The following is a 47,192-nucleotide window of genomic DNA, read 5'->3' as shown; positions in this document are numbered from 1 at the left end:
TGGAACGGCTGTTTCTTGAAAACAACAGCATATCGGATGTGACGCCACTATCTAACTTGACCAGCTTGGAATGGCTGTTTCTTAACAACAACAGCATATCGAATCTGACCGGGCTTGAGTTTGCAACTAATCTGACAGTGTTGGATCTCGGTGGAACGTATGTGGGAGGGGAGTGGGTAAACAGTAACGAGATATCCAACCTTTCGCCCCTATCTAACTTGACCAGTCTGGAACGGCTGTTTCTTGAAAACAACAGCATATCGGATGTGACGCCACTATCTAATTTGACCAGTCTGGAAACGCTGTTTCTTAGCAGCAACAACATATCGGATGTGACGCCACTATCTAATTTGACCAGTCTGGAAACGCTGTTTCTTAGCAGCAACAACATATCGGATGTGACGCCACTATCTAACTTGACCAGCTTGAAATGGCTGGGTCTTGGCAACAACAGCATCTCAGACCTCGCGCCGCTGGTGGCAAACACGGGATTGGGTAGTGGAGATGAGGTTGATGTGAGCAACAACCCCTTGAGTGCCACATCAATCAACACACACATCCCAGCCCTTCAGAGCAGAGGGGTCGAGGTAGATTTTAGCGCATCGAAGCCCGCGGTGAAAAACAAAGAACTGAGGATGCCCCTCCGGATGATAGAACCGTTAGGGCTGAAAAAATGGAAGGTGGGCGATAAAGGTCGCTTGAATAACTTTTGACACTTCGTTTTTCACACCACCGAGAAATCACTTTGTGGTCAAAAATAAAAAACGGCAGTGGGTTGTAATACTCACCGCCGTTTCTTTTAATGTATCGGACATCTTTTTTAAAAGCGACTCTTGCTCTGATCTCCAAAATCCTGTATCTATAGCGTACAACTGAACCTCATTGTACACCGCTCCGACAGATTTATCCCAATCCAGAGAATTGATACCATGTCAGATACGACAACACAGTTGCATCCCGATCCCAAAGCCTGCGCTGTCGCTCGTGCGGTCTGTGACGTAGTCCATCCCAACACCGTCATTCTGTTCGGATCCCGCGCTCGGGGCGACTTTACGCCCGATTCCGATATTGACCTGCTCATCATCACGGACTCCCAGCAGATAGACCGGCAGGAATACATGCGCACGAGTGAGGCGGCTCGCCGCAAAGTCCAGGAAGTTTACGGCCACTCCATGGGTGTCGATCTGGTCCACCTGAGCGAGGACGTTTTCCACGACGGTCGCCGTGCCCGAAATCATGTCGCAGGGCAGGCTGTCCGCGATGGCGTCGATATACATGGCGCAAAAATAATCTATGACAACCCGGAACCAACCAACTGGCCCGACATACGACAGCGAATCATCAATGCCGAACGGGAACTCCGCGTTCTGGAAGACCTGGTAGAGGCAAATTCGGCACCGGAGGCCATCGGTTTCCACGCCCAACAGGCCCTTGAAAACGCGCTAAAAGGCTGGATTTCAGCACTCGATACCGACTACAAAAACACCCACGACCTATCCGACCTGTCCGCCATCATCCGAACCCATCCCGAAGAGAACAATATCCCCGCCGGTGAAAAATTGACCTGGCTGACTAAGTATGCCGTAAGATACCGGTACCACGGCACAGAGGTCAGCGTGGAAGATCGCTTCGAGTTGCTCGCTGCAGTAACCGAGACCGTAGAGACCACCATCGCCCGCATTCGGACGCTGAGCAAAATGGCTGATTAAAAAGAAAAACTCTTCATGATTGAATCATTTGGAGACAATCCTGCTGCTTAACCCATTTTAAGGACTTGTATCGCTTTCTCGCCAAACATAATGGGAATAGAAAACCACACAAAAGCCCAACGGCCTCCTCTAAACCGTTGGGCTTTTCCTATTAGAGCCTCAATGACACAGGCCTAAAGATTTCATTTTAAACATTGCCTATCAGTGTGGATTTACGTCTTTATCGACTTTTAGCAAGATGTGCAGCGTAAAAATAAAACCACATATCAAAAAAATGGAATCTGGGACAAATTCTGAACGTTAGGACAAAGGTTTGGCATTGACTTTGCGAACGTTTGTGTAAATTTTTCCATAACTATCTGAAAAAAGTATCATTCAAGCAAATTAAAGTATCTCAGATTGATGCCAACATGCGCTATTTATTAAAAAAGGCCCGAGCAACCCGTTAGGCAAATCTGTTCACACTATTGTGTGATTGCAGTCTTAAATGAAAAGAGAAACCAATGCGTAACCTGATTTTGTTCACACTATCCACACTCGCGTTTTTGATACATCCGCTATTTCTTCCAGCGCAGAATAGTTTTTCTTTTTCCATAGATGCGAACAGTGCGGCGGGTGATCAAGCGGTCACATCTGTTAATGTATCCCCTGATTTTGATGGCGATGGTATAGTTGGCTTCTCTGACTTTTTGGCGTTGTCAGGTCTGTTTGGGGCACGTCAGGGCGATGGAAGATATGAGGCAAAGTATGATCTGGACAGCGATGGCGCAATTGGATTTTCCGATTTTCTGATCTTCAGTGCCAGCTTTGGCAAAGAGGTATCTCCCCCTGATAGTGCAACGCAGGTTGCCATTCCGGATGCGAATCTGCGTGCGGTCATTGCGGACAGTCTCGGCAAGGCGAGCGATGCGCCAATCACTCAGGCAGAGATGGCGACCTTAACTCGCCTTGATGCATCGAACGAGAATATTCGCGATCTGACCGGGCTTGAGTTTGCTATTAACCTGACAGAGTTGAACCTTGGTGCAGGGGATATAGTGAACAGCAACGAAATATCCAACCTTTCGCCGCTATCTAATTTGACCAGTCTGGAACGGCTGTATCTTGGCAGCAGCAGCATATCGGATGCGACGCCACTATCTAACTTAACCAGCTTAAAATTGTTGTATCTTTCCTACAACAGCATATCTGATGTGGCACCCCTATCTAATTTGACCAGTCTGGAACGGCTGTATCTCTCCGGCAATAGCATATCGGACGTGACGCCACTATCTAACTTAACCAACCTAAGATCACTAAGTCTTTCCAGCAACAGCATATCAGATGTGACACCCCTATCCAACTTGACCAGTCTGGAAGTGCTGAGTCTTTCTAACAACAGCATATCGGATGTGACGCCACTATCTAACTCAACCAGTCTGGAAGCACTGTTTCTTGACAACAACAGCATATCGAATGTGGCACCGCTATCTAATTTAACCCGGCTGGAAGAGCTGTGGCTTAACCACAACAGCATCTCAGACCTCGCGCCGCTGGTGGCAAACACGGGATTGGGTGAGGGAGATGAGTTTGATGTAAGTAACAACCCCTTGAGTGCCACATCAATCAACACACACATCCCAGCCCTTCAAAGCAGAGGGATTAGTGTACTCTATACCCGTGGCAGTGGCGGTGGGGGTGGCGGCAGCACAACGAACGTTGCCATTCCAGATGCGAGCCTGCGTGCGGTCATTGCGGACAGTCTCGGCAAGTCAAGCGATGCGCCAATCACGCAGGCAGAGTTGGCGAGCTTAACTCACCTTGCTGCTCGGAACAAGAATATTCGCGATCTGACCGGGCTTGAGTTTGCTATTAACCTGACAGCGTTGGATCTCGAAGGAGAGGGAGTGGGTGTGGGTGGAGAGTGGGTGAACAGCAACGAGATATCCAACCTTTCGCCGCTATCTAATTTAACCCGTCTGGAACGACTGTATCTTTCCGGCAACAGCATATCGGATGTAGCACCGCTATCGAACTTGACCAATCTGGAAGCGCTGTGGCTTGACGTCAACAGCATATCGAATGTGGCACCACTATCGAACTTGACCAGGCTAAAAGGACTGGAGCTTTCCTTCAACAGCATATCGAGTGTGGCACCGCTATCGAACTTGACCAGCCTAAGATCACTGACTCTTGCTGGCAACAGCATATCGAATGTGTCTGCACTGTCAGGATTAACCAGTCTGGAATGGCTGGATCTTTCCTATAACAGCATAGCGAATGTGACGCCGCTATCTAACTTGACCAGCCTGATAGAACTGGATCTTTCCGACAACAGCATATCGAGTGTGGCACCGCTATCTAATTTAACCCGGCTGGAATGGCTGGGGCTTGACAACAACAGCATCTCGGACCTCGCGCCGCTGGTGGCAAATGCAGGATTGGGTGAAGGAGATTGGATTGAAGTAAGTAACAACCCCTTGAGTGCCACATCAATCAACACACACATCCCAGCCCTTCAGAGCAGAGGGATTAGTGTACTCTACACCCCTGGTGGTGGCAGTGGTGGCGTACCACCGCCCACTCCGCCCCCTGGTGGTGGCAGTGCAACGGACGTTGTCATTCCGGATGCAAACCTGCATGCGATCATTGCGACAAGTCTCGGCAAATCAATCCATGCGCCAATCACGCAGGCAGAGATGGCGACCTTAACTCGCCTTAATGCATCGAACGAGAATATTCGCGACCTGACCGGGCTTGAGTTTGCAATTAACCTGACAGAGTTGGTCCTCGGTGGAAACGAAGGGAGATTGGGGGAGGTAAACATCAATGAGCTATTCAACAACCTTTCGCTATACTTGACCAATCTAATAGAACTATGGATTAACTTTTCCTTCAACTTTTCCGTCAACAGCATATCGGATGTGACGCCACTATCTAACTTGACTAGGTTAAGAGTCCTGGATCTTTCCTATAACAGCATATCGGATTTGGCACCGCTATCTAACTTGACCAATCTGGAAGTGCTGGATCTTTCCGGCACAAGCATATCAAATGTGACACCCCTATCTAACTTGACCAGACTAAGAGTCCTGGGTCTTTCCGACAACAGCATAGCGAATATGTCTGCACTGTCAGGATTAACCAGTCTGGAATTGCTGGATCTTTCTTACAACAGCCTATCGGATGTGATGCCAATAGCTAATTTGACCAATCTGAAATCGCTGGATCTTTCCGGCAACGGCATAGCGAATATGTCTGCACTGTCAGGATTAACCAGTCTGGAAGCACTGTTTCTTTCCGGCACAAGCATATCGAATCTGACGCCGCTATCTAACTTGACCAGGCTAAGAGTCCTGTCTCTTTCCGACAACAGCATAGCGAATGTGACGCCGCTTGTGACGCTTCTATCTAACTTGAATAACCTGATAATGCTGGATCTTTCCGACAACAGCATATCGGATGTGGCACCACTATCTAACTTGACCAATCTAAGAGCTCTGACTCTTTACGAAAACAACATATCAGATGTGACACCACTATCTAACTTGACCCGACTGGAATGGCTGGACCTTGAAGACAACAGCATATCGAATGTGATGCCGATATCTAATTTGACCAGCCTGGAATGGCTGGAACTTGACAACAACGGCATATCTGATGTGGCACCGCTATCCAACTTGACCAATCTAAGATGGCTGGATCTTTACGACAACAGCATATCGGATATGACACCGATATCTAACTCAACCCGTCTGGAATTGCTGAATCTTTCCGACAACAACATAGCGAATGTGACACCGCTATCTAATTTAATCAACCTGAAATTGCTGGGTCTTGACGACAACAGCATAGCGAATGTGGCATCGATATCTAACTTAATCAACCTGAAAGGGTTGGAACTTAACGACAACAGCATCTCAGACCTCGCGCCGCTGGTGGCAAACACGGGATTGGGTGAAGGAGACTGGATTGAAGTAAGGAACAACCCCTTGAGTGCCACATCAATCAACATACACATTCCAGCCCTTGAGAACAGAGGGGTTAATGTGGATTTTGGCACATCGAAGCCCACGGTGAATAACAAAGAACGGGGGATACCCCTCCAGATGATGGAACCATTGGGGATGGGAAAATGGAAGGCTGGCGATTATATCTATAAACCGTTGGGTTTCTTCTATAATTTGAGAAATGGTCGCTTGCATAATTTTTGACACCTCGGTTTTTGCGCCATCGAGAAGACACCTTTGTGGTCAGAAATAAAAACGGCAGTGGGCAATAACACCCACCGCCGTTTCTTTTTTTACGTTTCCACTGACACGTCAAGCGCGTTCTGTGAATGGATATTGCGCGTGGGTTAAATTTATCGGATATTGTTTGAGTTCATTACACTCTACAACTTTTTTTAGTATCTTCCCATGCACATCTACATCCTCAAAAGACTACTGGCACTGATCCCCACATTATTGGGCATTACAGTGCTGGTTTTTTTTATGGTACACCTCGTACCTGGAGACCCGGCGCAGATCATGCTGGGCGAACGAGCAAGTGCCGAAAGTCTGGCTGCTCTGAGGCGCGACCTGGGCTTGGACCAGCCATTACATGTGCAATTTGGACGCTATCTATCCGACCTGCTACAAGGCGACCTGGGGCGGTCAATTAAATCGCACGAACGCGTATCCGTCGAACTAATGGCGCGTTTTCCCGCCACCATGGAACTCACCTTCGCGAGCATGGTATTCGCCTGCATACTCGGCATTGGAGCAGGTATAGCATCCGCAGTCCGACGCGGCACCTGGTGGGATTATATCGGCATGACCGCATCGCTGGCAGGAGTCTCAGTACCTATATTCTGGCTGGGATTACTGCTCATCCTCGCCCTTGCGGTCTCCCTACCGTTATTCCCCGTCTCCGGACGGCTCAGCTCCCATGTATTTATACCCACACTAACGGGATTTTACCTCATAGACAGCCTGCTCACAGGTGATCTTCCGAGTTTTGGGGATGCCCTCTGGCATTTAATCTTGCCGGGCATAACCCTGGGCACCGTGCCCGCCGCTGTTATCGCGCGCATGACCCGGTCGAGCTTGCTGGAAGTCTTGCGCGAAGATTATGTGCGCACTGCCTGGGCAAAAGGCTTATCTGAACGGGTCGTCATCTTGCGCCACGCACTAAAAAACGCGTTTATCCCCGTCTTAACCGTAATCAGCTTGCAATTCGGCTATCTATTGGGCGGCGCCGTCTTGACCGAAAGTATCTTTGCCTGGCCCGGGGTCGGGCGCTGGTTGCTCCTCTCGGTTTACGCACGCGACTTTCGAGCAATTCAAGGAGGCGTACTAATCGTCGCTACGACCTTTGTCCTGATCAACCTGATCGCAGATCTGTTATACGCCTGGCTGGATCCACGGATCAAATACGGTAAGGAATAGAAGCGCAATGGCACACATTCAAGACACCTTACAAACGCCACCGCAAACCACCGCGCTATTGATCTGGCAGCGATTGCGAAAAAACCGTCTCTCCATTGTGGGAAGCGTATTGATCGGCGGCTTTCTACTCCTGGCATTCGCAGCACCTTTGATAGCCCCTGCCGATCCAATGGCGCAGGCACTCTACAATCGCCTGTCACCCCCAACGCTCGAACACCCGTTTGGCACAGATGACTTTGGCCGAGACATATTGAGCCGCGTCATCTATGGCGCACGGATATCCCTGCGCGTCGGAGTATTCGCCGTATTGATCGCCCTTATACTGGGCACCTGTATTGGGGTCGTCGCGGGCTACTGGGGGGGGTGGATAGATCAAATATTGATGCGACTGATGGATCTACTACTCGCCTTTCCGAGCATATTGCTCGCAATCGGCATCGTAGCTATTTTGGGACCCGGCCTGGAAAATGCGATGTTGGCCGTCGGCATTGTAGCTATGCCGCAATATGCGCGCCTGGTTCGCGCGTCCGTCTTAACCGTACGAGAAACCGATTATGTCATGGCCGCACGCGCCCTGGGGGCATCGGATTGGCGCATACTATGCGTCGCCGTCTTGCCCAATTGCCTCGCCCCATTAATCGTCCAGGCAACATTGGGATTGGCAACCGCGATCCTCGACGCTGCTGGACTGAGCTTTCTCGGCCTGGGCGCGCAACCCCCAACACCCGAATGGGGAGCGATGTTGAGTCAGGGACGCGAACTGATTGTGCGCGCACCCTGGGTACTCACCTTCCCTGGTGGAGCGATCTTTTTCACAGTACTGGCATTTAATCTGGTCGGCGATGGTCTGCGAGACGCACTGGATCCAAAGGCTTAATCCAATTCAGCCATCGGGCCGAGTGCGACAAGCGCGGGATCCGCATCGAGAGGATATTGTTCGAGATAATCGGCAATGCGCTCTGGCGTAACAGCATCGATCTCCGCACGTTCTTCCTCGAGCGTTTTGAGCGGCGTGCTGGTACTCAGACTACCCACAATTTGGGAAAAGCGAGAAAGGCCGTTTTCCCCACTGCAAATAATACCCGTAGCCTGCTTGGTCTTGGCGCGTTGGAGCGCATCACTATCAATCCCATTTTTTAAATCCGCCATCTCGCGCCGCACAATATCGAGAACCTGAGACGCATTTTGCGGATCCACGGACAAATAAACATAAAAAAGCCCCGCATCGCTAAAATTGATATACTCTGCCGAGGCTTCATCAGCCAGACCCTGTTGAATAACAGACCAGTAGAGCCGGCTATTGGTCGATGCCCCCAAATAAGTAGAAAGCAGATCCGCAGTAGCGGCATGGTCATCGGAAGACGGTGGCGCGGGAAGCGCAAGCGCGATATGTTCGCGCGCCACACCATCGCGTTGCACAACGCGATTTGAAGCGTGAAAAGTCGGAATAGATTGCTCGCGACCATGATCAGACACCTGCCAGCCTCCGCAATGTGCCTCAACCGCGCGAATAATCTCATCGCGATCAAACGCACCTGTAATGACAAACGTGAGATTATTGGGACCATAGCGCCGCTGGTGATACTCAGCCATCAAATCGCGGGTAATAGACTTCACCGTATCCTCTGTGCCCAGCACACTCTGCCCTAAGGGATGAGTGCCAAAAGCCTCTTGAATGAGATCGTCAATAATGAGCGCATCGGGCTGGTCGTGATACATCGCAATCTCTTCGAGAATAACCTTCTTTTCCATATCAAACTCATCAGATGGCAAATTGGCGCGCATCATATCGCTGAGAATCTCGATAGAATCCGTCGCGCGATCGCTTTGCACCCAATGGAAATAGGCCGTACCTTCCCACCAGGTGTAGGCATTCCACATAGCGCCCAGATCATCGACATCAAGCGAAAGTTGCCGCCAGTCGCGCCTGGGCGTCCCCTTGAAACACATGTGTTCGAGAAAATGTGAAATCCCCAACAGATCGGGAGCTTCGTCGCGCGATCCCGTCTGGGCAAAAAAACCCAGCGCAGCCGAACGAATGCGCGGAATCGTTTCAAAAACAAGCGTGAGACCATTGTCGAGGGTATGCGTGGAAAACGGTGAAGACATGAGTTGCTCCTGAAGAAAGCGGTGAGACGTAAAAGCTGATAGCTTATAAACTCTTCGCCATTGCAATAGCTTCGTGTTCGGGCAGATAGGGCACATCAGAGCGATCCCAACTGCGTCTGCCGGCGACACAGTGAATACCCATCAGTTGTCGTTTTTGGGGCGTATCGGCCCAATTGACAATGCTTTGCGGCGGTGGACTCGCGATCCACTTTTTCACAAAAAAGGGCATATAGCCATAAATAACGATGCGCCGATCCATCGCACTGGTATTGGCACATCCCGTATGCCAGCAGACCACGTTCCACAGCACGGCATCGCCGGCATTGAGAGTCATCTTCCTCATATTGGGCATGGTTTCCAGGGCATCTCCCGAATATTCTTCTTTGGGAGGATAATCCGAATTCGTATGCGTACCAGGCACCAGTGAAAAGCATCCCATGTCTTCGGTCTGATCGTCGACAAAATAAAAAACTTTAATCTTGAGCGTATATTGCGGGTGCGTCCAGGGCGGCCAGTCTCGGTGCCAGTTCGTGTGTGCAGCAGTACCCGCATGGTGATTGTGATAGAGCATCTCCATCACCTGATAATCCGGGCCGACGATATTTTCGACATAGGGAATAACACTGGGATTATTGGCCAGATCGAGAATGGTCTCATCTGTATCAAAATCCGGGCGAATAGTATGCGCGTGAGGCCCATTGCCATAGCCATTTCGGAACTTGCCGAGCCGGAGTTCTTCTTCCCGCTCTGCGAGCGTCTCTGACTCGCGGCGGTCAAACGCCCGTCGCACCCGATCCAAACCGATGGGCTCAATGGCATTTTTAATCACGATATACCCATTTTCATCGTAAAAAGCGCGCTCTTCATCGGTTGGTGTCGAATATTGTATTGCATCGATTGTTGCCATAAATTGCTCCTGTGAGAATTGAATGATCCTCTTAGCCCTCCAACGATCGAGGTCCTAAAACCAGCAATGTACCAGGTCTTGGGGGAAAAGTCTCAATATATTGCGGAATCTGATCGAGGGTAACGGCATCAATGCCAGCGGCGATTTCGTCAATTGTTCGCACGCGGCCCTCGAGAAATAAATCTTCAATAATACCTCCAGCGCGGCCCTCGGGCAAATCGCCAATGGTAAAAAGGCGGCCCTTGAGTACTGTCTTGGCTCGGACGAGTTCTTCGGCAGTGACATCGCGGCGCAATCGCGCAAGCTCTGATTGGCAGACATCCAGAGTCTCCTGGGCGCGATCAGCAGTTGTGCCTGCATAAACCGCCATCAGACCGCCACCGCGGTATGCCTGATAAAAAGCCGACACACTATAAGCCAGGCCGCGTTTTTCGCGGACCTCTGTAAATAATCGGCTCGATCCGCCGCCGGAAAGAATGGCAATGACGAGTTGACCCGCGTAATAGAGACCGTGGCCTCGTGGAACACCGCAAGAGAGCAGACAAATATGGGCTTGCTCTGATGGCTTTTCGCGATGTACACTGCGATCGGCAACAGAAATGGGATGAGACTCTCCGCTATCTGGTGCTTTACCTGCCCATCCGCCAAAAACATCACCAACAGTCTCGATTACAGTTTCCGCATCCAGGCCGCCTGCAACCCCAATGAGCAAATGGCCTGGCCTGCAATGTGCATCCCAATGGCGGCGAACGCCCGCAGGTACAATAGCCGACACTGTATCGGGTTCTCCAAGAGGAATCCTGCCCATAGGTGAACCAAGCCCTGCCTTATAGGTCATATACATGGCCTGTTGTATGGGGTTGTCCTCCATGCGTTTGAGTTCCTCAAGCGTGATGGTCTTGGCGATCTCGACCTGATCACTGGGAAAAGATGCACTGCGAAAAAGTTCGGCATAAAGTTCAAGTGCGGGTTTGAATTTGTCGGGCAGGACTTGCGCGAGAAAAGAGGTGTATTCGACGGAAGTCGAAGAACTGCGCCTTATCCCAAGACCGTCAAAAGCGTCAAATATGGCGCGTGCGTCGTTCCTGGGCGTACCCTTAAAGAGAACATCTTCTGCAATGCGCGTAATGCCCAATCTGTCGTTGGGATCGTCTTTTGCGCCAAACGTAAAACGGAACGCAACAACAGCCGATTGCGCACCTGGCATGGGTTCGACAACCACGCGAATGCCGTTTTCGAGAGTATAAATTTGTGGCTCGGACATTGGGGTCCTCACATAAAATTTTAGGGGCAGTGCCTCTGTGACTGCCCAATTGGTTTTTCTCATGTAATAACATGAATATATATTGTCAATAGATATTGTGACACTTATTCCTTTCAGGAGGTCATCATCTTCATGAACGTCAAAGTCGAAAATTTGCGTGCGTTGTGCCAATCTATCCTGACCGATCGCGGACTCGACGCACCTGACGCGCATATTGTGACAGATATTTTGATCGAAGCCGAATTGCGCGGACGCCCAACACATGGGATGATTCGCCTATCCGGCATTGCCGAACGCGTATCTCAAGGTACCCAATTGCCCATGGTCGTAGAAAAAGATGCGCCAGCTTATACCCTCATCAATGGACGAGATAATCTGGGCTATCTGGTAGCACATCGGTGTGCCTGCGCCGCGATTGACAAAGCCAAACAGAGTGGGGTGGGCGTTGTGGGTGCGCGCGATACGAGCCACAGTGGGATGCTGGGCTATTACGCCTCTATGATAGCCGATGCGGGCCTGATAGGACTGGTTATGTGCAACACAGGCCCGCGCATTGTCCCCTGGGGCGGGCAGCAGCCCATACTTGGTACAAATCCTATCGCAGCGGGATTTCCCTCAGCAGAAGGTCAAGTACTGGTCGATTTTTCGTGCGCGGCAATCACCAATGGCGAAATATTGGTGGCACTCAAAGACGGCAAAGAAATTCCCCCAGGACGCGCACTGGGACCAGATGGCAAGCCGACCACCGACCCCGAGCAAGCGCGCGCGGGTGGGGCATTGCCCTTTGGCGAACACAAAGGATACGCTTTGAGTGTAATGATTCAAATCTTTTCCGGCATCTTGCTCAATGCTGCACCCGTACCTGAAATGGGAAAAAATTACGGGATTTTCATGCTGGCCATTGATCCCTCAATTTTTTTGGGGATGGACATCTTTCAATCGGGAATTAGCGAAGTCATCTACACCATTAAAAACTCAATGCCCGCAGATGGCGTAACCGAAATTTTGATCCCGGGTGAGCGCGCCTTCAGAGAACGCGCGATGCGGATACAGTCGGGTGTGGATATCGACGATGAATTAATGGAAGAACTCCAGCAATTGGCATAGAGATCACCTCTTTACCCTTGACAGCCCGAATGTGGTTGGCTACCTTTCCGTTCCGCAAGGGTAGAGGCGCGAGCGATCATCAGTATGCGGCGCAGGAGGCGAAACGGAGTACTGCTCCACTGTGCCGACAAAAAGGGACCGTTCGCCGAAGTCCTGGCCTGTTTCGCCACAGGGCAGGGCTGGTTCAGTGGATAATATCTGCTGAACTGTCACGGGAAAAGTTTCCGTGGAGAGCTCTCTTGTTCGCGAGATTTTCTGCTGCGTTTAGCGTCTGGCGATACCCTTGAGAAGCCAGCGCTTTTTTTATCGCAAAGTGCAGAAACTGGAGGTTTTTATGTTGCAAGGATGTCATACGGCCTTAATCACACCTCTGACTGCCAACCATGCCCTGGACCAGGATGGTCTGGAAAAACTGGTGGCATTTCAGATTTCTGAAGGGATTGATGGCCTTTTGGCCTGCGGCACGACGGCTGAGAGTCCAACCCTGAGCAGTGATGAACAAAGCTTGATCACGCGCGTAGTGTGCAGCCAGGCCCGAGAGCAATGCCGTGCCATTGGGGGAGCGGGCAGCAACTCCACGGCAAAAACCTTAAAAGCAGCTGAATACGCCGCGCAAGTAGGCGCAGACTCCATCCTGCTCGTCGATCCCTATTACAACGGACCGAGTTCTCTGGAAATTCGCAAAGAATACGTCGAACCCGTGGCCCGTGCATTTCCCGAATTGGACATGATCCCCTATGTCATACCCGGTCGATCCGGCACGAAATTGCTCCCAGAAGACCTCGGCATCTTGTATTCCGAATACAAAAATGTGAACACCGTGAAAGAGGCCACAGGCGATCTGGACAACATGGCGCGCACCCGCGAATGTTGTGGCAATGCGTTTTCGATCATGTCGGGTGACGACGACAAAACATTTGACATGATGACCAGTGACCAGATTGACGCCGCAGGTGTAATCAGTGTAATATCCAATGTGGCACCCGGTCCTGTGACAAAAATGGTACACGCCCTCCAAAGCGGAGACATGGACGAAGCAGATCGCCTGCACGCCGCACTAAAACCCTTATTTGGGATGGTCGGCGTTGTATCCGAAGAACAAACACCTTACGGTGTGACAGAAGTCAAGGCGCGCAATCCATTGCCAGTTAAAACATTGATGAATATTTTGGGCATGCCAGCGGGACCTTGTCGCCAGCCATTGGGAAAAATGAACCGCGCCGGACTGGACATCGTACTGGGCATTGCCCGCGAAGTACAGGCCAATAACCCAGAGGTATTCGCACCCGTAGCGTCATTTTTTGGCACAGACATAGCGCAACGCCTGAACGATGATTCGGTACTGGATGGACTGGCGTATTGATAGCTTTTTTCTGGAGCAATTATGATTAAGGTGGGTATTTGTGGTATTGCCGGGCGGATGGGACAGCGAATAGCTCATCTGACCCTCGAAGCCGAAGGACTGGATTTGGGCGGTGGAGTCGAGTTTACGGGTCATCCCGTAATTGGAAAAGACATTGGCGAAGTCATAGGCGTTCCTCCCAAAGGTATATCAGTAGTAGATACGGTCGAGGCTATGACGGACAATGTCGATGTAATCACGGCATTCACCGCGCCCCCCGACCCGACAGTTGTCGCAGCAGAAATAGCTGGACGCGCTGGCGTGCCGATGGTCATTGGCACAACGGGATTGTCGTCCGATCAGGTAGAGACCATGACACATGCCCTTAAAGACGTGGCCTGTGTATTCGCGCCCAATTTCAGCGTAGGTGTAACAGTATTAGTCCAACTCGTCGAAGAAGCCGCGCGTATTCTGGGTGGCGATTACGATACAGAAATCGTCGAAGCGCACCATCGATTTAAAACCGATGCGCCATCGGGAACGGCTTACGCACTGGCCGAAGCCGCAGCAAGGGGATTGGATCGCAACTTGCAAGAAGTAGGCGTATATGGTCGCTATGGCGATACGGGCGCGCGGACACGCGAAGAAATCGGCGTACACGCCATTCGTGCCGGCGATATCGTCGGCGAACACACGGTCATGTTCGGAGGCATTGGAGAAACCATCGAACTCGCCCATCGCGCACAAAGTCGCGACACATTCGCCTCTGGCGTGATTCGGGCCATCCCCTTTGCCGTTGGAGCCGCCCCGGGTTTGTATGACATGCGCGATGTACTGGGGTTGAGGTAAAAAAGTAAGACGTAAAACGTAAAAGAGGAGGAAATTCATGAGTGTTGATGTGCATGCGGCATTTGATGCCGGACAAACCCTTGCTGTGGCAGATCGGATTTTGATCTCACCGCAGGCGGGTTCTTTGCAGAGCCGCGTAGATGAACTCTTAGACGCAATAAAAAATAGCGGAGCCTCTGGCGATTTAATTTGCAAGACATTGATTCAGTTGGGCATGAACTTTGTCGGACGCGATGCCGAGATCGTAGGATATGGTGCTGAGGAAATAGACGCAGCACTCGACAGTGTGTTAGACGCGCTCGATAATCTGGAAGGCGATCACGCGACTGGTGTTGTAGATGATTTTTTGGCCGACATGAAATCTGTGAACCTGGCCGATAGCCTCTCTGGATTATTAGCCGAGCGGATTGAGTCAAATCTGGACGCTGGCAATCCCGCACGGTCATTTTTGGAATTGCTCAAGACCAATATGCGCGGCGGTGTGTATTGGCAAATGATCGGTGAAAATGTCTGTAAATTTGGCAATGACTTTGCGCGCGGTCTGGAATACTTGCGGCACTACGGCTTTTGCCAGGTCTCCACAAATCCAGTATTGGCTGCCAAAGCATTTGACGAAGACCCCTCGCTGGACGATGAACTCAAAGCCGAGATCGCCAGGCACGACGAGTGGAAAGTCGATCCCGAAAAATATGCCGATGACATTGTAATGGCTGCCACACTGATCGCGCTGTGGCCCAATCTTTCAATCTTTCGGCCTCTGGCGATGTACACGGGACTGAAAGACTACATGGTGAGCTTTCAACTCAATCCCAATATCGCAGATCAGGCCGATGCCAGCATTGAAGATGCGCGCAACGCATATCGCATTGCCGATGATTATTTGAAAGGATATGACAAATTGTTGGGCGTCAGCGATATAACCCTGGATCCCAATATCGTATTCAAGGTCGGCGGCGGACACGAAGCAGCGCGAAAAATCACGACCGTGCTCAACAGCGCAGGCATTGGTACAAATAACACGGTCGTTTACACCGTTGCCCAGGAAGTACAACTCGTCATCGATGCCTTTGAAGGCAAAGCCAGAGCGGCACAGGCGGGTAAGCAAGTCGTGAGAACTTATGAAACAAATATGGGTGGACGGTTTGTAAGCCATTTGCGCGAAGTAGAAGCCGAAAAGCTATTCGGAGCATTATCAGAAGATCGCGCCAGTGAATTGCTCGTCGAACTCGCTTCTGATCTGGATGTTGATATACCCGAAGGGACATTGGCAGAACAAACGGCCGCAACATGTTCTTTTGCCCACCTGAAGTCACTGGAGCATCCCGTAATCTTAAAAGTTGCCGAAGCGGCCGGTCAATCTTCAGAAGCAATTGTGCAACTCGAAGCCGATTTAAAAAAAGCGGGGACAGTCGTTGCGCGACGCGTACATTGGATTTTCTACGCGCCTGAAAATCGGCCCAAATGGATTACCTACTTGTCAGACACCTACGGTTTGTCAGAAGATCAGGCACAGTGGATTTTGGCGTCAATGGATGTGCTGCCCGCGTCCAAGCGCGTCCCCGATGACACGCTTCACGCACTGGGCGAAAACATGTGCCATACAGAATTTCCCAACCATCAACGCGCCGTTCAACTCGTATCAGAAGAACCCGACTTTGACCTGGACGAACTCAGGGGATCAATCAGCCATGAATACGAACCCGGCGTAGCACAGCGACTTTACGAATTGCCCGATTTTCAGAAGGGCTATGATCTGACGCCTGCGCTAAAGGATTTTCTCGAGAATGACGTCCAAATTGATCTGAGTGGCTGGCAAACGCGGGGCATGGAACCCAGCGACTGGCCCGAATTTGGATCGGTTCAAAAAACCACCACCGAGTTTAAGGCCGCGTATGACGCATTTTTGGTGCGATGCGTTGAACTGGCCAAAGAAGTTGCTGGATAAGCGGTTCACAATGCAGATATCAGCGGGGATGAGGCTGTTACATCACTCATCCCCGCTTTTCATCTGCGCGTTTAAAATAGCACTTATTCCCTCCCGATTCTCGATGCGTACAAAAAACGATTCTTCGTGTCCCTCTGCCGAAAGCACCATCACATCCCGCATATTTTCACCGCTCTCATCCCTCTGTTGCTCCAATCGCCACATCATCACATATTCTGTCCCCGGGGCGCGTTGCCAGGGTACCAGAGGATCGACATCAACCAGTTTTCGAGGTTCTGCCCCACTAAAGTCCGCACCTGTAGCAGTATGCACGGTAAACTTGATCTGTCCATTGCGCATATCGTAAGCCACCTGCCCTTTTTCCGAAAAATTCCGTTGGTTGTGAGGCTCTATCACCGCCAGTGAATACGTACTGTCGCTAAGCACGAGAATTGTAATTTCTCGTTCCAGATCATCTTCTCCACGCACCCCGGTCTCGCTCCCGGCATACATAAACCAGGCGCCCATTGGCGTGTCCAATTTTTGTCGCGTCACAGTCTGATCTTTCTCTTTTTCTTCTCCAGCACATCCCGCGATCAGACAAAATAATACCACACCCAATACCTGTTTCATGAATCCTCCATATATAAAAGCGGCCCAAACAAAAATTTGGACCGCTCGCCTGTTTTTCGTGTGATGTACACTATCCTCCAAATGCTTCTTTAAAGCGCTCAAAAAAACCTTTCCCACCTTCTGGGGGCTGTATGTTTTCCAATTTTGCCAACTTGGCAAACAACTCCTCTTCTTCCCTGCTCAATTTGGCGGGCGTCCAGACTGCCACGCGCACGAGTTGATCGCCCGTACGATATCCATCCAATTCGGGAATACCCTTGCCGCGCAATCTAAAAATCCGCCCCGACTGTGTTCCCGCAGGAATTTTCATACTCACGCGACCAGTCAGCGTTGGCACTTCTATATCTGCTCCCAGAGCTGCCTGACTAAAACTAATGGGCAAGTCATACACAATATCGTTGCCGTGTCTTTCAAAATGGTCGTGTTCTTCTTCTTCAACAAAAACCATACAATCGCCCGCTGGTCCGCCATTTGGCCCGGCATTGCCCTGCCCTCGCAGGGGAATATAATTGCCCTCGGAAATGCCAGCGGGGATATTGACTGAAAGATCTTTCTGCATCTTCACTCGCCCCTGCCCATGACAACTGTCACATCGCTCGCGCACCACGTTGCCATTGCCATTGCACTGCGGGCAAGTTGTGACATTGACAAACTGTCCAAACAGGGAGCGCGTGGCCTGCCGAATCTGTCCCACACCACCACACATATCGCATGTTACGGGGGAACTTCCCGGCTTTGCACCAGAACCTCCGCACGTATCACAGGTCTCCAGCCGCGACAGCCGAATGGTTTTTTGAGCACCCTCGGCAATCTCCTCTAACGTCAGACTGATCGAAATCCTCAAATCTTCGCCGCGATTTGACCGCCGTGGGCTGCGCCGACCAAACAAATCGCCAAAGATACCACCGCCGAATATCTCATCCAGATTGGAAAAAATATCTTGAAAATCACCAGCGTGCGAAAAGTCTGACCACTGAAAGCCACCGCCCCGGAAGGTACTGCTGACGCCCTCGTGTCCAAACCGGTCATACGCCTGCCGCTTTTGTGCATCCATCAACACTTCATATGCCTCGGCACCTTCTTTAAACAATTCCTCAGCCTGTGGATTGTCCTTATTGCGATCCGGGTGATATTTCAGCGCGTGCTTGCGATAAGCTTTCTTAATATCATCTTCGGAAGCATTGCGATCCACACCCAATATCTCGTAATAATCTCTTTTGGCCATTAACCTTTCCCATCAACATGCAAAAAGAGCCGCACAATTGCGACCCTGTTCATAGTTTGTCTGCATCCGCGTCCTCTTCCTGAACTTCCGGTGCGGGTTTGCCCTGACTTACCACCACCTTGGCTGGCCGCAACACCTTATCGCCCAGGCTATATCCTTTTTCAATCTCATCTGAGACAATACCGGCACCGTGGACTTCAGATGGCATTTGCATCAATGCCTCATGCACATTCGGATCAAATGGTTTACCAACCGTCTCAATTTCTTTCAGATTGCGATTGTAGAGCACGCGCGGAAATTGCTCCATAATCATTTTTATGCCCTCTTGAAATCCCTCTGACTCTGTATCCCCATTTTCGCTGTGTGCCAACGCGCGACCAACCCCATCTAAAATGGGCAATAAATCGCGAATCACATCTTCGCTGGCAGATTGCACAAGGATCTCAAATTCTCGCGCCCTGCGTTTTTTGTAATTCTCAAACTCAGCGGCAAGGCGCATCCACCGATCTTTATACATTTCGGCTTCTTCGCGGGCCAAAAATAACGGAGTAGCCTCTATCTTCCCCTTCGGCTCCTCCGATTGATCGGCCTCCTCATCAACCTCATCTTTTGCCACCTCTGCCTCCGCATCCTCCACCACCTCTGCATCTACATCTTCCACGACTTTTTCTTCCAACGGTGTTTCTTCTTTTTTTTCATTCTTCTGCGCCATAAGTTCTCAACAACTCCTTTACCTGCGATCCAGCATCTCTTCTGTCAGATTTGCCATATACTGCACCAGGGGAACGAGCCGACCATAAGGCAATCGCGTTGGTCCAATAATACCGATAACGCCCGACACGTTGCCCACAGAATACGTAGAAGTCAGCAAACTGCAATCTTTGAGCGCGGGGGATTCGTGTTCATCGCCAATCGTGATGGAAATACCCGCATCGCGCGCGCGGTCACTCAACAAATGCGCCACGTATTCACGGGCTTCCAGCATACCAATCAGACCGGCAAGGCGTTCGCTGGAAAAATCGGGCTGACCAAAAAAATTGCGCGTACCATCCATATGCAAGTCCGCACTGCTCGGAAATCTGAATAAATGATCGGCACTATTGGCAAGCAAACGCAACAGCTTGGGAGACCCGGACGATGCGGACGCAAGCCGCTCTTTGACAGATGCCATAATCTCGCCTATCGTAAGCCCGGAAAGCCGCTGGTTGACCACCCGCCGCGTTTCTTCCAACTCGTCCCCTTCAATTTCTGAGTCGATTTCGACAACCATCGTCTTGACCAATCCAGACCGAATCGTCATCACCATCAGCAGCCTGGATTCGCTCAACTTGAGCATTTCTAAACGCTCAAAAATACCCTGAGTGAATTGAGGACCAAGGGCAATGCCCAGATTGTGCGATACATCGGCCAAAACTTTGGATACTTGCACCAGTAAATCATCGGCGTTGCCCTCTCGCAAACGCTCAACACTATCCCGAATAGACCGCTGTGCCGCCTCGGCGAGTTCCTCCCGATTCATCAGCATATCGACATAGTAACGATAGCCCTTATCGCTCGGCACCCTCCCAGCCGAAGTGTGAGGCTGGTACAAATAGCCTTTTTCTTCCAGGTCGGCCATCGAGTTTCGAATGGTCGCCGCGCTGAGTCCCAAATCCATCTTGGAAATTGTGCGCGATCCCACTGGCTCACCTGTGGTGACATAAGTGCCAATCAAAATGTCGAGAATTGCTTTTTCCCGAGGTGTCAGTTCGGTCATAGCATTCCCTTTCCGCCTGAATGAAAGGGGTAGAAAACGACCTATCCGCGTTGATACGTTAGTTTATGATATATATAGGAAGAGACAGCGATTGTCAAGCCCCATCAAAAAACGGGTTGGCCGACTTACCCGACCAACCCGTTTCCGATCTCAGACCTGCTTATTTTTTAATTTTACCCCACGGGCTTGCCAAAGGCATTGGCAAAGATCAAAAAGTCTGAAAATGCGACCGTACCATCCCCGTCCAAATCAGCCGCAGCATTGTATCCCGGCACTCCCTCGCTCGTGCCGAAAGCAGCGGCAAAGAGCAAGAAATCGGAGAAATCGACATTCCCATCGCCATTCAGATCAGCACTGCGCGTCTGAGACGGTGCCTGGCGTATCACGATTAAAGCTTGAACTGCGGTCCCGGAAATAGGCAATCCGAGAATAGAGACGGTATCACCTGGCATCAAGTCGGTAATGGGAAAAATAAGCTGGACAAGATTTTCAACATTGCCAGAAAAGAATATTGCGATAATATCCTCAACACTCTTTTGATCAAGGGTAATCATCAGAGCCTGTGAGACATCCACGTTCACCTGTTGACCATTGCGTTGGATGGAAAACGAATTCGTTTCAACATTCACACTCTGAACACTGACCTCTCTAATGTCAAGGAGTTCCGGCTCAGTAATTTCTTCCAGCATGACTTGTAAACCGGTTGCGCTGGCACCATCGACAACATGAATCAATGACGCGGGGTCAACTTCACCTGTGAAGGGATTGAGTCCCATATAAGCACCTAACGCAACCGTGTCTCCCTGTGCATCTACCACATCTTGACTCAGAAATAGCGCGTAAGACCCATCCGGCACATGTTTCAACTCAAATGCCAGTTGTTCAGGAAAGGATTCCAATACATTGAAATTAGAAATACGAACAATAGCACTTTCAAACGGGTCAGTACCATCCATCAGAGCTTTTGAATACAATTCAGAATCAATCAGGAATGCGCCACCTGGACCCGGTGTAAAACCCTCGGGCAAAATACCCACGCCGGAAACAACGGCATCTGACAGTTCCACTGTGCCCAGAAAATATTGTTGCGCCTCGGACAAATTTGCATCCGGATTGCCAATAAGTATCTGATAGGTCGTTCCCTCGGGCAAATTGACACTGCCCGTCAGCTTCATGTGATCTTCGCTGATGGCTGGCATAGCTACAAACAAACCTGCGGGATATGAAATAGCCCCCACATTTTCAATTTTAATGGGAACATTAAATGTAATCTCAAACTGCTGCATCCCACTCGGCACGGGTGGATTCTTCACATCTTCCTGAAGCGTCACACCGCCAATTACAAACGAAGTCACAGCAGGCGTAGCTGGCTGTTGTGGTACAAAACTATTGGGATCGCCGGGGTTTGTCACCTGAATGCTCGCATCTGGTGTACCATCGCCATCTGGATCGCCCAATTCTTGACCATTAGAAACGCCATCGCCATCTGAATCGAGCATTGCGAGCATGGCATTCCACACAACCTGACCACTGCGCCCAGGCTGCGTTAGATAATTATTGTTGATATCCCTGCCAAAAGAAGTGAGAGTACCACCGCCACCTGGGTTCACATGACACGAAGCACACCCGATCATACTGCCATTGGGCAACTGACCAACCCGTGCTGGACGGGCATCTGCCTGTCCCCATCCAATAAAGACAAGGACCAGGACCGTTAGTACTCTGTGAGAATTCAACCGCGACATAAACAATCCTCCTGAAGAGGGTGAATTAGAGACAACACGACGTTGCATCTCATCTCCGAAAAATGTAGATCATGTCCCATTGAAAGGCAACTGCTTTTTCAGTAAAAAAAATTGTCTTGCAACTTGTAGAGAAATGTATATAATTAGACCTTGTTTTTTTCGTATTTTTCTATAATTGAATCTTGTTTTTCGGGTATCATCGCCCGACAGTGTAACACATATTTAATACATGAGAAATCACGCGGAAACAAACACCATCTATATTCCGTGCCGATGTTTCGGGTCGGCAAAACTGTCGATCCTTTCATTTATCAATACCAGGCCACATTTCTCACCATGAAAGGAGCAAAATATGGCCCAAACGCCACAAGATGTTCTTGCAATGATCGCAGATCAGGGCATTAGAGTTGTCGATTTCCGATTTACCGATTTTCCCGGACATTGGCAGCATTTTACTGTCATGGCCTCCGAAATTGAAGAAGAAACCTTTGAAGACGGACTCGGCTTTGACGGATCCAGTATTCGCGGCTGGCAGGCCATCAACGAATCGGACATGCTCGTCATTCCCGATCCCGCCACAGCGTTGATCGATCCCTTCCTCGAAGAACCCACCCTCGTAATGATCTGTAATATTGCCGATCCCATCACCAAAAGCGGCTATTCGCGCGACCCGCGTTCGGTCGCTCAAAAAGCCGAAGCCTATATGCAATCCACGGGCATTGGCGATACGGCATTTTTCGGTCCAGAAGCCGAATTTTTTGTTTTTGACGATGTGCGCTTTGGCGAAGGGTCAAACCACGCCTTTCACAGCGTGGATTCGGTTGAAGGCTACTGGAATTCGGGCAGAGATGAAGGTCCCAACCTCGGTTACAAACCCCGCCACAAAGAAGGCTATTTCCCCGTGCCGCCCCACGACACGCTGCAAAATATACGTACCGAAATGGTGCTGACCATGGAAGAGGTCGGCATTGACATTGAAGTTCACCACCACGAAGTATCAACCGGTGGTCAGGGCGAAATCGACATTCGGTTCTGCCCGATGGTCACATGCGCCGACAGAATGACCTGGTACAAATACATTGTCAAAAACGTGGCACACAAACACGGCAAAACCGCTACCTTTATGCCCAAACCGCTTTTTGAAGACAATGGCACGGGCATGCACACGCACCAGAGCATCTGGAAAGGCGATGAGCCTCTCTTTGCCGGGTCGGGATACGCGGGTCTGAGCGAAATGGCACTGCACTATATCGGCGGCATTCTCAAACACGCCGATGCGTTGATCGCATTGACCAACCCGACCACCAACTCGTTTAAGCGTCTGGTACCCGGGTATGAAGCCCCGGTCAATCTGGCCTATTCGCAGCGCAATCGCAGTGCTGCAATACGCCTCCCGATGTATTCTCAAAGTCCCAAAGCCAAGCGCGTCGAATTTCGGTGTCCGGACCCGAGTGCCAATCCCTACCTGGCTTTCGCGGCCATGTTAATGGCTGGCCTGGACGGCATTCAAAACAAAATTCATCCAGGGGATCCGCTCGACAAAAACCTCTACGACCTCGAACCCGAAGAAGCGGCATCCATCCCGCAGACACCGGGTTCACTGTCCGATGCCCTCGATGCATTGGCGGCGGATCACGACTTCCTGCTCAAAGGTGATGTCTTTACCGAAGACGTGATCGAAACCTGGATCGAATACAAGCGCGAAAACGAAGTTGACGCCATCAACCAGCGTCCTCATCCACACGAATTCGCACTTTACTTCGATGTGTAATAGTATAAGCCGTTTTTAGAGGCACAAAAAAGCAGGTGGTTATATTTTCGGCCACCTGCTTTTTTTTCAGTCTCTAACCCCTCTCAATCCCTCAACTTCGTCTTCTCATCCCACCTCACCACATCCAGATGTTTTTGTGAAAAGCCAATCGCATCTCGGACATCGGCACCGCGCATGTCGGCGTTGTCAAACTGGGCTTTAAAGAGATCTGTTTTTTGCATGCGGGCGCGCTGGAGATTGGCCTGGCGCAAATCCACTTTGACGAGATCGGCCTCCTGGAGCCTGGCACTTTGCAGATTGGCCCCCCTCAAATTGGTATCGGTCAAATCAGACTTTCTAATATCTGCTGTACGCAAGGTGGCATTTTCGAAATCCACCTTGACCAATATGGCCTCTGACAAATTGGCCTTATAAAAATTCGCATTTTTGCATCTGGCGTCACGCAAATTGCACCCCACCAATTTTGCCTCCTCAAAATTTGCGTCTTCCATATTTGCACCGCTGAGATCAGCCAATTCCAAATCGGCTGGCGAGACCTGTGCGCCTTTCATATTCGCTCTTGTAAGGATCGCATTCTGCAAGAACGCCCCGCTCAGATCAGCACCTTCGAGATTTGCATCGCGCAAATTAGCCTGTAAAAGACGCGCGCGCTGTAAGTTCGCACCCGATAAATTTGCACCCCGCAACTGCGCGCCACTGAGAATGGCTTCGCGCATATCGGCGTGTTGTAATGCGGCATTCTGCAATTCCGCTCGGTTTAGATTTGCACCGACCAAATCAGCGCGTGCTCCCTCTGTCCCGTTGGACGCTATCCAGGCTTGATGTCGTGCAAGGATCTCGCGCATCTGTGCAGGTGAAAGAGTTATGGGCATGTGATTTCTCCCTTCGCTAAATTTTGATGACCTCGTTTTCGGTTACGATCAAATCCATCTTCACATCGTGTGGCTCGGCAGGCACGCGATCTATGATCTGAAAGGCATAAGATAAACCGATTCGAACTGCTTCCGTCCGTGCCAGAAATCGGTCATAATATCCACCACCCGATCCAATCCGATGCCCACGGCGATCAAAAGCGATACCCGGAATGAGGATCAGGTCAATAGTATGAGACAACAACACCTTTTGGGAATCTGGAACCGGTTCGCGCAAGCCATAATGCACAGGTCGCAGATCGCTCAGTCCCGCAATTGCCTGAAAATTCATATCCCCATCTTTCCGCGTAACAGGTACTCCCACCTGTTTGCCGCTGTCAATTGCTTTTTGGATCACTATTCTCGTATCCACTTCATTTTTTATCGACACATAACAGGCGATGCACCGTGCAAGCTGGTATGCTGGCATATCGATTAGCTGGCGATAAATACGCAAACTCTTCTCGCGAACAACTCGTTCGGACATTTGGATACGCTCGGTGTGAAGGCTACGTTTTAGATCTGGCTTTGTCATAATAAGTTTCTCGCTTCTCGCTTGACTTTAATAAATTAAACCGTTAAAATTTCACAACATTTTTATTATATTTATCGGCATTCAGGCGGACAAGTTGAATTTTCATCGTTAATAATATGAAAGACACACACATAAACGGCTCTCGCGACTGTACTCAGCTTCAAGATAGACTAAAAGCGCGAGGCAACCTGCCGTCGCATATTGCGATAATTATGGATGGCAATGGGCGGTGGGCGCAACAGCGAGATTTGCGCCGCACAGATGGGCATCGGTCTGCCCGCGAAACTGTGCGCGATATTGTGCGTGCCTGTGGCGAACTCGAAATAGATATTCTCACCCTGTTCACCTTTGGCACAGACAATTGGCGTCGCCCCTGGTCAGAAGTATTGTCACTGATGCAATTGTTGCGTGACTGTTCACACGAAGAACTCAATGAATTGCAGGAAAACAACGTGCGTCTCATTGCAACCGGCGATACGGATCGGTTGGTCAAGCACTCGCGTAAAGCACTTGAAAATGCCATTCGCGAAACGGCTAACAATACGGGGCTTACGCTTAATCTCGCATTGAGCTACGACGGCAAAAGCGATATTCTTCAAGCCGTGCAAAGCATTGCTGCCGACATCGCACAGGGACGCATTTCACCAGACGCTATTGATGCCAACTTATTTTCCAAACGCCTTTATACAGGTGATTTGCCCGATCCCGATTTGCTGATTCGCACCAGCGGCGAAGTGCGCTTGAGTAATTTTATGCTCTGGCAATGTGCTTATACCGAATTCTGGTTTACAGATGTGCTGTGGCCCGATTTTAAGCGCAAGCACCTCTACGAAGCCATCCGCAGTTATCAAAATCGAGAACGGCGGTTTGGCAAAACAGGACTTCAATTGCGCGATGAAACGCTCGCAAGCAAAACCAATGGGTCTTCGGAGGACTTGTGGCAAAGTCCAATCTAATTCAGCGCGTGTTGGCAGCCGCAGTTTTTGGTCCAGTTTTGGTGGTGCTATTCTGGTTGGGTGACTATTGGCTATTTGTGATGTGGTGCGGCGTGGTCTCTGTAGGCACCTGGGAATTTTATCGCATGCTATCGCAGAAAGGGCTGCAACCCTGGACGGGATTTGGCATTATTATATCTCTCTCCTGGTGTGCTGTGGCATTTGTTATTGGGCCAAATGCTTTCGTATTTTTTTTTCTCGTATTATTGCTTTTGATGTTTAGCATAGCCCTGTTTCGAGACACCACAGGCCATCGCCTACTCAATGCGGGTGGCACGCTCTTAGGGGTACTTTATGTCGGTTTTTTGGGCAGTTTTGTTCTCATAGTGAGAAACACATTACCCGTTGGCGCGTCAGAACTTGCTGTTCTCATTTTACTGGGGATTTGGGCCAATGATACAATGGCCTATTTTTTTGGACAGTGGTTTGGCCGATGGCATCCCTTTCCCACAATCAGCGCGGCTAAGACCGAAGCTGGATTCATCGGAGGTCTTCTATCCGCACTTTTGGTCATAGGACTCGGCGGACAGGTACTCGGACTATTTAATATAGCCCAAAGCCTCATACTAGGCCTTCTCATTGGCATTGGGGCATCTTTGGGAGATCTCGTTGAATCCATGATCAAACGCGATATGGACGTTAAAGACACATCGGAATTGATTCCCGGGCACGGTGGCGTCCTGGACCGCTTTGACAGTACTTTTTTTGTTTTTCCACTCGTCTATCTTTATTTTCAACTGATAGCCAGTACCTCACCGGTGTTGGACTAATTTTTATGGTAAAACGCGTTGCCCTTCTCGGATCCACAGGCTCTATCGGCACAAACACGCTACGTGTTCTGAATAGCCTATCCGACCGATTTGAACTGGTGAGTTTATGTGCCGGACGCAATGCCGAGTTGCTGTGCGAACAAGCCGAGCGCTGGCGCCCTAAGCGCGTTTGTATTGCCCAGGGGGCAAAAGAGGTGCAGGCGCGTCTCGCACCACTGGGTATTGAAGTGCTCGAAGGCAGCGCGGGCTTGCAGGACCTGTCTGTCGATACCGATACCGACCTGATCATTAATGGCCTGGCGGCAGGCGTGGGACTGCGCCCTACGCTATCTGCTGTGCGCGCAGGCAAAGATGTGGCAATTGCCAACAAAGAGACACTGGTTGTCGCAGGGCATCTGGTAACTGATTGGGCAAAACAGACCGGCGCCACATTATTGCCGATCGACAGTGAGACAACGCCGCTGTGGCAATCGTTGCAAGAGACGAACCGAGACGAGGTCAAACGCATTTTACTGCCCGCCTCGGGCGGCCCTTTTTTTGACTATACGCAAAAGCAAATGGCGAGTGTTTCACGCGATCAGGCACTCAATCACCCCACCTGGCAGATGGGACCAAAAATTACGATTGACTCGGCCACATTGATGAATAAAGGCTTTGAAGTGATCGAAGCACAGTGGTTTCTCGATTTGCCAGTCTCGAAAATCGATGTAATTATCCATCGACAGTCTATTGTGCATTGTCTTATCGAATATGTGGATGGCGGCATGATGGCGCACCTGAGCACACCCGATATGCAGTTGCCCATTCATCAGGCTCTGGTACATCCCGAAAAGCTGCCTACACAGGTTGAACGTCTCGACCTGACAAAGGTCGGCACATTGAGTTTTTTTCAGCCCGATACAGAGCGATTCCCCTGTCTTCAATTGGCATATCAGGCCGTAGAACAGGGGGGAACTGCGCCCGCTGTACTCAACGCTGCCAATGAAGTCGCCGTGTATGCTTTTCTCGATGGCCGCATCGGATTTCTCGATATCCCTCGTGTAATAGCAAAAGCCCTCGATGAGCACGAGGCAGGCGAAGACACTCTCGAGGCGGTCTTTGACGCAGACCGTTGGGGGCGAGACCGTGCAAATACGCTGATTTGTTCACTTGAATCATAGAAACGAGGTTTCCCGTGATCGTCGATCTTCTCTACTTCCTTTTTGTCTTAGGCGTGCTGGTTTTTGTTCACGAACTCGGGCATTTTTTAGTCGCTAAAAAATCGGGCATCCGGGTTGAAACCTTTTCACTTGGCTTTCCACCCAAAGCGATAGGCGTGAAAATTGGCGAGACCGAATACTGCCTTTCGTGGTTGCCATTGGGCGGCTATGTGAAGATGGCCGGCATGGAAGATTTTGGTCACGAAGAGCGCAAGGGTAAGCCATGGGAAGTTCAGGCGAAGCCGCGCTGGATACAAATGGCGGTGCTCATCGCTGGTCCAGCAATGAACTTTTTTCTTGGCTTTTTGCTATTGCTCACTCTGTATATGTCGGCGGGCGAATACGCATTTTTGGACGATTCGCGCGTGGGTGAAGTTAAGACAGACTCGCCCTTGTATACGGCTGGGCTAAGGCCAGGAGACCGCATTTTGACCGTTGGAAATACAGCGGTAAATGACTGGGAAGAAATGGTAGATGCGTTTCTCCTTCAGACCGGTGACGTGGTGCCCGTTGAAATTGAACGAATATCCGCCTACCGATCAGACATGACCGAGCGAATGATGATCTCTGTCGAGTTGACCTCGCTTCCCCGCGAAGATCTGGGACTGGGATATTATATGACCACAGAGGTCGGAGCCATAATGCCCGGAATGCCAGCCGCAGAAATTGGACTGCAACCGGGCGATGTAATTACATCGGTCAATGATGTCCCCGTCACGATGTGGTGGGAGATGAGCCGCGAGATATCTGCGCAACCAGGTGTGGAAATCTCATTGACCTGGCAGCGCAATGGCGAAGAGATGACGGCGCAGATTATTCCCGCTTCTCAAACTTTTAATGGCGAGACCGTAGGGCGCATTGGCATTGACTCGGCTTCCAAACGCAACCCCATTTCCTTTTTTAAGGCCGTGCGCCGCAGCGCATCAGAAACCATCAATTTGTCAACAGCTATTTTTGGATTTGTCAAACGCCTGATCATAGGACAAGAATCCAGCAGAGCTCTGGCCGGACCTGTGGGGATTTTCCAGATGGTGGGACAAAGTGCTGAGCTCGGTTTTTCTTCTCTACTGTGGTTTATGGCTCTGCTCAGTATTAACCTGGGCGTACTCAACTTGCTACCCATTCCCATGCTCGATGGCGGCCATCTCACCATTCTTGCGATTGAAGGCATTATCCGCCGAGATTTATCTGCGCGACACAAAGCCTGGCTCCAACAAGCTGGATTTGCATTTTTACTCTTCCTGATTATTTACGTAACCTTCAACGATATCGGACGCATTTCCGGATGGTTTGGAAACTAAAGCTCCAGCCCACCTGTTAGATAAAATCCCCCGCATTTTTTTGTGGGGGATTTTTTTATTTGCAACCAGTCCACAGCCTCTCACTTCTCACCTTTCTTTGTCGTCTTTTGAAATGCCTTCATCTCACGCTCTGCTGCCTCGCCAAATCGCTGCTGAATCAGGGCAATGAGTGCATCCCATTTTTCGGGGTGATCCCGACGATCTTTGAGAAATTTCTCAATATCGGCTTGTGTAATACCATGGCGTTTGAACAGTTTTTCCCGTTCCACCAGCAATGAATCGGACGCGTGTACATAACGGTGGTGAAGTTCCAACGCGTCTGCAAATAGCTCGATAAATTTTTTATCCGATAGCTTTGGCGATGCCCCGGGGTACAACTGTTCATCGGGCGCGCATCCGACCGTGCCGAGTACAACACACCAGAGGAGCAATCTTTTCATAACAGGGTTCCAGGGAGAATCCCACAGAGGTCCTTCCGCAATTCCCTCAAAGTACGCCACAATAACGCATATATAAATAACTTATTTTTTCTATATAAAACAATTGACTTTTGAAACGCGAATTACTAATTTAAGCCAAGTGGCATATTGTGGTGGATTGTGGTGGATTTTAATTTTTTATATATTACTTTGAAAAATAACAACTTAGCTCCCTCAGGCCTCTCAGATGTCCGATAACTGTCCAGAGTTTTATGGCGACTTTGAAAATATCCCCATCGATACCAAGGGTCGCTTAATTGTCCCAGCAGCGTTTCGGAACGCACTGCCCAATGGCGTAAGTTCAATTATTGTCACGCAGTGGTTTGATGGCTGTTTGGCCGCGTTTGACCCCGATGGATGGCGGCGGATCATTGATCAACTCCGCAACATGGGACACTCGCAAGTTCAGTCAAGACAATTAGTTAGAGCAATGGCGGGGCGTGCATCTGAAGTAAAACTCGACCGCCAAGGGCGTGCATTGATCCCCCGAAAACGTCTGGATTCGGTCGGTATTACAGATCGGGCAACGCTGGCAGGCGCCGTTGATTGTATTGAAATTTGGGATCCGGATAAGTATAACGAAGCTCAAAATGCCGTCAATATGGAAGAGATAGCAGAAGGTTTAGAACGGTAGAAAATATTCCAAAATTCAGAATAAATATTCGGAATAAATATTCGAATATTTGATAATTAAACTAAAAACAACAGGTTATGCACCACAAGGCTCCAGACTATCACGTTCCAATCTTGGGGCCAGATGTGTCAAAATATCTCATAACCGATCCCAATGGAATTTATGTCGATGCCACCTTGGGAGGGGGCGGACACGCTGAAATTATGCTGAACCAACTGGGACCTGATGGCAAATTGATCGGCATTGACCGCGATCCCAAAGCTATCGAAGTCGCGGCAAAACGCCTGACTCCATTCAAAGATCGCGTTTATACAGTGCAAGCACCGTTTTGGAATCTCCGACACATTCTGGCCGAACATGCCCTTGAGACAATTACAGGCATTTTATTTGATCTGGGGATCTCATCTCACCAGATTGACAATGCCGACCGGGGGTTCAGCTTTCAACAACGCGGTGTGCTTGATATGCGTATGGGACCCGATGCAAAATGCACTGCCCACGAGGTGGTCAATTCATATTCGCAGGAAAATCTGACCCGCGTCATTAAAACTTATGGTGAAGAACGCGCTGCTGCCCGCATTGCCCGGGCAATTTGTGAAAACAGACCTCTTAATTATACAGACGACCTGGCCGATGTAATTGTGCGGCACAGTTATGGTCCTCGAAAACAAAAGACGCTTGCGCGGGTATTTCAGGCACTTCGCATTGAAGTGAACGACGAATTGACACACCTTGAAGACGCACTTCAAACAGCTATTGATCTGCTCAAACCCGGTGGGCGCATTGGTGTTTTGTCTTACCATTCGCTGGAACACCGCGCTGTCAAACGGGTTTTTGAACTGGGCACGCGCGATTGTATCGGACCTGTGGATCTGCCTTTATGCGCGTGTGATCGCCTGCCTGTATTGACCTTACCGAGAAAGCGAGCCATTCGACCAAATCGGGCGGAAATCGCCAAAAATCCACGGGCACGTAGCGCAACACTTCGCATGGCGCAACGCCTTGATGTTTCCGCTCAGCCCTGGTTATGCCATCAAGGACTACTGTCGTGACTTCAGAACCGCGCCCACCCTGGGGGATTTATCGCTCTGGTTTTTTATCGATTATTCTCCTCGTTGCAGGATTACTGATTTATATGTGGGGACATGTGCAAACCCTGAGTCAGGGGCGTGAAATAGATCGGCTGAGTGAAGAGCGAAAAAATCTTTTGAACCAGCAAGAGCGACTCCTGGCACGTACAGCGAGTTTGAAGCAGAGCAATCGCATTCGCGATATTGCCGTTCGAGAATTGGGCATGGTGTTCCCAAGTGATCCACCAAAAAATTTGTATTTGAGTCGATAATGAATAACCGCTTAAGAATAATCGCGTTTTTCGGTATGGGATTCGCACTACTTTTGGCGTTTCGGTTGGTTTCTCTACAAGTCTGGTCGGTAGAGACGTACGCAGACCAGGCGCGCAGTCAGCATGTCAAGAAGCGGGTTTTACTGGCAGAAAGAGGACGCATTTTTGACCGACGCGGTCGGGTGCTGGCGACAAGTCTCGAATCCCAATCGTTCTTTCTCAATCAAATATCCGATAGAGACAGTCTGCGTGCGCTCGCCGTTCGGTTTTCTCAACAATCCGGACATGATGAGGCATCTCTCCTTGAAAAGGTAGATCGCTCGCGCTCCTTCGTATGGCTGGCTCGTCAGGTCATCGATGCACCGACCGGATTGCCAGAGGGGATCGGGCGCATTGTCGAGATGAGGCGCAATTATCCCATGGGTGCTCTGGCGGGTCAGGTATTGGGATATACCGATACCGATGGACAGGGAATCGAAGGGATTGAACGCGCTTTTGATCCAATCTTGAGAGGCGAACCAGGGGAGTTATCCGCGCGCGTTGATGCGCGAGGACAAATGCTCAGCACACTCGGCGCAGTTCGGCAGATGCCTAAAAATGGCGATGACATCACGCTTACCATCGATGCCGATTATCAGGCTATTGCAGAAGAAGAGTTGCTAAAAGGCATGCAGAAATTCAATGCCAAAAGCGGCATTGCCATTGTGATGGAACCCCATACGGGCGAAATTTTAGCACTGGCAAACGCGCCCTTTTACGATCCAAATGATTTTTCAAAATCAGAACTCTGGATACGGCGCAATCGGGCGGCGACCGATCAGTTCGAGCCGGGTTCGACCTTTAAGGTTGTGGCATTTGCCGCCGCGCTCGAAGCCGGTTTGGTCGAGCCAGAAGATAAAATCTTCTGTGAAAATGGCAGAATGCGTATTGCTGGCGGCAAAATACTTCGAGACTCACATCCCGAAGGCTGGCTGACCGTGCGAGAGGTGATGGAAGAATCGAGCAATATTGGCACGGCTAAAATTGCACGTAAAGTGAAAAAAGGTCCCTTGTATCGCCAGATGCGCTTGTTTGGCTTTGGTGCCAAAACAGGGGCGGATTTGCCGGGCGAAGTCGGCGGTCAACTTCGCCATCCAGATAAATGGTCGGCACGATCATTGGAAACCCTTTCCATTGGGCAAGAGATCGCCGTGACAGCCCTTCAGGTCGCCGCTGCTTATAGCGCGATTGCCAATGGGGGACGCTTAATGAAGCCGCGTATTTTTTTAAGAGCTTCTCGCAAAGATTCCACAACGGATGAAGGATCGCCCAGACCCATTCGACGGGTAATATCGCTCGAAACAGCGCGCACTCTTACCAGTTTCCTCGAAGGCGTTGTCAGTCACGGCACCGGTAAAAATGCGCGCATATCCGGATATCGGGTCGCGGGAAAAACAGGGACAGCGCAACAAGTGAAAGAGGGACAACCCGGATACGATCCCAATCGCTATGTTCCGTCTTTTGTGGGTTTTTTGCCCGTTGAACGCCCCGAACTACTGTGCCTGGTAGCCATAGATAGTCCCAAAAGGATCCATTGGGCAAGTCTGGTTGCTGCACCCGTTTTTAGTAGCATTATAAAGCGAATTTTAAGCCTGCGGCAAACCCCTCTGCGCCATAGCGCGCCCCTGATTGAAGAACAGCCACCTCCGCCTCCTCGCGCCGACATTCATCTGGTGGGCCTTTCGCGAAAAGCTGCAACAGATGCTCTGAAACGTCTGGGAATGACCTATCAAATTGCGAGCGAAGGAGACCGCGTTGTTGGACAGCATATCGACATTGAGGAAAATAATGTCTCGTTGTTTTTGGCTTCCGCGCCAATCACCATCCCCGATCACCGCACAGAGACCAAAGGTTCTGAATCGCTTTACATGCCCGATGTGCGCGGAGCACCCGTGCGGCAGGCGGTTGCCCAATTGACACAGTTGGGGTTCCAGATCAAAATTTCGGGTAGTGGACGAGTAATCGCACAATCGCCCGAACCGGGTGTAGCCGTAAAACCGGGAACAGTATGCACGGTCGAATGCAAACGAGAAAGTTGAGATATGCGTCTGCGAGAACTGCTATCCGACGTGCCAAATGTCGTGAGGATGCGTGGAAATAATCCCGATATCGGGGGTATTGCAACCCATTCGGGGCGCGTCAAAGAAGGCGATGTATTTGTCGCACTCAGTGGCGATGGCAGCATTCCAGATCGACATCCATTTATTTTTCAGGCGGTTCAGGCCGGTGCTCGAGCCGTTGTTGCCGAACGCGATGTCGATGTAGGGGATAAGGCTTTTATTCAAACGACCAACACGCATCGTGCACTTGCACATATTGCCCATCGTTTTTACAACAGACCGAGCGAACAGTTGAAAATGATCGGTGTTACGGGCACCAATGGCAAAACATCGACCGTTTATCTTATCCGCGCGGTGCTCGAAATGGCTGGTCTCGCACCGGGTTTGATTGGAACCATTGAACACGACCTCGGCACAACACGCGAAATATCGCACAATTCTACACCACAGGCACACGACTTACACCGCATGTTTCGCGTAATGGTCGATGCAGGATGCCGGTCAGCCGCGATGGAAGTGACCTCACACGGACTGGCGCAAAACCGCGTGTTGGGCATTGATTATGAAGTCGCGGTATTTACTAACCTGACGCGCGATCATCTGGATTATCACAATACGCCTGACGCCTATTTGGCCGCCAAGGCACGGCTCTTTGACAATCTCAAACCAGATGCTTATGCAGTCGTCAATACAGACGATGCGGCATCAAAAATATTGATAAAAAAATGTTCGGCACACTTGTTGAACTATGGCCGCGCAGAAGATGCGACAGTGCGCATTTTAGAGGGTAGCACTTCGCAGGACGGTACGCGGCTTTGCTTGCAAACGCCGCACGGACAGATGGACCTGAAACTGGCACTTCGGGGCGATTTTCAGTTGTATAATGCCACTGCGGCTGTCACTGCTGGCCTCGCATTGGAGATCGAACCTGATATCATCGCAGATGCTTTGCGCGACATTCGGATTCCAGGTCGTTTTGAAGGCATTGATTGCGGGCAAAATTTTGGGGTATTTGTCGATTATGCACACGCGCCAGATGGACTAAAAAATGTGCTACAAACCGCGCGCGCATTTGCCCGAGGGCAACTGATTTGCGTATTTGGATGCGGCGGGGACCGCGACAAGGGCAAGCGGCCTGTGATGGGCGGCCTATCTGCACGGTTGGCCGATCTGTCTGTAGTGACATCAGACAATCCTCGCACCGAAGACCCCGATGCCATCATTGCCGATATTTTGCCCGGTCTGGGGGATGCCCCGCACATCGTTGAATCCAATCGCCGACGGGCAATAGAAAAGGCCATTGCAAAAGCGCAAGCGGGCGACCTCGTGCTCATTGCGGGCAAAGGACATGAAAATTATCAGGAAATCAATGGGATTAAAACCCCTTTTGACGATCGGGAAGTTGCACGGGAAATACTCAAGTGCAAAGTGGGGTGATGGGTTATATGGAAGGACTAACGCTATCAGATGTAATTGAATCAACCCGAGGCCACTGGACCGGAAGGAATGAGCCATCCGCTATTGTACCAACAGGGGTCAGTATTGATACGCGGACACTCAAACCAGGCGAAATTTTCTTTGCATTGCCCGGCGAAAAGGTCGATGGTCACCAATTTTTGGACGCTGCATTTGATAGGGGAGCCTGTGCTGCAGTGGTTATCCGATCTGGTGCTCGAGAATCGCGGCAAGCACTGATCGCCGTCGATGCACCAGATTTAGCCCTGGGTGATCTGGCGCGGTTTTATCGCAGGCGTTTCGACATTCCCGTTATTGGCATTACGGGTAGCAGTGGCAAAACCACGACTAAAGATATGGTCGCTGCTGTTTTGAGCACTCGGTATCGGGTTTTGGCTACACAGGGAAATCTCAATAACAGACTGGGAGTGCCGCTCACCTTATTCAAATTGTCAGCCCATTGCGATGTCGCAGTTATTGAAATGGGCATTAGCGAACGCGGCGGGTTGCGCTATCTGTGCGAAATTGCGCAACCAACCATCGGCATGATAACCAATATCGGACCAGCACATATCGAGTTTTTCGGCTCTGTAGAGGGTGTGGCAAAAGCCAAAGGGGAACTTCTGGAATATCTAGACGAGTCTTCTATGACTATCTTGAATCTCGATGACCTGTTTTTGTCCAAGGAGCGAGCAAAAGTTAAGGGGAGACTCCTGGGCATTGGGATCGAGCAGATATGTCAGTTTCGTGGGGAGGGACTCAAACTGGATCAGAAGGGCTTTGGTCATTTCTCTCTACAGGGCCATTCTTTTCACCTGTCAATTCCGGGCAAGCACAATGTGTATAACGCGCTGATGGCCGCAACGGCAGGTTGGGCTCTCGATGTGCCCCTACAAGATGCGGCAAAAGCACTTGAAAATTTTACGCTGACCAAATTGAGAAGTCAGGTACTGGAACACAATGGGATTCGCATGATCAACGACACGTACAACGCCAACCCCGCGTCGATGCGGGCAGCCCTTGAGACCCTATCGCAAATTGAGGTGGATGGTCGTCGGATTGCAGTAGTGGGCGATATGCGGGAATTAGGAGCAATGACCTACGACGCACATCGGGAATTGGGGCGCGAAGTGGGCAATCGGCAAATTGACGCACTTTTCGCGCTGGGCGATCTGGCGCCAGTCGTCGTTGAAGGGGGACGCGAAGCAGGCATAGATCAGGCGTGGGCTTATGCAGATCGGGATGCGTTAACCGGGGCATTGCAGACTTATTTGAAACCCGGAGATTTGATGCTCATCAAGGGATCGCGCAGCATTGCAATGGAGAGAATAGTCACAGCATTGGGGTTTGAAATGTAGGACGAGGGCCCCCCCCCTCACCTCTTACTTCTCAACCTTATTTTATGACACTGACAAACGAACAAAGATATGATCGAACCTGGATTCTGTTGCTGCTCATTGTGGTTATGCTGGTGGGCTTTGGCACAGTGATAGTGTATAGTGCCAGTTCTGGATTGGCACAACTGCGATTTGACAACAGCAATTTTTTTCTCAACCGCTGGGTCATTCGCATGGCCATCAGTTTGGTTGTGATGGTTCTGCTGATTCACATAGACTATCGCGTCTGGCGCAAACAGGCGCGTTTGATGCTGGCGATAGCTTTTGCTTTTTTGCTCGTGGTGCTCATCCTTAAGCTATTTGGCATTGGCGGGGTGCGAGGTGCATATCGCTGGATACCATTGCCAGGTGGGCAATTTCAACCCGCCGACATGATGCGCATAGTTCTGGTGCTTTACCTGGCCGATTCCCTGACGCGCCGCCAAGATGTAATTGAAAATTTCAAATCGGGCTTTTTACCCCATGGCGTGGTAATCGGCACGGCAATGGTGATGATTTTGATACAACCCGATTTGGGTACAGCGATGGCAATTGGGTTGGCCTGTGCCTTGATGCTCTATCTGGGCGGGGTGCGACTGCGACACCTCATGGCGACTTTCGCAGGTCTTTTACCCGTTCTGTATGTGATTGTTTTTGTTTTTGGGTATCGCCGCGAGCGCGTAATGACGTTTATATTTCCCAGCGACGATGTGCAAAATACGGGCTATCAGATCGCGCAATCCCTTCTCGCCCTGGGCAGTGGTGGTTTTTGGGGCACGGGCCTGGGACAGGGACAGCAAAAATATTTCTTTTTGCCTGAGCCTCATACCGATTTTGTATTTAGCATTGTGGGTGAAGAGCTCGGTTTGTGGGGCACCCTGCTCGTTTTAATTTTATTTTTAATTTTTGGGAGATGCGGATTTCGCATTGCCCGCATAGCCCCCGATACCTTTGGTTTTCTATTCGCTTCTGGCATTACTATTTCGATCCTGATTTATGCTCTGATCAATATGGGTGTAGCTACCGGATTGCTGCCTGTCACGGGACTTCCCCTTCCCTTTATCAGCTACGGTGGTTCATCCTTGATGTTTACACTCTCCGCGACAGGTGTGCTCATTGGCATTGGACGGGCGAGTACTCGACACAGAACCCGTCACTCACCTGCTACATCGCAAACCGTTCCCCGGCACGCGATGTATAAACGGCATCACCTCATCATTCCCCGACGTTGAACGATTTCAAAATGGTCTCATTCGACGCTGGAACCCGAGTGCATTTTATCGGCATTGGCGGCATAAGCATGAGCGCGCTGGCTGAATTGCTCGCCGCACGCGGATGCCTCATTTCGGGTTCTGACCGACAGGATTCACCGCTTATCCGGCGTTTGGTCCAACTCGGCATTCCCGTGCGAATTGGACATGCGCGCGGTGCCATTGCTGGAGCCGACTGCGTCGTTTACACATCGGCGACGGATTCTGAGAATCCCGAAAGAAAAGCCGCGCGTGAAAAAGGCATTCCCCTATTGCGCCGCGCTGAATTGCTCGGTCAACTTGTGAATCCACATCCCTCGATATGCGTGGCGGGTACACACGGCAAGACCACCACAACAGCAATGATCACGACCATGCTCATCGCCGCTGGCCATGATCCTACTGCTCTTATAGGGGGTGTGATTTCTGGCTGGAAAACCGCGTTGCACATTGGCAGTGGCGCGCACTGGGTAGTAGAAGCCGATGAATACGATCGCTCTTTTTTGACATTAAAACCCAAAATTGCCGTGGTGACTGCGCTCGAAGCCGATCACCTCGACTGCTACGAAGATATGAACGACATTCGCGTGACTTTTGAACAATTTGTCAATGCCCTGCCCAACGATGGCTGCGCTGTGTTGTGTGCCGACTCTCCCGATATACGCATGCTCAATCTCGATAGGCGATACAAAAAAATGACCTTCGGTTTGACAGACGGCGACCTTCGCGCAACAAGCATTGAACAAGACGGTTTTGGGATGGCTTTTGACGTGTTTGAAAAGAATACGCGGTTGGGGCGTGCGCGCCTACAAGTGCCGGGCAGACACAATGTGACTAATGCTCTATCAGCACTTGGAGTTGGCGTGTATGTCGGCCTCAATTGGGAAGAAATCTGTAGTGGTATCGAAGCATTTCGAGGTGTACATCGCCGGTTTGAAATGCTCGGCGAAGCGCGGGGTATCGCGGTGGTTGATGATTACGCCCATCACCCCACAGAAATTGCTGCCACACTTCAGGCTGTGCGGGCGGGATGGCGTGGCCGCCTTGTAGTCGCTTTTCAACCGCATTTGTACACCCGGACACGCGATTTTGCACCCGATTTTGCCCGAGTGTTACAACGGGCCGATCGCGTGTGGATCACCGATATTTATCCCGCACGAGAAGAACCCATTGCGGGCGTTGACGGGAAGTGGCTTGCCGATCAGATTTCCGGCGCAAATTACGCACCTGCGCTAAATGATTTAAAAGTGGCATTATTAAACGACTTGCGTGCTGGAGATCTTCTACTGGTTATGGGTGCTGGAGATATTGAAACAGTTGCCCGCGATATTTACCAAATACTTAGAGAAATATAAGGCAATGTACGATGCACGACGCAATTTGCTCGCGAGAGAGATTCAACGCCAATGCCGGGGAAAGCTCAAGCGTGATGAATCCCTCGCCAAACACACGACATTTGGATTGGGTGGTACAGCAGACCTCTTTTTTTCCCCGGCCGATCTCAGCGATTTGGCCATTGCTGTACCCCTGATCAAAGATGCTGGCCTTCCGATTTTTCCGCTGGGTGGGGGAACGAATACTCTCGTGCGCGACAGCGGATTCCACGGACTGGTCATTTCACTGACAACGGGCGCACGACGTATTGAGATTGGGGATGATGAGGGCGTCATACAGGCCGGTGCAAGCACGCAGGTGGTATCTCGACAATGCCAGCGGGCAGGCAAAACGGGATTGGAATTTGGGTGTGGAATCCCCGGCACCATCGGCGGTGCAATATGGGGCAATGCCGGCGCCTGGGGCGGTGAAACGATGGATCGGGTGAACTGGTTGCGCGGTGTCGATCTCAGAACGAGTCGGGAAATTTACCTCGAGCAATCCGACATTTCTTTTGGATATCGACACACAAACTTGCCTACTGATCTGCTCATTGTCGAAGCCGGGTTCCGACTTGCAGAAGGCGATCCCAAAACCATTGCCGCCGAGATGAATCGCATGCTGGCAGAGCGCAAGAGCACGCAACCGCTGTCAAACCGCAGTTCAGGGTGCATTTTTAAGAATCCACCAGGTCATTCTGCGGGAGCGCTCATCGATAGTGCCGGATGTAAAGGGATGTCGATAGGTGCAGTGAAAGTTTCGGATGTACACGCCAATTTTATGGTCAACCTCGGTGGGCATTCCACCGAAGATGTACTCGCGCTGATTGCGCGGGTTCAAAAGCGCGTTTTTCAGGTTCACAAAATTGAATTGGAGACAGAAGTAAGGATATTGGGTGAATAATGATCTTTTCTCAGGAGGGTTTTATGTCTGAGTATAAACCAATCTATATCTCTCACAGGTCTAAAAATATACAGGACGCGGTGAACACGACCCTGAACACAACGCCTGCGCCGCAGAAACGTCCGCGAAAATTCGCGCGCTGGGTAATTGTTATGACACTGATGAGCCTGCTGGGTGTGGGCATCCAAAATGCCTATTCATCGCTAACAGATTCAGATTTCTTTCTCATGACACATATTCGGGTCCTCGGCAACTCCCTGATGTCTGAAACTGAAATCTTGGCTCTTTCGCAATTGCAGGTGGGCACAAATCTCTTTGCCTGTGATATAACATCTGTAACAGAACGTGTGGCACAACACCCGATGGTCAAAAAAGTGTTGCTACACAGAGAACCACCGGAAACACTGGTCATTAGCATTGAGGAACGCCAGCCTGTTGGACTGTTGAACACGCCCAATGGTTTGATGGGGCTGGATGAGTCTGGCAAAATTTTCCCCCTGTCCCCTGCGGCGCAGGTGGATTTGCCCATTCTGACGGGTATTGATTTACAACGAGATAAGGATGGCTCCTGGGCAAGTGCTCTGGCGAAATTTGTGACGGCATTGCAAATCCGCACACCGGCGTTTTGGCGTGAAATTTCAGAAATTTGCACGGACAATCCCCATTCTGCTACGGTTTATCTGGTGGCTGATGATCTGGCCCTCAGAATGCGTTTAGAAAACCCCGAAAAGCAGATTCGGAATTTCCGGGCCTACACCCAGGCCTCATCTGGACTTGGTACAGACCTCGCGTATATTGACCTGCGCTATCGGGATCAAGTAATCGTGGGAAGGCGGTAGTAGTTCATTAGTGAAAGGGACCCACACGATGGATCGGATTGTTGGACTCGATATTGGCTCCACCAAGATCTGTGCTGTTGTAGCTGAAGTAGATGACGATGGTACGCTCAAAATCACGGGATTGGGCAGCAGTCCCTCCCAGGGCCTCAAGCGCGGTGTGGTGATCAATGTGGAAAAGACCGTGCAATCTATCCGCACAGCTATAGAAGAAGCGCAGGAAATGTCGGGCACGCGCATCGGTGCTGTTTATGCGGGCATTGCGGGAGATCATATTCGCAGCGTGAATACGCGAGCGGTTGTGGCCGTTTCGGGACCGGACAACGAGATTACGGCCAATGATGAAGAACGTGCGATTGAAGCAGCCAAAGCGGTATCTATTCCCATGGATCGAGAAATTGTTCATGTGCTGCCGCAGGCTTTTGTAGTTGACGATCAGCCCGGTATTAAAGACCCCATAGGCATGTCGGGTGTGAGACTCGAAGTCGATGTGCATATTGTAACCGGCGCAGTAACTTCAGCGCAGAATATCTGCAAAAGTATCCGTCGTGCAGGTGTAGAGGTGGTGGATCTGGTGCTTGAACCCATTGCTTCGAGTTATGCTGTATTGACACCTGACGAAGAGGAAATGGGCGTGGCACTGGTCGATGTAGGAGGTGGCACGACCGATCTCGCGGTGTTTTACGATGGTGCTATTCGCCATACAGCCGTTGTGGGATTGGGGGGAGCAAATGTGACAAACGATATGGCTATTGGTTTGCGCACGCCCTGGAAACAAGCCGAAGACATGAAACGAGAAAGCGGCTGTGCATTGCAATCACTGGTCAAGCCCAACGATATGATCGAAGTGCCGGGTGTTGCCGGAAGGCCTTCTCGCAAGGTGTCCCGGACAAAAATGGCCGCGATTATTGAGGCGCGCATGGAAGAAATTTTTGGACATATAAATCAGGAGATTCGCCGCACCGACTATGCCGACTTACTGGGGGCGGGCATCGTACTCACAGGTGGGGGTTCAATGCTCCAGGGTTGTGCTGAACTGGCCAAAGAAATTTTTGACTCACCCGTGACTATTGGCAAACCCCGAGGGATAACGGGACGAGCCAATGCCGTGAGCGAACCGCTCTATGCCACCGCTGTTGGGCTGGTGCAATTTGGGCTATTTCACCAAAATGGCAATTTTATATCCGATGACGGCGTTTTTCACAATTCAATTTTTGGTCGTATGAAAAACTGGATTCGGGATTTTTTTTAAGGATCTTCAATCTCCACTAAATTTGTGTCTAATCGTTAATAGTCAATCAATTTCTCATGTATTTAAACAGGGGGTTCTCATGGTAACTTTTTCTATTGTCGACGCCGATAGCCAGGCCAAAATCCGGGTCGTAGGCGTTGGGGGATCAGGTGGTAATGCGATCAATCGCATGATTGAGTCGGGATTGCATGGCGTTGAGTTTATCGCCATCAACACCGACGAACAAGATCTCGAACTTTCACAGGCGCCTAATTGCATTCAAATTGGGCGCAATATCACAAAGGGGTTGGGCGCGGGTGCCAATCCCGAAATTGGTGCAGAGGCCATTGAAGAAAATCGCGACGAGGTGGCCGAAGCATTGGCTGAGTCCGATATGGTTTTTGTGACCGCTGGCATGGGTGGCGGCACGGGCACGGGTGCAGCGCCCACCGTCGCCGAAATTGCTCGCGAGGTAGGCGCGCTCACTGTAGGCATTGTGAGCCTGCCTTTTAGAATGGAAGGCATGCCGCGCATGCGCAATGCCCAAGCGGGTATTGATTCCCTGAAAAGATCTTCTGATACAGTGATTATTATCCCCAATCAGCGACTTTTGGAAATCAGCTCAGAAGATACAACACTGACAGAGGCATTTCTCATCGCCGATGATATTTTGTTGCAGGCCACGCGGGGTATTTCCGATTTGATCACCATACCCGGCGAAGTGAATCTCGACTTTAATGACGTGCGTACGGTAATGCAAGCCGGCGGCGATGCACTGATGGGTACGGCCGAAGCTTCTGGCGAAAATCGGGCGATTACAGCAGCCGAAAAAGCATTGAATAGCCCATTGCTCGACAATGTATCTGTTGCGGGTGCTCAGGGGGTGCTGGTTAATATTTCCGCCAGCAGCGAACTGAAGCTGTTTGAAATGGATAAAGCTGTGAATCTCATAACCGATGCCGTGGGCCACGAAGCCAATATTATATGGGGTACGGTACTCGATGATAACCTCGGGGACGAAATGCGCGTCACAGTTATTGCCACGGGCTTTAATACTGGATCACCACCGAAGCCCAATGCGAACATTTCTTACTCAAAATTCACACCCGAGCCTACTGTTAGCACAGATATTCCAGCCTTTATACGCAAAATTGAATCTGAGAATACTGAGCTTGATACAGAGGAAGTACCCGAGGAAAAACTCGAGGAAAAACCCGAGGAAAAACCCGAGGAAAAACCCGAAGAAAAACCCAAAATCGACACCATATCTCTAAACGATCTACAATACCCTACATTTCTTCGCAGACAAAAGGAAGGATAAAATAAGACGTGAGACGTAAGACGCAAGACGTAAGCTCCCCCTTGCGTCTCCCCCAACAACAGGCATATCTCTACGCAATATCTGCCGTCTTTCTGTGGTCAACGGCGGCCACGGCATTTAAGTTATCGCTACGCGTTTTAGATCCTATCCAACTTTTGTTCTACGCTGTACTTGCGTCGTCCATTGTTCTGGGCCTGATTTTAATGGTTCAGGGCAAATGGTCGGCGGTTTTTTTGTGTACGCGACGGCAGTATTTGCAATCCCTCGGATTGGGGTTGCTCAATCCATGTGCCTACTATCTGGTATTGCTTCGCGCTTATGACCTGCTGCCCGCTCAGGAAGCACAACCACTGAATTACACCTGGGCAATAGCGCTGGCCCTGTTGTCTATTCCCCTTTTAAAACAAAAACTGACCCTTTGGGATGTGATCGGCGGGACTGTGAGTTATGCGGGGGTATTTGTGATTTCTACTCGGGGCGATATAATGGGATTTCGATTTTCCAATCCCCAGGGAGTGGGACTGGCTCTTTTCAGCAGTTTCTTGTGGGCACTGTACTGGATCTTCAACAAACGGGATACACGAGACCCGGTTGTGGGAATGTTTTTGAATTTTGTTTTTGCATTGCCTTTTGTTCTGACAATCTGCATTGCATTTTCAGATATGCGGGTCAATATACAGGGGTTAGGCGGCGCTATTTACGTCGGCTTATTTGAAATGGGCATAACATTTGTCCTGTGGTTGTCGGCGATGAAGCTTACTGATCACACGGCGCGAATCGGAAATTTGATTTTTTTGTCCCCATTCTTATCCCTCGTCTTTATCCACTTTTTGGTAGGAGAAGACATATTTCCCTCCACTTATGTCGGACTGACGTTGATCATCGCGGGCTTGATTGTACAACAAAAAAAGCCCCAGAGCGTTGCTTGAACCGCTTTACACGCTACGCATTTGACATTAGTTTAATCCGATTCCACAAATAATTGATCAAGGAGGGTTTATGTCCCAACGTCCGAATATCCTGATTTTGCACAGTGATGAACACAGTTTTCGTTTTTTGTCGGCGCGCAGCCGCGACCAGGGTGGTGAACCCTGCCACACACCCACATTGGACGGTTTGATCGCACAAGGCGTCAACTTTGACGCGGCCTATTGTCAGATGCCGCTGTGTACACCAAGCCGTATATCAATGCTGACAGGGCGGCACGCCCATCGGTGTGGCGCGTGGACCAATGGGTCGATTTTGGACCCCGATTTGCCAACTTTTGGCAGTCATTTTCAAGCCAATGGATATAAAACAGCGGTCGTGGGCAAAACCCATTTGGGCGGATCTTTGCAACACGCCGGATTTGGCGCGCGGCCTTATGGCGATTTTGGTGGTCCCTGTTCCCATCAGCCCGATCCATTGCACAAAACAGGAGATGGTTTGCGGACGCGCACAGTCGATGCGGGAATCAGCGAGGTACCCGAATCACTCTTACAAGAAAATATGATTGCGCGCGAATCGCTTGCGTGGCTGCGCGAACATCGCCATGCCAATCCCGATAAACCGTGGCTGGTCTATACATCATTTAGCCGCCCTCACTTCCCACTAACCGCGCCGAAGCGATTTTTTGACCGTTATTATCCCGAAGGGGTAACACCACCCTGGGTGCGCCGCACCGGCGATAGTGCCGACCATCCGATGACTGTGGGCGCAATCAGGGGATTTCGTACCGAAGAGATCGCCGAAGATGAAATGATGAAAGCGCGAGCAGCTTATTTTGCAGCAGTCGATTTTTTGGACGAAATTCTGGGCGATTTTCTGGCCTTACTCGACCGCGATGGATTTTTGGATAACACAGTCATTGTATATACATCCGATCACGGAGAACTGGTGGGCGAACACGGAATATGGTGGAAAAATACCTGGCACGAAGCAGCCGCTCACGTGCCTTTCATCTTTTCGCTTCCCGAACACCGCAACGGTAGCCTGAACGCGCGAGAAATACGCACACCCGTAAGCCTCGCCGACCTCTTCCCCACACTTTGTGGATTGGCGGGTCTAAATTGTCCAGATGGTGTGGATGGTGTGGATTTGACAGATAGATTAAAAGGAGAAACGAGTGCCGCACTCAATAACCGCGCAGGCGTGATTACCGAATCACTAAATCCGCGCTGGGGCAAAGGCTCAGAGTTTCGGATGATACGCTCCAAAAAGTATAAATATATCGCATTTCGAGACTGTGAAGACCTCGCCTTTGATATGGAAACCGATCCCGACGAGCAACGCAATTTGCTAAAACATGATCCCGATAATGCCGACTTAAAAGCGCTGAGGGAAGCGGTACTGGATGGATTTGACTTTGACGAGGTGGGAGCCCTCCGCGAAAAGCAAACTGCTGAATTGCGCGCAAAATATCCAGCGCGTGTAAAAATGCAAACCCCCAATCAAATTCTGCGAGGCGACGGCAAATTGGTCGAAGTCGATACACCTCTATACGCTCCCAAAGTGATCAGCGATGATCTCGCACGAGATTTTGACGATTATCCCGGTCATTAGAACAGATAGGGTCAAAAAAAACCAGACACTGTATGGTGTCTGGTTTTCTTTTATTTTACATCACACCTGATATTATTGGATATCCCTCCTCTTTCCAATAGGTAATCCCGCCGATCATTTCTTTTACGGAAAATCCCAAGGCACTCAATTTCACAGCGGCTTTTGTCGCGCCGTTACACCCCGGTCCCCAGCAGTACACCACGAGCAGTCGGTCTTTGGGAAACTCGGCCATTCGCTCTTCGGTCATATCATTGTGATCAATGTGAATAGCGCCAGCAGCGTGACCGTTGAGATAGGCTTCTTTACCGCGGACATCAATAAGCGCAAAACTATTGATTCCATTTTCCAGATCCGCATTCACATCAAACGGATCGGTCTCACATCGCAACTTATATGAGAAGTATTCTCGTATCTTATCAGGCGAAGCTGGTGGTGTTTCACAAACGCGGGAAAAAGCTGTCATCGCAACCTCCAGGAATGATATAAAAAATTAAAGAAGCGCACATCGTGTTATTTTTATATTATAATCAAAATCCATTTTTTCGGCTATTTGCACTTCCCAAATCCTTCATTCAGAAATTCTGAACGCAAATGGAACTTTATCATTTACGCACATTTATCGCGGTTGCCAGCGAGCAAAACCTCACCCGTGCAGCACAAAAATTGTTCATCTCACCTTCCTCGGTCAGTTCACACATCAGAGGACTGGAAGAAGAACTCAATGTGGAACTATTTATTCGCACATCGAGGGGTATGCACCTTACCCCGGCTGGCGAATTTCTGAAACAAAAAGCTGAAAACGCACTTTGCACTGTAGAAGATTTTACACGCAGTGCCCGGGCATTTTGTGATCGGCCTTCAGGATGTGTGCGATTTGGCATTAACATGCCT

Annotated in this window: 41 protein-coding genes; 29 read left to right on the top strand and 12 right to left on the bottom strand. The window is 50.3% G+C overall.

From position 1 onward, the window contains the following. From F4Y39_03810 to F4Y39_03790, 5 genes are all read left to right on the top strand, one after another. Positions 1-713, top strand: a 713-nt coding sequence (locus F4Y39_03810) for a hypothetical protein (GenBank protein MYC12830.1), incomplete at its 5' end; no start/stop codon positions are given. A gap of 216 nt (positions 714-929) precedes the next feature. Further along, on the top strand, positions 930-1,709 hold the full coding sequence (locus tag F4Y39_03805; protein ID MYC12829.1) for a HEPN domain-containing protein: 780 nt from the start codon (positions 930-932) through the stop codon (positions 1,707-1,709). 503 nt (positions 1,710-2,212) lie between these two features. After that, positions 2,213-5,902 (top strand): hypothetical protein, encoded by a 3,690-nt coding sequence (locus F4Y39_03800; GenBank protein ID MYC12828.1) that lies wholly within the window; start codon positions 2,213-2,215, stop codon positions 5,900-5,902. Positions 5,903-6,106: 204 nt separating this feature from the next. Next, entirely contained in the window at positions 6,107-7,117 is a 1,011-nt protein-coding gene (locus F4Y39_03795) for an ABC transporter permease (protein MYC12827.1), read from the top strand. Positions 7,118-7,124: 7 nt separating this feature from the next. Next, entirely contained in the window at positions 7,125-7,994 is an 870-nt protein-coding gene (locus F4Y39_03790) for an ABC transporter permease (protein MYC12826.1), read from the top strand. On the opposite strand, the gene F4Y39_03785 is transcribed toward F4Y39_03790, so the two are convergent. The 3 genes from F4Y39_03785 to F4Y39_03775 are packed head-to-tail and all read right to left on the bottom strand — an operon-like array spanning position 7,991 to position 11,610. Further along, complete coding sequence (locus tag F4Y39_03785; GenBank protein ID MYC12825.1) at positions 7,991-9,355, bottom strand: insulinase family protein; 1,365 nt, start codon at positions 9,353-9,355, stop codon at positions 7,991-7,993. The genes F4Y39_03790 and F4Y39_03785 overlap by 4 nt on opposite strands. Further along, positions 9,270-10,133, bottom strand: a complete 864-nt coding sequence (locus tag F4Y39_03780; protein ID MYC12824.1) for a hypothetical protein — start codon at positions 10,131-10,133, stop codon at positions 9,270-9,272. Before F4Y39_03780 ends, F4Y39_03785 begins: the two co-directional genes overlap by 86 nt. A gap of 31 nt (positions 10,134-10,164) precedes the next feature. After that, a complete protein-coding gene (locus F4Y39_03775) occupies positions 10,165-11,610 on the bottom strand; it encodes an insulinase family protein (GenBank protein ID MYC12823.1) in 1,446 nt (481 codons plus the stop codon). Here F4Y39_03775 and F4Y39_03770 point away from each other — a divergent pair. The 4 genes from F4Y39_03770 to F4Y39_03755 all read left to right on the top strand — a co-directional run bounded on the left by F4Y39_03770 (position 11,530) and on the right by F4Y39_03755 (position 16,640). Next, on the top strand, positions 11,530-12,504 hold the full coding sequence (locus F4Y39_03770; GenBank protein ID MYC12822.1) for an Ldh family oxidoreductase: 975 nt from the start codon (positions 11,530-11,532) through the stop codon (positions 12,502-12,504). The two genes, F4Y39_03775 and F4Y39_03770, sit on opposite strands and share 81 nt — an antisense overlap. A gap of 334 nt (positions 12,505-12,838) precedes the next feature. After that, positions 12,839-13,867, top strand: a complete 1,029-nt coding sequence (locus tag F4Y39_03765) for a 4-hydroxy-tetrahydrodipicolinate synthase (GenBank protein ID MYC12821.1) — start codon at positions 12,839-12,841, stop codon at positions 13,865-13,867. 21 nt (positions 13,868-13,888) lie between these two features. Further along, a complete protein-coding gene (locus tag F4Y39_03760; protein MYC12820.1) occupies positions 13,889-14,695 on the top strand; it encodes a 4-hydroxy-tetrahydrodipicolinate reductase in 807 nt (268 codons plus the stop codon). Between the two features lie 37 nt (positions 14,696-14,732). Next, positions 14,733-16,640: a hypothetical protein gene (locus F4Y39_03755; GenBank protein ID MYC12819.1), complete on the top strand. Its 1,908-nt coding sequence runs from the start codon at positions 14,733-14,735 to the stop codon at positions 16,638-16,640. 42 nt (positions 16,641-16,682) lie between these two features. Here the strand turns inward: F4Y39_03755 and F4Y39_03750 are convergent, their stop codons facing one another. The 5 genes from F4Y39_03750 to F4Y39_03730 form a co-directional block, all read right to left on the bottom strand. Continuing rightward, positions 16,683-17,252 carry a hypothetical protein gene (locus F4Y39_03750; GenBank protein ID MYC12818.1) on the bottom strand — a complete coding sequence of 190 codons (570 nt, stop codon included), beginning with the start codon at positions 17,250-17,252 and terminating at the stop codon, positions 16,683-16,685. A 70-nt stretch (positions 17,253-17,322) separates the two neighbouring features. Beyond that, positions 17,323-18,477 carry a molecular chaperone DnaJ gene (gene dnaJ / locus F4Y39_03745; GenBank protein ID MYC12817.1) on the bottom strand — a complete coding sequence of 385 codons (1,155 nt, stop codon included), beginning with the start codon at positions 18,475-18,477 and terminating at the stop codon, positions 17,323-17,325. A gap of 49 nt (positions 18,478-18,526) precedes the next feature. Then, positions 18,527-19,189 (bottom strand): nucleotide exchange factor GrpE, encoded by a 663-nt coding sequence (locus F4Y39_03740; GenBank protein ID MYC12816.1) that lies wholly within the window; start codon positions 19,187-19,189, stop codon positions 18,527-18,529. 18 nt (positions 19,190-19,207) lie between these two features. Further along, a complete protein-coding gene (gene hrcA, locus F4Y39_03735) occupies positions 19,208-20,233 on the bottom strand; it encodes a heat-inducible transcription repressor HrcA (GenBank protein ID MYC12815.1) in 1,026 nt (341 codons plus the stop codon). A gap of 173 nt (positions 20,234-20,406) precedes the next feature. After that, complete coding sequence (locus tag F4Y39_03730) at positions 20,407-21,978, bottom strand: hypothetical protein (protein ID MYC12814.1); 1,572 nt, start codon at positions 21,976-21,978, stop codon at positions 20,407-20,409. A gap of 352 nt (positions 21,979-22,330) precedes the next feature. Between F4Y39_03730 and glnA the strand changes: the two genes are divergently transcribed. After that, positions 22,331-23,749: a type I glutamate--ammonia ligase gene (glnA, locus tag F4Y39_03725; protein ID MYC12813.1), complete on the top strand. Its 1,419-nt coding sequence runs from the start codon at positions 22,331-22,333 to the stop codon at positions 23,747-23,749. Positions 23,750-23,832: 83 nt separating this feature from the next. On the opposite strand, the gene F4Y39_03720 is transcribed toward glnA, so the two are convergent. After that, positions 23,833-24,621 (bottom strand): pentapeptide repeat-containing protein, encoded by a 789-nt coding sequence (locus F4Y39_03720; GenBank protein ID MYC12812.1) that lies wholly within the window; start codon positions 24,619-24,621, stop codon positions 23,833-23,835. A 16-nt stretch (positions 24,622-24,637) separates the two neighbouring features. Next, positions 24,638-25,195, bottom strand: coding sequence for a 5-formyltetrahydrofolate cyclo-ligase (locus F4Y39_03715; protein ID MYC12811.1), 558 nt, complete (start codon positions 25,193-25,195; stop codon positions 24,638-24,640). A 116-nt stretch (positions 25,196-25,311) separates the two neighbouring features. Between F4Y39_03715 and F4Y39_03710 the strand changes: the two genes are divergently transcribed. From F4Y39_03710 to rseP, 4 genes are read left to right on the top strand one after another with little or no spacing between them, the layout of a single operon-like run. After that, positions 25,312-26,151 (top strand): isoprenyl transferase, encoded by an 840-nt coding sequence (locus tag F4Y39_03710; GenBank protein MYC12810.1) that lies wholly within the window; start codon positions 25,312-25,314, stop codon positions 26,149-26,151. Next, positions 26,133-26,960, top strand: a complete 828-nt coding sequence (locus tag F4Y39_03705; GenBank protein MYC12809.1) for a CDP-archaeol synthase — start codon at positions 26,133-26,135, stop codon at positions 26,958-26,960. The genes F4Y39_03710 and F4Y39_03705 overlap by 19 nt, the downstream gene beginning before the upstream one ends. A gap of 5 nt (positions 26,961-26,965) precedes the next feature. Next, positions 26,966-28,120 carry a 1-deoxy-D-xylulose-5-phosphate reductoisomerase gene (locus F4Y39_03700; protein ID MYC12808.1) on the top strand — a complete coding sequence of 385 codons (1,155 nt, stop codon included), beginning with the start codon at positions 26,966-26,968 and terminating at the stop codon, positions 28,118-28,120. Next, a complete protein-coding gene (gene rseP, locus F4Y39_03695; GenBank protein MYC12807.1) occupies positions 28,114-29,460 on the top strand; it encodes an RIP metalloprotease RseP in 1,347 nt (448 codons plus the stop codon). The genes F4Y39_03700 and rseP overlap by 7 nt, the downstream gene beginning before the upstream one ends. Positions 29,461-29,540: 80 nt before the next feature. Here rseP and F4Y39_03690 read toward each other — a convergent pair whose 3' ends face one another. Beyond that, positions 29,541-29,900: a hypothetical protein gene (locus F4Y39_03690; GenBank protein ID MYC12806.1), complete on the bottom strand. Its 360-nt coding sequence runs from the start codon at positions 29,898-29,900 to the stop codon at positions 29,541-29,543. 226 nt (positions 29,901-30,126) lie between these two features. Between F4Y39_03690 and F4Y39_03685 the strand changes: the two genes are divergently transcribed. The 14 genes from F4Y39_03685 to F4Y39_03620 all read left to right on the top strand — a co-directional run bounded on the left by F4Y39_03685 (position 30,127) and on the right by F4Y39_03620 (position 46,301). After that, positions 30,127-30,573 (top strand): division/cell wall cluster transcriptional repressor MraZ, encoded by a 447-nt coding sequence (locus tag F4Y39_03685; protein MYC12805.1) that lies wholly within the window; start codon positions 30,127-30,129, stop codon positions 30,571-30,573. A 77-nt stretch (positions 30,574-30,650) separates the two neighbouring features. After that, positions 30,651-31,625, top strand: a complete 975-nt coding sequence (rsmH, locus tag F4Y39_03680; GenBank protein MYC12804.1) for a 16S rRNA (cytosine(1402)-N(4))-methyltransferase RsmH — start codon at positions 30,651-30,653, stop codon at positions 31,623-31,625. After that, entirely contained in the window at positions 31,601-31,915 is a 315-nt protein-coding gene (locus F4Y39_03675) for a hypothetical protein (GenBank protein ID MYC12803.1), read from the top strand. Before rsmH ends, F4Y39_03675 begins: the two co-directional genes overlap by 25 nt. After that, entirely contained in the window at positions 31,915-33,993 is a 2,079-nt protein-coding gene (locus F4Y39_03670; protein ID MYC12802.1) for a PASTA domain-containing protein, read from the top strand. Before F4Y39_03675 ends, F4Y39_03670 begins: the two co-directional genes overlap by 1 nt. Before the next feature lie 3 nt (positions 33,994-33,996). After that, on the top strand, positions 33,997-35,451 hold the full coding sequence (locus F4Y39_03665) for a UDP-N-acetylmuramoyl-L-alanyl-D-glutamate--2,6-diaminopimelate ligase (protein MYC12801.1): 1,455 nt from the start codon (positions 33,997-33,999) through the stop codon (positions 35,449-35,451). Beyond that, on the top strand, positions 35,451-36,827 hold the full coding sequence (locus F4Y39_03660; protein ID MYC12800.1) for a UDP-N-acetylmuramoyl-tripeptide--D-alanyl-D-alanine ligase: 1,377 nt from the start codon (positions 35,451-35,453) through the stop codon (positions 36,825-36,827). The genes F4Y39_03665 and F4Y39_03660 overlap by 1 nt, the downstream gene beginning before the upstream one ends. 44 nt (positions 36,828-36,871) lie before the next feature. After that, on the top strand, positions 36,872-38,077 hold the full coding sequence (gene ftsW / locus F4Y39_03655; protein ID MYC12799.1) for a putative lipid II flippase FtsW: 1,206 nt from the start codon (positions 36,872-36,874) through the stop codon (positions 38,075-38,077). Further along, positions 38,074-39,450 (top strand): UDP-N-acetylmuramate--L-alanine ligase, encoded by a 1,377-nt coding sequence (locus F4Y39_03650; protein ID MYC12798.1) that lies wholly within the window; start codon positions 38,074-38,076, stop codon positions 39,448-39,450. Before ftsW ends, F4Y39_03650 begins: the two co-directional genes overlap by 4 nt. 4 nt (positions 39,451-39,454) lie before the next feature. Beyond that, positions 39,455-40,372: a UDP-N-acetylmuramate dehydrogenase gene (murB, locus tag F4Y39_03645; protein ID MYC12797.1), complete on the top strand. Its 918-nt coding sequence runs from the start codon at positions 39,455-39,457 to the stop codon at positions 40,370-40,372. Continuing rightward, a complete protein-coding gene (locus tag F4Y39_03640; GenBank protein MYC12796.1) occupies positions 40,372-41,211 on the top strand; it encodes an FtsQ-type POTRA domain-containing protein in 840 nt (279 codons plus the stop codon). Before murB ends, F4Y39_03640 begins: the two co-directional genes overlap by 1 nt. Before the next feature lie 28 nt (positions 41,212-41,239). Further along, positions 41,240-42,460: a cell division protein FtsA gene (ftsA, locus tag F4Y39_03635; GenBank protein MYC12795.1), complete on the top strand. Its 1,221-nt coding sequence runs from the start codon at positions 41,240-41,242 to the stop codon at positions 42,458-42,460. 79 nt (positions 42,461-42,539) lie between these two features. After that, positions 42,540-43,760 carry a cell division protein FtsZ gene (gene ftsZ / locus F4Y39_03630; GenBank protein MYC12794.1) on the top strand — a complete coding sequence of 407 codons (1,221 nt, stop codon included), beginning with the start codon at positions 42,540-42,542 and terminating at the stop codon, positions 43,758-43,760. A gap of 41 nt (positions 43,761-43,801) precedes the next feature. Further along, positions 43,802-44,689 carry a DMT family transporter gene (locus F4Y39_03625; GenBank protein ID MYC12793.1) on the top strand — a complete coding sequence of 296 codons (888 nt, stop codon included), beginning with the start codon at positions 43,802-43,804 and terminating at the stop codon, positions 44,687-44,689. A gap of 70 nt (positions 44,690-44,759) precedes the next feature. After that, complete coding sequence (locus F4Y39_03620; protein ID MYC12792.1) at positions 44,760-46,301, top strand: sulfatase-like hydrolase/transferase; 1,542 nt, start codon at positions 44,760-44,762, stop codon at positions 46,299-46,301. A 55-nt stretch (positions 46,302-46,356) separates the two neighbouring features. On the opposite strand, the gene F4Y39_03615 is transcribed toward F4Y39_03620, so the two are convergent. Then, the gene (locus F4Y39_03615) at positions 46,357-46,764 is read right to left on the bottom strand and encodes a rhodanese-like domain-containing protein (GenBank protein MYC12791.1); all 408 of its coding nucleotides are present in this window, start codon (positions 46,762-46,764) and stop codon (positions 46,357-46,359) included. A gap of 128 nt (positions 46,765-46,892) precedes the next feature. On the opposite strand from F4Y39_03615, the gene F4Y39_03610 reads away from it, so the two are divergent. Then, on the top strand, positions 46,893-47,192 hold a 300-nt coding region (locus F4Y39_03610), incomplete at its 3' end, for a LysR family transcriptional regulator (GenBank protein ID MYC12790.1).

The sequence above is a fragment of the Gemmatimonadota bacterium genome (genome assembly GCA_009838845.1).
GTDB lineage: Bacteria > Latescibacterota > UBA2968 > UBA2968 > UBA2968 > VXRD01.
This window is presented reverse-complemented; position numbering and strand designations above follow the sequence as displayed.

Bases quoted from the DNA above. Each gene is read 5' to 3' on its own strand.
- F4Y39_03740 (MYC12816.1), bottom strand. From the start codon at position 19,189: ATGGCGCAGAAGAATGAAAAAAAAGAAGAAACACCGTTGGAAGAAAAA.
- ftsA (MYC12795.1), top strand. From the start codon at position 41,240: ATGGATCGGATTGTTGGACTCGATATTGGCTCCACCAAGATCTGTGCT.
- rsmH (MYC12804.1), top strand. From the start codon at position 30,651: ATGCACCACAAGGCTCCAGACTATCACGTTCCAATCTTGGGGCCAGAT.
- hrcA (MYC12815.1), bottom strand. From the start codon at position 20,233: ATGACCGAACTGACACCTCGGGAAAAAGCAATTCTCGACATTTTGATT.
- F4Y39_03750 (MYC12818.1), bottom strand. From the start codon at position 17,252: ATGAAACAGGTATTGGGTGTGGTATTATTTTGTCTGATCGCGGGATGT.
- F4Y39_03790 (MYC12826.1), top strand. From the start codon at position 7,125: ATGGCACACATTCAAGACACCTTACAAACGCCACCGCAAACCACCGCG.
- F4Y39_03660 (MYC12800.1), top strand. From the start codon at position 35,451: ATGGGTTATATGGAAGGACTAACGCTATCAGATGTAATTGAATCAACC.
- dnaJ (MYC12817.1), bottom strand. From the start codon at position 18,477: ATGGCCAAAAGAGATTATTACGAGATATTGGGTGTGGATCGCAATGCT.
- F4Y39_03720 (MYC12812.1), bottom strand. From the start codon at position 24,621: ATGCCCATAACTCTTTCACCTGCACAGATGCGCGAGATCCTTGCACGA.
- F4Y39_03730 (MYC12814.1), bottom strand. From the start codon at position 21,978: ATGTCGCGGTTGAATTCTCACAGAGTACTAACGGTCCTGGTCCTTGTC.
- F4Y39_03755 (MYC12819.1), top strand. From the start codon at position 14,733: ATGAGTGTTGATGTGCATGCGGCATTTGATGCCGGACAAACCCTTGCT.
- F4Y39_03760 (MYC12820.1), top strand. From the start codon at position 13,889: ATGATTAAGGTGGGTATTTGTGGTATTGCCGGGCGGATGGGACAGCGA.
- F4Y39_03670 (MYC12802.1), top strand. From the start codon at position 31,915: ATGAATAACCGCTTAAGAATAATCGCGTTTTTCGGTATGGGATTCGCA.
- F4Y39_03780 (MYC12824.1), bottom strand. From the start codon at position 10,133: ATGGCAACAATCGATGCAATACAATATTCGACACCAACCGATGAAGAG.
- F4Y39_03765 (MYC12821.1), top strand. From the start codon at position 12,839: ATGTTGCAAGGATGTCATACGGCCTTAATCACACCTCTGACTGCCAAC.
- F4Y39_03700 (MYC12808.1), top strand. From the start codon at position 26,966: ATGGTAAAACGCGTTGCCCTTCTCGGATCCACAGGCTCTATCGGCACA.
- F4Y39_03675 (MYC12803.1), top strand. From the start codon at position 31,601: ATGCCATCAAGGACTACTGTCGTGACTTCAGAACCGCGCCCACCCTGG.
- F4Y39_03800 (MYC12828.1), top strand. From the start codon at position 2,213: ATGCGTAACCTGATTTTGTTCACACTATCCACACTCGCGTTTTTGATA.
- F4Y39_03615 (MYC12791.1), bottom strand. From the start codon at position 46,764: ATGACAGCTTTTTCCCGCGTTTGTGAAACACCACCAGCTTCGCCTGAT.
- ftsZ (MYC12794.1), top strand. From the start codon at position 42,540: ATGGTAACTTTTTCTATTGTCGACGCCGATAGCCAGGCCAAAATCCGG.
- F4Y39_03690 (MYC12806.1), bottom strand. From the start codon at position 29,900: ATGAAAAGATTGCTCCTCTGGTGTGTTGTACTCGGCACGGTCGGATGC.
- F4Y39_03665 (MYC12801.1), top strand. From the start codon at position 33,997: ATGCGTCTGCGAGAACTGCTATCCGACGTGCCAAATGTCGTGAGGATG.
- F4Y39_03640 (MYC12796.1), top strand. From the start codon at position 40,372: ATGATCTTTTCTCAGGAGGGTTTTATGTCTGAGTATAAACCAATCTAT.
- F4Y39_03805 (MYC12829.1), top strand. From the start codon at position 930: ATGTCAGATACGACAACACAGTTGCATCCCGATCCCAAAGCCTGCGCT.
- F4Y39_03710 (MYC12810.1), top strand. From the start codon at position 25,312: ATGAAAGACACACACATAAACGGCTCTCGCGACTGTACTCAGCTTCAA.
- F4Y39_03795 (MYC12827.1), top strand. From the start codon at position 6,107: ATGCACATCTACATCCTCAAAAGACTACTGGCACTGATCCCCACATTA.
- F4Y39_03620 (MYC12792.1), top strand. From the start codon at position 44,760: ATGTCCCAACGTCCGAATATCCTGATTTTGCACAGTGATGAACACAGT.
- murB (MYC12797.1), top strand. From the start codon at position 39,455: ATGTACGATGCACGACGCAATTTGCTCGCGAGAGAGATTCAACGCCAA.
- F4Y39_03775 (MYC12823.1), bottom strand. From the start codon at position 11,610: ATGCGCGTCAGGTGCGTCGAGTCCGCGATCGGTCAGGATAGATTGGCA.
- F4Y39_03770 (MYC12822.1), top strand. From the start codon at position 11,530: ATGAACGTCAAAGTCGAAAATTTGCGTGCGTTGTGCCAATCTATCCTG.
- F4Y39_03685 (MYC12805.1), top strand. From the start codon at position 30,127: ATGTCCGATAACTGTCCAGAGTTTTATGGCGACTTTGAAAATATCCCC.
- F4Y39_03715 (MYC12811.1), bottom strand. From the start codon at position 25,195: ATGACAAAGCCAGATCTAAAACGTAGCCTTCACACCGAGCGTATCCAA.
- glnA (MYC12813.1), top strand. From the start codon at position 22,331: ATGGCCCAAACGCCACAAGATGTTCTTGCAATGATCGCAGATCAGGGC.
- ftsW (MYC12799.1), top strand. From the start codon at position 36,872: ATGACACTGACAAACGAACAAAGATATGATCGAACCTGGATTCTGTTG.